Source organism: Candidatus Thiodiazotropha sp. CDECU1 (genome assembly GCF_963455295.1).
In the GTDB taxonomy this organism is placed as follows: domain Bacteria; phylum Pseudomonadota; class Gammaproteobacteria; order Chromatiales; family Chromatiaceae; genus Thiodiazotropha.
In genome coordinates this window covers 864,708-922,378 of sequence record NZ_OY734020.1, presented here as the reverse complement: position 1 = coordinate 922,378, position 57,671 = coordinate 864,708, and the positions used below count along the sequence as shown (strand labels likewise).

General features: G+C 54.9%; 52 protein-coding genes, 1 other RNA gene and 1 riboswitch (2 of these 54 cut by a window edge). Of the genes, 10 read left to right on the top strand and 43 right to left on the bottom strand.

The features are described 5' to 3' along the window. From der to folB, 11 genes are all read right to left on the bottom strand, one after another. On the bottom strand, positions 1 to 79 hold the 5' portion of the coding sequence (gene der, locus R2K28_RS04245) for a ribosome biogenesis GTPase Der (protein ID WP_316368139.1). The gene continues 1,313 nt to the left of window position 1, outside the view; 79 of the gene's 1,392 nt are visible here — the first part of the coding sequence; its start codon is at positions 77 to 79; the stop codon falls past the left edge of the window. A gap of 1 nt (position 80) precedes the next feature. Next, on the bottom strand, positions 81 to 1,238 hold the full coding sequence (bamB, locus tag R2K28_RS04240) for an outer membrane protein assembly factor BamB (RefSeq protein WP_316368138.1): 1,158 nt from the start codon (positions 1,236 to 1,238) through the stop codon (positions 81 to 83). Positions 1,239 to 1,245: 7 nt separating this feature from the next. Further along, on the bottom strand, positions 1,246 to 1,869 hold the full coding sequence (locus R2K28_RS04235) for a YfgM family protein (RefSeq protein ID WP_316368137.1): 624 nt from the start codon (positions 1,867 to 1,869) through the stop codon (positions 1,246 to 1,248). A 66-nt stretch (positions 1,870 to 1,935) separates the two neighbouring features. Next, positions 1,936 to 3,216, bottom strand: coding sequence for a histidine--tRNA ligase (gene hisS / locus R2K28_RS04230; RefSeq protein ID WP_316368136.1), 1,281 nt, complete (start codon positions 3,214 to 3,216; stop codon positions 1,936 to 1,938). A 181-nt stretch (positions 3,217 to 3,397) separates the two neighbouring features. Next, complete coding sequence (locus R2K28_RS04225; RefSeq protein WP_316368135.1) at positions 3,398 to 4,399, bottom strand: helix-turn-helix domain-containing protein; 1,002 nt, start codon at positions 4,397 to 4,399, stop codon at positions 3,398 to 3,400. Next, positions 4,396 to 5,181 (bottom strand): type IV pilus biogenesis/stability protein PilW, encoded by a 786-nt coding sequence (gene pilW, locus R2K28_RS04220; RefSeq protein ID WP_316368134.1) that lies wholly within the window; start codon positions 5,179 to 5,181, stop codon positions 4,396 to 4,398. Before pilW ends, R2K28_RS04225 begins: the two co-directional genes overlap by 4 nt. After that, the gene (rlmN, locus tag R2K28_RS04215; protein WP_316369686.1) at positions 5,178 to 6,224 is read right to left on the bottom strand and encodes a 23S rRNA (adenine(2503)-C(2))-methyltransferase RlmN; all 1,047 of its coding nucleotides are present in this window, start codon (positions 6,222 to 6,224) and stop codon (positions 5,178 to 5,180) included. The genes pilW and rlmN overlap by 4 nt, the downstream gene beginning before the upstream one ends. A gap of 174 nt (positions 6,225 to 6,398) precedes the next feature. Continuing rightward, entirely contained in the window at positions 6,399 to 8,603 is a 2,205-nt protein-coding gene (locus R2K28_RS04210) for a RelA/SpoT family protein (protein ID WP_316368133.1), read from the bottom strand. A 6-nt stretch (positions 8,604 to 8,609) separates the two neighbouring features. Then, entirely contained in the window at positions 8,610 to 9,848 is a 1,239-nt protein-coding gene (locus R2K28_RS04205; protein WP_316368132.1) for a DUF1015 domain-containing protein, read from the bottom strand. Positions 9,849 to 10,219: 371 nt separating this feature from the next. Next, the gene (gene folK / locus R2K28_RS04200; protein ID WP_316368131.1) at positions 10,220 to 10,717 is read right to left on the bottom strand and encodes a 2-amino-4-hydroxy-6-hydroxymethyldihydropteridine diphosphokinase; all 498 of its coding nucleotides are present in this window, start codon (positions 10,715 to 10,717) and stop codon (positions 10,220 to 10,222) included. Further along, entirely contained in the window at positions 10,710 to 11,066 is a 357-nt protein-coding gene (gene folB, locus R2K28_RS04195) for a dihydroneopterin aldolase (RefSeq protein ID WP_316368130.1), read from the bottom strand. Before folB ends, folK begins: the two co-directional genes overlap by 8 nt. Positions 11,067 to 11,249: 183 nt before the next feature. Between folB and plsY the strand changes: the two genes are divergently transcribed. Further along, entirely contained in the window at positions 11,250 to 11,855 is a 606-nt protein-coding gene (plsY, locus tag R2K28_RS04190) for a glycerol-3-phosphate 1-O-acyltransferase PlsY (RefSeq protein WP_116445263.1), read from the top strand. A 9-nt stretch (positions 11,856 to 11,864) separates the two neighbouring features. After that, entirely contained in the window at positions 11,865 to 12,824 is a 960-nt protein-coding gene (locus R2K28_RS04185; protein ID WP_316368129.1) for an MBL fold metallo-hydrolase, read from the top strand. A gap of 28 nt (positions 12,825 to 12,852) precedes the next feature. On the opposite strand, the gene R2K28_RS04180 is transcribed toward R2K28_RS04185, so the two are convergent. Together R2K28_RS04180 and R2K28_RS04175 are read right to left on the bottom strand one after the other, a co-directional pair. Further along, complete coding sequence (locus R2K28_RS04180) at positions 12,853 to 13,296, bottom strand: DUF2384 domain-containing protein (protein WP_316368128.1); 444 nt, start codon at positions 13,294 to 13,296, stop codon at positions 12,853 to 12,855. A 75-nt stretch (positions 13,297 to 13,371) separates the two neighbouring features. Beyond that, positions 13,372 to 13,809 (bottom strand): hypothetical protein, encoded by a 438-nt coding sequence (locus R2K28_RS04175; RefSeq protein WP_442871420.1) that lies wholly within the window; start codon positions 13,807 to 13,809, stop codon positions 13,372 to 13,374. A 167-nt stretch (positions 13,810 to 13,976) separates the two neighbouring features. Between R2K28_RS04175 and R2K28_RS04170 the strand changes: the two genes are divergently transcribed. Both R2K28_RS04170 and R2K28_RS04165 read left to right on the top strand, forming a co-directional pair. Continuing rightward, positions 13,977 to 14,882, top strand: coding sequence for a phosphoribosylaminoimidazolesuccinocarboxamide synthase (locus tag R2K28_RS04170; RefSeq protein ID WP_316368126.1), 906 nt, complete (start codon positions 13,977 to 13,979; stop codon positions 14,880 to 14,882). Between the two features lie 154 nt (positions 14,883 to 15,036). After that, positions 15,037 to 15,300: a glutaredoxin family protein gene (locus tag R2K28_RS04165; RefSeq protein WP_316369685.1), complete on the top strand. Its 264-nt coding sequence runs from the start codon at positions 15,037 to 15,039 to the stop codon at positions 15,298 to 15,300. Positions 15,301 to 15,381: 81 nt separating this feature from the next. Here R2K28_RS04165 and fba read toward each other — a convergent pair whose 3' ends face one another. The 6 genes from fba to R2K28_RS04135 form a co-directional block, all read right to left on the bottom strand. Then, positions 15,382 to 16,446, bottom strand: coding sequence for a class II fructose-bisphosphate aldolase (gene fba / locus R2K28_RS04160; protein ID WP_116445257.1), 1,065 nt, complete (start codon positions 16,444 to 16,446; stop codon positions 15,382 to 15,384). 62 nt (positions 16,447 to 16,508) lie between these two features. Next, positions 16,509 to 17,966, bottom strand: a complete 1,458-nt coding sequence (gene pyk, locus R2K28_RS04155) for a pyruvate kinase (protein ID WP_316368125.1) — start codon at positions 17,964 to 17,966, stop codon at positions 16,509 to 16,511. A gap of 77 nt (positions 17,967 to 18,043) precedes the next feature. Next, positions 18,044 to 19,225: a phosphoglycerate kinase gene (locus R2K28_RS04150; RefSeq protein WP_116448539.1), complete on the bottom strand. Its 1,182-nt coding sequence runs from the start codon at positions 19,223 to 19,225 to the stop codon at positions 18,044 to 18,046. Between the two features lie 159 nt (positions 19,226 to 19,384). After that, positions 19,385 to 20,386: a type I glyceraldehyde-3-phosphate dehydrogenase gene (gap, locus tag R2K28_RS04145; RefSeq protein ID WP_316368124.1), complete on the bottom strand. Its 1,002-nt coding sequence runs from the start codon at positions 20,384 to 20,386 to the stop codon at positions 19,385 to 19,387. A gap of 87 nt (positions 20,387 to 20,473) precedes the next feature. After that, positions 20,474 to 22,462 (bottom strand): transketolase, encoded by a 1,989-nt coding sequence (gene tkt / locus R2K28_RS04140; protein ID WP_316368123.1) that lies wholly within the window; start codon positions 22,460 to 22,462, stop codon positions 20,474 to 20,476. Positions 22,463 to 22,762: 300 nt separating this feature from the next. Further along, positions 22,763 to 23,314: a thioredoxin family protein gene (locus R2K28_RS04135; protein ID WP_316369684.1), complete on the bottom strand. Its 552-nt coding sequence runs from the start codon at positions 23,312 to 23,314 to the stop codon at positions 22,763 to 22,765. 179 nt (positions 23,315 to 23,493) lie between these two features. On the opposite strand from R2K28_RS04135, the gene metK reads away from it, so the two are divergent. The 3 genes from metK (at position 23,494) to metF (ending at position 27,384) form a co-directional block, all read left to right on the top strand. Then, a complete protein-coding gene (gene metK / locus R2K28_RS04130) occupies positions 23,494 to 24,678 on the top strand; it encodes a methionine adenosyltransferase (RefSeq protein WP_116445252.1) in 1,185 nt (394 codons plus the stop codon). Positions 24,679 to 24,823: 145 nt separating this feature from the next. After that, a riboswitch (S-adenosyl-L-homocysteine riboswitch) is annotated at positions 24,824 to 24,905 on the top strand. A gap of 20 nt (positions 24,906 to 24,925) precedes the next feature. After that, the gene (gene ahcY, locus R2K28_RS04125) at positions 24,926 to 26,365 is read left to right on the top strand and encodes an adenosylhomocysteinase (RefSeq protein WP_316368122.1); all 1,440 of its coding nucleotides are present in this window, start codon (positions 24,926 to 24,928) and stop codon (positions 26,363 to 26,365) included. 170 nt (positions 26,366 to 26,535) lie between these two features. Then, entirely contained in the window at positions 26,536 to 27,384 is an 849-nt protein-coding gene (gene metF / locus R2K28_RS04120) for a methylenetetrahydrofolate reductase [NAD(P)H] (protein ID WP_316368121.1), read from the top strand. A 3-nt stretch (positions 27,385 to 27,387) separates the two neighbouring features. Here metF and R2K28_RS04115 read toward each other — a convergent pair whose 3' ends face one another. Continuing rightward, complete coding sequence (locus tag R2K28_RS04115) at positions 27,388 to 29,487, bottom strand: response regulator (RefSeq protein ID WP_316368120.1); 2,100 nt, start codon at positions 29,485 to 29,487, stop codon at positions 27,388 to 27,390. A gap of 314 nt (positions 29,488 to 29,801) precedes the next feature. Here R2K28_RS04115 and R2K28_RS04110 point away from each other — a divergent pair, with 314 nt between their 5' ends. After that, positions 29,802 to 30,194, top strand: a complete 393-nt coding sequence (locus R2K28_RS04110; protein ID WP_316368119.1) for a PilZ domain-containing protein — start codon at positions 29,802 to 29,804, stop codon at positions 30,192 to 30,194. On the opposite strand, the gene R2K28_RS04105 is transcribed toward R2K28_RS04110, so the two are convergent. The 4 genes from R2K28_RS04105 to R2K28_RS04090 all read right to left on the bottom strand — a co-directional run bounded on the left by R2K28_RS04105 (position 30,184) and on the right by R2K28_RS04090 (position 36,532). Beyond that, on the bottom strand, positions 30,184 to 31,125 hold the full coding sequence (locus R2K28_RS04105; protein ID WP_316368118.1) for a Nudix family hydrolase: 942 nt from the start codon (positions 31,123 to 31,125) through the stop codon (positions 30,184 to 30,186). The two genes, R2K28_RS04110 and R2K28_RS04105, sit on opposite strands and share 11 nt — an antisense overlap. A gap of 325 nt (positions 31,126 to 31,450) precedes the next feature. Beyond that, the gene (gene argJ / locus R2K28_RS04100) at positions 31,451 to 32,653 is read right to left on the bottom strand and encodes a bifunctional glutamate N-acetyltransferase/amino-acid acetyltransferase ArgJ (RefSeq protein WP_316368117.1); all 1,203 of its coding nucleotides are present in this window, start codon (positions 32,651 to 32,653) and stop codon (positions 31,451 to 31,453) included. 1 nt (position 32,654) lies between these two features. After that, a complete protein-coding gene (secA, locus tag R2K28_RS04095; protein WP_316368116.1) occupies positions 32,655 to 35,471 on the bottom strand; it encodes a preprotein translocase subunit SecA in 2,817 nt (938 codons plus the stop codon). Positions 35,472 to 35,644: 173 nt separating this feature from the next. Next, positions 35,645 to 36,532, bottom strand: a complete 888-nt coding sequence (locus R2K28_RS04090; RefSeq protein WP_316368115.1) for a M23 family metallopeptidase — start codon at positions 36,530 to 36,532, stop codon at positions 35,645 to 35,647. Between the two features lie 228 nt (positions 36,533 to 36,760). On the opposite strand from R2K28_RS04090, the gene R2K28_RS04085 reads away from it, so the two are divergent. Further along, positions 36,761 to 37,138 carry a DciA family protein gene (locus tag R2K28_RS04085; RefSeq protein WP_316368114.1) on the top strand — a complete coding sequence of 126 codons (378 nt, stop codon included), beginning with the start codon at positions 36,761 to 36,763 and terminating at the stop codon, positions 37,136 to 37,138. Between the two features lie 156 nt (positions 37,139 to 37,294). Here the strand turns inward: R2K28_RS04085 and lpxC are convergent, their stop codons facing one another. The 19 genes from lpxC to rnpB all read right to left on the bottom strand — a co-directional run bounded on the left by lpxC (position 37,295) and on the right by rnpB (position 56,833). Further along, entirely contained in the window at positions 37,295 to 38,212 is a 918-nt protein-coding gene (gene lpxC / locus R2K28_RS04080) for a UDP-3-O-acyl-N-acetylglucosamine deacetylase (protein ID WP_116447632.1), read from the bottom strand. Positions 38,213 to 38,462: 250 nt separating this feature from the next. Then, on the bottom strand, positions 38,463 to 39,641 hold the full coding sequence (ftsZ, locus tag R2K28_RS04075) for a cell division protein FtsZ (RefSeq protein ID WP_116448873.1): 1,179 nt from the start codon (positions 39,639 to 39,641) through the stop codon (positions 38,463 to 38,465). A gap of 90 nt (positions 39,642 to 39,731) precedes the next feature. Next, on the bottom strand, positions 39,732 to 40,967 hold the full coding sequence (ftsA, locus tag R2K28_RS04070; protein WP_116444382.1) for a cell division protein FtsA: 1,236 nt from the start codon (positions 40,965 to 40,967) through the stop codon (positions 39,732 to 39,734). Then, positions 40,968 to 41,774: a cell division protein FtsQ/DivIB gene (locus tag R2K28_RS04065; RefSeq protein WP_316368113.1), complete on the bottom strand. Its 807-nt coding sequence runs from the start codon at positions 41,772 to 41,774 to the stop codon at positions 40,968 to 40,970. Next, positions 41,767 to 42,657 carry a D-alanine--D-alanine ligase gene (locus R2K28_RS04060; RefSeq protein ID WP_316369683.1) on the bottom strand — a complete coding sequence of 297 codons (891 nt, stop codon included), beginning with the start codon at positions 42,655 to 42,657 and terminating at the stop codon, positions 41,767 to 41,769. The genes R2K28_RS04065 and R2K28_RS04060 overlap by 8 nt, the downstream gene beginning before the upstream one ends. Positions 42,658 to 42,701: 44 nt before the next feature. Then, positions 42,702 to 43,598: a UDP-N-acetylmuramate dehydrogenase gene (gene murB / locus R2K28_RS04055; protein WP_316369682.1), complete on the bottom strand. Its 897-nt coding sequence runs from the start codon at positions 43,596 to 43,598 to the stop codon at positions 42,702 to 42,704. Then, complete coding sequence (locus R2K28_RS04050; protein ID WP_316368112.1) at positions 43,598 to 43,783, bottom strand: hypothetical protein; 186 nt, start codon at positions 43,781 to 43,783, stop codon at positions 43,598 to 43,600. The genes murB and R2K28_RS04050 overlap by 1 nt, the downstream gene beginning before the upstream one ends. Beyond that, positions 43,783 to 45,219 (bottom strand): UDP-N-acetylmuramate--L-alanine ligase, encoded by a 1,437-nt coding sequence (gene murC / locus R2K28_RS04045; protein WP_316368111.1) that lies wholly within the window; start codon positions 45,217 to 45,219, stop codon positions 43,783 to 43,785. Before murC ends, R2K28_RS04050 begins: the two co-directional genes overlap by 1 nt. Then, entirely contained in the window at positions 45,212 to 46,294 is a 1,083-nt protein-coding gene (murG, locus tag R2K28_RS04040) for an undecaprenyldiphospho-muramoylpentapeptide beta-N-acetylglucosaminyltransferase (RefSeq protein WP_316368110.1), read from the bottom strand. Before murG ends, murC begins: the two co-directional genes overlap by 8 nt. After that, positions 46,279 to 47,478 (bottom strand): putative lipid II flippase FtsW, encoded by a 1,200-nt coding sequence (gene ftsW, locus R2K28_RS04035; RefSeq protein WP_316368109.1) that lies wholly within the window; start codon positions 47,476 to 47,478, stop codon positions 46,279 to 46,281. Before ftsW ends, murG begins: the two co-directional genes overlap by 16 nt. Further along, positions 47,475 to 48,830: a UDP-N-acetylmuramoyl-L-alanine--D-glutamate ligase gene (gene murD, locus R2K28_RS04030; protein WP_316368108.1), complete on the bottom strand. Its 1,356-nt coding sequence runs from the start codon at positions 48,828 to 48,830 to the stop codon at positions 47,475 to 47,477. The genes ftsW and murD overlap by 4 nt, the downstream gene beginning before the upstream one ends. After that, on the bottom strand, positions 48,830 to 49,912 hold the full coding sequence (gene mraY, locus R2K28_RS04025; protein ID WP_116447224.1) for a phospho-N-acetylmuramoyl-pentapeptide-transferase: 1,083 nt from the start codon (positions 49,910 to 49,912) through the stop codon (positions 48,830 to 48,832). The genes murD and mraY overlap by 1 nt, the downstream gene beginning before the upstream one ends. Positions 49,913 to 49,914: 2 nt before the next feature. Continuing rightward, positions 49,915 to 51,282 carry a UDP-N-acetylmuramoyl-tripeptide--D-alanyl-D-alanine ligase gene (locus R2K28_RS04020; RefSeq protein ID WP_316368107.1) on the bottom strand — a complete coding sequence of 456 codons (1,368 nt, stop codon included), beginning with the start codon at positions 51,280 to 51,282 and terminating at the stop codon, positions 49,915 to 49,917. Further along, positions 51,279 to 52,817 (bottom strand): UDP-N-acetylmuramoyl-L-alanyl-D-glutamate--2,6-diaminopimelate ligase, encoded by a 1,539-nt coding sequence (locus tag R2K28_RS04015; RefSeq protein ID WP_316368106.1) that lies wholly within the window; start codon positions 52,815 to 52,817, stop codon positions 51,279 to 51,281. The genes R2K28_RS04020 and R2K28_RS04015 overlap by 4 nt, the downstream gene beginning before the upstream one ends. Then, the gene (locus R2K28_RS04010) at positions 52,814 to 54,550 is read right to left on the bottom strand and encodes a peptidoglycan D,D-transpeptidase FtsI family protein (protein WP_116447226.1); all 1,737 of its coding nucleotides are present in this window, start codon (positions 54,548 to 54,550) and stop codon (positions 52,814 to 52,816) included. The genes R2K28_RS04015 and R2K28_RS04010 overlap by 4 nt, the downstream gene beginning before the upstream one ends. Before the next feature lie 2 nt (positions 54,551 to 54,552). Next, positions 54,553 to 54,825, bottom strand: coding sequence for a cell division protein FtsL (ftsL, locus tag R2K28_RS04005; protein WP_316368105.1), 273 nt, complete (start codon positions 54,823 to 54,825; stop codon positions 54,553 to 54,555). Then, the gene (rsmH, locus tag R2K28_RS04000) at positions 54,822 to 55,751 is read right to left on the bottom strand and encodes a 16S rRNA (cytosine(1402)-N(4))-methyltransferase RsmH (protein WP_316368104.1); all 930 of its coding nucleotides are present in this window, start codon (positions 55,749 to 55,751) and stop codon (positions 54,822 to 54,824) included. Before rsmH ends, ftsL begins: the two co-directional genes overlap by 4 nt. Then, complete coding sequence (gene mraZ / locus R2K28_RS03995; protein ID WP_116444447.1) at positions 55,751 to 56,206, bottom strand: division/cell wall cluster transcriptional repressor MraZ; 456 nt, start codon at positions 56,204 to 56,206, stop codon at positions 55,751 to 55,753. The genes rsmH and mraZ overlap by 1 nt, the downstream gene beginning before the upstream one ends. Before the next feature lie 260 nt (positions 56,207 to 56,466). Beyond that, positions 56,467 to 56,833, bottom strand: an RNA gene (gene rnpB / locus R2K28_RS03990) — RNase P RNA component class A. 677 nt (positions 56,834 to 57,510) lie between these two features. Here rnpB and R2K28_RS03985 point away from each other — a divergent pair. Continuing rightward, positions 57,511 to 57,671, top strand: the beginning of a protein-coding gene (locus tag R2K28_RS03985; protein WP_316368103.1) for a hypothetical protein. Its footprint extends 361 nt past the window's final position; 161 of the gene's 522 nt are visible here — the first part of the coding sequence; it begins with the start codon at positions 57,511 to 57,513; its stop codon lies off the right edge, out of view.

Sequence of the window (57,671 nt, the reverse complement as noted above, 5' to 3'; positions counted from 1 at the left end):
CCCGACTGCGGGTCAAGCGGTTGAAGAGGGTCGACTTACCCACGTTGGGTCGTCCAACCAGGGCAATGACCGGTAGCATGTCAGCGACTCTCGGTCTCGATCGGGTGGGCCCTGAGGGCACTCAGGGTACCACCCTCATCCATCACATAGACGATATCGTTGATTACCAGGGGTTTCAGACGGATGGCATCACTGCCAACTCTGATACGAGCCATCTGACGGCCATCCTCCTGGGACAACCAGTGGACGTAGCCGTCGAAATCACCCACCACGACAGTATCGTTTACCATCGCGGGGGCAGATAGTTTACGTGCATGCAGCTTCTTCTGCTGCCATAAGGTAGCCCCGTTGGTAGCGTCCAGTGACCACACATGATCCGCAGAATCAGTCACGAATACCTGACGCCAGCTTGCATCGAGCCCGGCATGGGATGATATGTCGCGCCGCCACAGCACCACCCCGCTGGATTCGGAAACGGCAGCCACGTCACCCTGATAGGCAGTGACATACAGGGTACCCTCCACCAATACCGGATCCGCATCGATATCCACAACCCGCTCCAGCTCTGTTCGTCCTTTTGGCGTCGAAATCGTTGCCTCCCACTCCGCCAGACCGGTATCCAGAGAGAGTCCGACAAGCTTGCCACCGGCAAAACCTGCCAGCACCTGATAGTCCGTGATCAACGGTGAACTGTCGCCACGCAGGGTCAATACCGGGACACTGCGGTCATATAGCCAACGTTTTTCACCGGCGTCGGTTGAGTAGGCTGTCACGCTGCCATCGGTGGTACGACAAACCACATTGCCATCATTGATGGCTGGCGATGATAGGACCTCACTACTCACCCGCTGGCGCCACCTTTCCCCACCATCCTCACCGTTCAACAGGATCAGCTCAGCTTCCAAGGTGCCAACGGCAATCAACCCATCCGCGACGCCAGGGCCGCCACTGAGTGGGCTATCAGTATCCACCGACCAGTGCTTATCCCCTGTCTCAGGATCGAGGGCAAAGACCTCACCTGAGGGCTCCGCGATATAGAGTACACCGTTGCTCACCACTGGCTTGAGCTTCAACAGGGTCTCATCGGCATCCTCGAACCCGGCATCCCAGATGGTTTCGATACGCAGCTCCGGCTGCAACTCCACCAGTTCGGAGGGAGGGTCTGCATTATCCTTGCCGGTAAAGGCGCTGCAGCCTGCAAGCAGAAGCAGCAAGGGCCAGAAAATGAACTGCCTCATCACAACCTCAAGGGGTATTGGCTGCAAGATCATCTAGCTTCATCTGCAACAGATTCCGGTCGCTGACCTCCAGGGCCATGGCCTGGGCGTACGCTGCGGCTGCGGTGGCCCTGTCACCCCTGGCAAAGGCGATATCTCCCCGTATCACGGCAAACTCACCCGCGAATCCACCCTGCTCCGATGCAACCAGCTTTTCAGCGCTATCAAGTTCTCCCTGATTAATCAGAAGCCTGGCCAGGTTGAGTTGCACCAGCTGCTTCAGTGCCGGATTGTCCGCATTCTGGCTGGCCCACTCCAGACGGGTGATGGCGGTGGCCACATCCCCCTCGTCCAGCTTCACCCTCGCCTCGGCCATCGCGGCAAAGATCCCATAGCTGTTGTCGTAGTCGCTGCGCATCAACTCCGCCTGCTTGACTGCGGATGGTTTGTCGCCACGATCCACTGCAGCCACCATCTGATTGAAGGCGATTGCCGCTTCGGCACCGATTCTATCCTTGTAGCTACCCCACGCCTGCCAGCCAAAGACGCCACCCAACCCAATCACCAATCCGGCAATTACGGAGGTACCGTTCTCTTTCCACCAGCGTTTAATCGCTTCGACCTGTTCTTCTTCGGTCTGATACTCACTCATTGTGCTTACCTTCAATGAATCATTGTTTATTGAATTCCGCCTACACCTGCCGGTGCCGGCGATTCATCATGGTTTGCGGGTTACCAACTCCGCAAGACTCGTTTCCAACTGAGACAAGGCTATCTGCTGTTGTTCTCCTTCGCCTCGCAACGGCTTAAGGCCAATCTCCTGGCGCGCAACTTCATCTTCACCAAGAATAAGCGCATAGCGGGCCTGACTCCGGTCCGCTCGCTTGAGTTGATTTTTAAATGTGCCCCCGCCGCAGTGGTTGATGAGGCGCAGCCCGGGCAAGGCACTGCGCAACCGTTCAGCCAGCAATACCCCCTCGCGGGATGCCCTATCCCCCAGCATCACCAGGTAGACATCGGGAACAGGCAGTTGTTCTTGCAAATCGATGGCTTCCAACATGGCGATCAAGCGTTCCAACCCCATGGCAAAACCGACCGCAGGGGTTGCTCTTCCGCCCAACTGATCAACCAATCCATCATATCGTCCACCGGCGCACACAGTGCCTTGGGCGCCAAGGCTCTCGGTCACCCACTCAAACACCGTGCGACTGTAGTAGTCCAGCCCCCGAACCAGGCGCGGATTGAGCCGATATTTCACACCGGCACCATCCAGTCCCTGTCGCAGGCGATCGAAATGGGCCAACGACTGATCCTCAAGATACTCCATGAGACTGGGCGCATCCTCTATTACCGATGCCATCTGTGGATTCTTGCTGTCGAGGATGCGCAGCGGATTACTCTCCAGGCGACGCCTGCTATCCTCGTCTAGCTCATCGAAACGATCGCGAAAATAGGCGATCAACTGATCGCGATAGTGACCCCGCTCCTCCGCTGTGCCCAGGGTGTTGAGCTGCAGCTCCAGATCCTGTAGTCCCAACTCCTGCCAAATCCGGGCCGTGATCAGGATCAGTTCGAGATCGATATCGGGTCCCGCCAGGCCAAAGGTCTCTACGCCTATCTGATGGAACTGGCGGTAACGCCCCTTTTGGGGACGCTCGTGGCGAAACATCGGACCCTGATACCAGAGCCGTTGCGTCTGATTGAAAATCAGGCCGTTTTCCAGGCCTGCCCGCACACAGCCCGCGGTACCTTCCGGCCGCAGGGTCAAACTGTCACCGTTACGGTCGGCGAAGGTATACATCTCCTTCTCCACAATATCGGTAACCTCTCCTATGGAGCGCTTGAAAAGCTCTGTCATCTCGACGATGGGCATACGAATCTCGGCATAGCCGTAACGGCTGAGCACCGAGCGCACCCGATCCTCGAGAAACTGCCAGAGCGGTGTCTGTTGCGGCAGGATATCCTTCATCCCGCGTATGGCTTGGATCTGCTTTGCCATTGAATTCAGGTAACAGGGTGTGAAATCAGACTGGTTTGAATAAAACGTTGAAGGTTAACATGGAACCGCCGATTTGACCTAGTCCATTGTCCGCCCAGGACGAGCATCCAGGCCAAGAGGCCAGCAGGCAGTGGTATGCTCGAACTCCGCCTGACAGGCCGGTTATAGGGGGCAGAACCCGCTACAGCCGGTTCGGATCCAAGGTAAATCGCGCCACCTTACCCCGGGTAAAAGGCTTGAGGTCGAATGCTTCGCCATCGATATTCAGCTCCACGCCTGCGGCATTCCCCAGCAGCACACTAAAGGGACCAAGCCGGCTGTCCAGGGTGCGGCGCTTTCCTGCCGCCAGTTCGCCAAAGATGCGTAATTTACCATCCCGATCACGCACCTCGGTCCAACAGGATTCATTGAACAGGAACACCACCCGTTTCGACACAACAGCAACCACCTCTGGCGTGGGCTCGACCTCCTGGGTAGGCAGATTCACCGGATCCGGCTGTGCTTGTTCAGCGGGTTGCGATGGCTTGTCTTCAAGGGGTGCTAGCAGCTGATCAGAGGTGGTGATCACATCGTCTATCTCATTCAACAGCCGTTCCGACGCTTCCACCACCTCCTCCGATGGCGGATCGGGTTGTGGCATATCCACCTCCGCAGGCTGTGGCTGCGGTTGTGGTTGCGGAATAACTTGTTCGACGACGGGATCCTGCACAACAGTCTCTAGCTGGTCCTCCGCAGCAACTGATTCGGGTTCCTCCAATTCCACCCGGGTCTGCCACCAGAAAAAGAGCAGACCGGCCAGGATCAGTAAAATACCCCAGGTCACGTAACGTATGACGCCATGTCCGCTATGCAGCTCGCGACTCAGTTCCTGTTTTTGCGATCCCTGAATCGGCAGCTCATCCGAAACCGGAAGCAGGCTCTGATAGGCTTCGATGACCGCATTCTCATTGACACCAAGCAGCCTGGAATATTTACGCAGGTATCCCTGCACGAAGACAGGTCCTGGCAAATTGTCGAAATCATCGACCTCAAGGGCTGCGATCATGGCCTGACTTAAATGCAATTGAGCCGCCATCTTTGCCTGATCCAGTCCTTGTCGCTCCCTTGCTTTGCGTAACTGTGAACCTGGCCCAATGACCGCCTCAGGCGTTACCACACTTTCATCTTTGTTTATGGCGTTCATTGATTTTTTTCAACTTCATAGAGCGACTGGACCTCAGGCGCATCCGGATACTCCCTGAGCAGTCTTCTTCTGTACTCCTTGCTTTTAGCCAGGTCTCTTAGCCGCTTCTCAACCTGCACTCCTAGCAAAAGAGAGGCGGCAGTTGGTTTGACCTCGCTATGGTAGCGCTCCAGATAGGCACGTGCGGAGAGGTTCTTCTCCTGGCGGAGCGAGACTTCAGCCATCTTGATGAGTGCCGTGGGATAGTTGGCACTGGCGGTGAGTGCCCGGCGGTAATAGTTTTCCGCTTTGACGTCATCACCCTCACGCTCAACGCACAAACCAGCATTCGTCAACGCCACCCAGGGCGTGGGATAGAGCGGATTTGCCAGGGCCTTTTCGAAGTCTTGCAGCGCATCGGAATAGCGCCCAAGACCACAGTAAAAACTTCCGCGCGCATTGCGTATATAAGGGTCCCGTGCGTCGAGTTCCACAGCCCGGTCATAGTGTTTGCCAGCCCGATCGATCTCACCCAGTTGCTGATAGAGAATACCGATCACATTGTGGGCATCTGCGGACTTATCATCCACTTCCAGTGCCTTTTTGAGTTTCTGCATGGCAATCGCCGACTGGCCATCCCGCATATAGGCCATAGCCATCTCGACATAGATCTTTGCTGGACTGTTGCGCTTCTCCTGGCCCAAATTGCCCGTGGCGTCACTGGATTGCTGCTGGGTTGCGCACCCACTCAGAATCGACACTGCAAGCAGCAGATAACTTAGATAACCACCCATCGACTTCATGAAACACCCAATTTGATGTTACTCAGTTTTTCCATACGCAACTCCCTGCTGGTTCGATCCCTGACTTTGCCTACCAGCTGACCACATGCCGCATCAATATCATCACCACGGGTTTTTCGTGTGGTAGCAATGATTCCCGAGCGCTTCAGGCGCATCCGAAAAGCCTCCACCCGTTCCGCGGGTGATGCCTGATAGTGAGTCCCCGGGAAAGGATTGAAAGGAATCAGGTTTACCTTCGAAGGGGTCCCCTCCAGGAGGCGGATCAAGGCCTTGGCATGATGCAGCGAATCGTTGACACCGTCCAGCATGACATACTCCCAGGTCACTTTGCGCCGCTTGTCACCTTTGACATATTCGCGGCACGCGGGTATCAGTTCCTGCAGCGGATATTTGCGATTAATTGGCACCAATTTATCCCGTAACTCATTATCGGGAGCATGTAGGGAGACAGCAAGACTGACATCGCAGGATTCACGCAATTTCTTCAGTGCCGGCACAATCCCCGAAGTGCTAATAGTAACCCGATATTTGGATACCATATAGGCCAGATCATCCTGCATGATTTTCATGGCCGTGATAACCGCATCAAGGTTGGCCAGGGGTTCACCCATTCCCATCAACACGATATTACTCGGCGGTTCACCCAAATTGCGGCTGGCAACCCATACCTGCCCGATAATCTCGGCAACACTCAGATTACGATTGAAACCCTGCCGGGCGGTTGAGCAAAAGCTGCAATCCAGGGCGCACCCCACCTGGGATGAGACACAAAGCGTATTCCTTCCATCATCAGGTATCAGTACCGTCTCGATCCGTTGCCCATCCAGCAACTCGAGAACCCATTTACGGGTGCCGTCAGTGGCAGGTTTTTCATAGACCAGTTGCGGTATCTCTATATGCGCCTGTTGCCGAAGCTGTTCACGCAGACGCTTGGAGATATCGGTCATGGTATCGAAGTCGGTAACACCGTGTTTGTGTATCCATTTAAAGACATTTCTGCCATGAAATGCCTTGCAACCCAATCCCAGGAAATAGGACTCCATACCCTGCAGATCAAGGTCCAGGAGATTGGTGGTTTGTCTCTCGTTAGCCAAAACAGGTTTTCGCAATATTGAACTTGTGATAATAGAGGAGGAGAAAAAGCATAAAATAACAAAGCGTTAGTTTAGCGATGACACGGCAGACTGGCAATCTAAACCTGCCACCCGGGGTAGTGCTTAAACCTGTCGTTTGACCAGGTTCACATCCGGAAGCTGCTCAATTTTCGACAATAATCTACTTAATTGTTCCATATCCCGTACCTCGACCGTAAAGCGCATCCTGGCTGAATCGGTTTTACGATCGGTATTCGTGTTCACCCCGATGACATCGATGTCCTCATTGGTCAGAATCGAGGATATATCCCGCAAAAGACCCTTTCTATCGCTGGCGATAACCAGAAAATCGACTGCATAGCTGGTCTCCTGCTGCTCCATGCTCCAATGCACGGTAACCAGACGATCACTCTCACTCTTCTGCAGTGCACGGATATTGGGGCAGTCCGAGCGGTGGATCGTGACCCCCCGTCCCCGGGTGACATAGCCGATAATCGGATCATAGGGAACCGGTTTACAGCAGCGTCCGATAGTGGTCATCAGGTCATCAACACCGGCCACCACCACCTCCCCTTTAACCACCCCCTGGTCACGCTGGGTTTCACCAATCTCTCTTACTCGCGACTCGGCCTTCGCCCGGCTGCCGAGACCGGCGACCTGGATGGGTGACAGATCACCGCGACCGATCGCCGCGTAGACATCTTCCGTATGTAGCAGATTGTGCTTGGCGGCGGCAGCTTCCAAGTCAGGTTTTTCGCTGATTGATAAGCGTGTCATTTCACGCTCCAGCGCCGCACGACCCAACTCCACATGGTGGTCATAGTCGAGTTGTTTGAACCACTGCTTGACCCGGTTGCGCGCCTTGGAAGAGTGCAAGTAGCCCAGGTGCGGGTTGATCCAGTCGCGACTCGGGGTCCCGTTCTTGGCCGTCAGAACCTCCACGGTTTCACCACTGCGCAAGGGGCGATTGAGCTGCACGATATGACCATCCACCTTGGCCCCGCGACACTGATGTCCCACATCGGTATGGATGGCATAGGCAAAATCGAGTGGCGTCGAACCCTTGGGCAGTTCCACCACCTTACCCATCGGGGTCAGCACATAGATCCGTGTCGCCTCCAGTTCACTCTCCGCTCCATTCGCCAGGGCACCACTTTCCGCTCCTTCATCCTTCCTTTCCAGCCATTGCCGCATCCACACGATTCTTCGTTCGAAATCCCTATCCTGTTTGGCGTTTTCCTTGTAGCGCCAATGGGCCGCCACCCCCAGCTCTGAATGATGATGCATCTCACGGGTGCGAATCTGTACCTCCAGGGTCTTATCCTCCGGGCCGATCACGGCGGTGTGAATGGAACGATAGAGATTGGCCTTTGGGGTCGCGATATAGTCATCGAATTCGCCGGGAATATGTTTCCACAATCCATGCACCACACCTAATGCCGCATAGCATTGCGCAATATCATCCACCAATACCCGCACCGCCCGAAGATCGAAGATCTGTTCAATATCCACTGCCTTACGCTGCATCTTGCGCCATATGCTATGGATATGCTTGGGTCGGCCGTTGATTTCCGCATTCACCCCGGCGGCCTGGAACTTCTCCCGCAACAGCTCGATAACCTCTTTGATGAACTGTTCCCGGTCAGCACGTCGGCCATCCAATAGACTGGCTATGCGTTTATACTCCTCGGGATGGAGAAAACGCAGCGACAGGTCTTCGAGTTCCCACTTGACCTGCCAGATTCCCAGTCGATTTGCCAATGGGGCATAGATCTCCTCGGTCTCCTGGGCCAATCGACGACTCAGTTCCGGGGATAGCCTGCGTGCGGAACGCATCAGATGAAGCTGTTCCGCCACCACCACCAGTATGACTCGAATATCCTCCGCAATACCCAGCAGCAGGCGACGCAGATTCTCCGCATGCTGCCCTTCATCCTGCCCAGCAACATCACTGGAGAGATCGGTCAGCAGATCGATGCGGGCCAGGTCATCCACCATATGGGCAGTACTCTCACCCAACTCCCGCCGCAGCGTTTCAATACTGAGGCTAGAGTCCTGCATAACCCCCAGCAGCAGCGCCGCGGCAACCGTTTCCCGATCCATGCGTAATTCGGTCAGGATCTCAGCCACGGACAGGGCATGTCTTAATTGGGTTTCGCCACTCAAAATACGCTTGTCCGGGTTCGCCATGAGGGCGATATCCCCCGCCTTGCGTAACATCAAGCGATCTTGATCGTCGAACTCGGCAGGCAGCATCCCTAACCAGTGGGCAACAATAGCCGCATCGGCGCTATCCCCCTCCGGCAGTCTGCTACTGGTAGTGACCATTGAAAATCAGTCAAGCAGGTGACTGACCAATCCATCCGCCAATTTCGGTTCGAACCAGGTGGACTTGGGCGGCATCACTTCGCCGGCGTCCGCTACCGCCATCAACTGTTCCATACTGGTGGGAAAAAGCGAGAAGGCAACCGCCATCTCCCCACAATCGACCCGTTGCTCCAGACCTGACAGGCCACGGATTCCACCGACAAAGTCGATTCGATTGTCACGCCGCGGATCGGAAATACCGAGGATGGGTTCAATCAGGTTGTCTGCCAGCAGACTGACATCCAGTCGCGCCACAGGATCACTGGGGATCTGGGACGCATCGAGTTGCAGACGATACCACTGCCCATCCAGATACATTCCGAATTCACCACTCTGCCCTGGCTTTACCGGCTGCTCACTGGGCTGGACCCGGAAAACCGCTTCGATGCGGGAGAGGAAAGTCCCCTTGTCCAATCCATTCAGATCCTTGACGACCCGGTTGTAATCGAGTATCTGCATCTGATTGTGAGGAAAGATGACACTCAGAAAGTAGTTATAGGGCTCATCCCCGGTGTGATTCCCATTGGCCGCCTTTCGCGAGGCAGCCACCCTTGAACCCGCCGCTGAACGATGGTGACCATCAGCCACATAGAGCGCCGCCATCTGATCGAACTCACGGGTCAGAAACGCAACCTTTTCATCATCATCCACGGGCCAGATTTCATGCCGCACACCATCAGCGGCTGTGACATCTATCTCAGGCTGGCTCTGGGATACATCAGCGAGCAGGTTATCCACGCCCGGTGCACTCGGATAGACCAGAAAAACCGGACCGGTCTGGGCATTCAAGGCATCCACCTGGCGTACCCGGTCATCCTCCTTCGCCGGACGGGTGAACTCATGTTTCTTGATCCGGTCGTTATCGTAGGCCTCAACCGAAGCAGCCGCCGCCAATCCTGTCTGAACATGGGTCCCCATGGTCAGGCGATAGACATAGAAGCAGGGTTTCTCATCCTGTACCAAAATCCCCTCCTGCACCATCTTCGTCAGGTTCTCTGCGGCCTTGGCATAGACCTCGGGGGCGTATGGGTCGATACCCTCCTGAAGGTCGATTTCGGGCCTCGAGATATGCAGAAAGCTCCACGGACGACCACGCGCCATCTCTCTGGCTTCGGCCTCGTTCATGACATCATAGGGTGGCGCGGCAACATCGGCAGCCCGCCCTTCGGCAGGACGCAGTCCAGGAAATGCTCTGATCAGCGGCATGGGGATATTTCCTCAGGGGTGTAAGGTCAATTCAAAACGACCCGATTGCAAGTGAGGGACGGATTGTTTCAAAAGAAGCGTTGAATAATCAAGCGGTATCATCATGCCATGTAAGAAAAGGACTACGTTGATTTGGGATCAAACCTACATTTTTATTGTGGTTAATCGCATAGAATTAAAACCGTCGCATCAAGGACGCAACGGATCGCAGAAACGTACAGGGATGTCCATGGATTGAAACCAATTGCCAACCAATTATTGCGACAACAGATCCTGGCGCCCACGGATTGGGTGCCGGGGTTTTTTTTGCTTTCAATTCAGCATCTTGGGCCTCTGCCAGACCCCATTTGAAGCATCTGTTGTCACTCAGCTCAATACTCGACCCGCCACAGGGATTGATCCTGCTGGTCAAACCCGTCCCATAATTGTCCGTAACTCAGTCCGGTCTGAGGATGGATCTCGTCAGCCGCAACCTCCGACAAGGGCAGCAGGACGAAGGCATATTTCAGAATTTCGTCCCTGGGCAGCTGTATCGGGCCCTCATCTATGATCCGGTCGCCATATGTCAGTAGATCGATATCCAGGGTACGGGAATTAAACCTCTCCTGGGCACGCTCTCTACCATGCCGCGCCTCCAGTTGGCGTAATATCGATACCAGCTCTCTCGGTGAACGGTCTGTGGAAATCCCCACGACCATATTATGAAAATTGTCACCCTTGAATCCGACTGCCTCACTCTCATAGATCGGGGAGACCCGCAAATCACCGAAAATAGCCTCAAGATCGTGCAGTGCTTGGGGAATATGATTCTCTGGTGCCATATTGCTGCCCAGGCTCAGCCAGACATTCACCATCCCGGTTTCAGTCACGCTGACCCCGTTCAATGATCACCCCCACATCCCGCGCAGCGCTGACTGCACCCACCTTGTTGAGGGTCAAACGGACCCAAGGGACATTGAATTCGTGCAAAATTATCTCTGCGCACCGTTCAGCCAGGGTCTCAACCAACTGGAACTCGCTCTCTTGAGCATATGAAACAAGACGTTTACTCACTGATTTGTAGTCCAGGGTATCCTTTATGGCATCGGTCGCCGCCGCCGTGGCGATATCGGCCCCCATTTCAATATCAAAAATCACCGTCTGCCTGATCTTCCGCTCCCAGTCATAGATACCGATCACGGTATCGACTCGCAGATCCCGGATAAAGACTATATCCATAAATACTAGCCATCTGTTTATCAAAAAGCTCATGGTAGAGGAGAATAGGCAGTGAGCAAACCCCCTTTCACTGTGAAGCCTTGTAATATGGCTGGTTCTGTTCCAACATGACCCGGTCAAACAAGCCTAACGCATGCATCTGATTTAACCTCCATATGCCCTGAAATCACCAAATACGCAGATATGATCACAGATTCTCTTCTCGTTCTTGGGGCCTATCTATTAGGTTCCATTTCAAGTGCCATCCTTGTCTGTCGCGTCATGGGTCTGCCGGATCCGAGAAGTCAGGGATCGAATAATCCCGGGGCTACCAATGTATTGCGAATCGGCGGTAAAAAGGCTGCGGCCATTACCCTGATCGGTGACTCTTTGAAAGGCCTGTTACCCATGGTTGCGGCACACCTGCTTGGGGTAACCACCATGGTTCTCGCCTTGACCGGCATGGCGGCCTTTCTGGGTCACCTCTATCCAATCTTTTTCGGATTCAAAGGCGGCAAAGGGGTTGCAACTGCCCTGGGAGTGCAATTTGGACTGCATTGGGGAATCGGCCTGGCAGTTGCATTGATCTGGCTATTTATCGCAAAGGTGGTCAATATCTCCTCTCTTTCAGCACTGATTTCTATGGCGTTGGCCCCCTTGATCGTCTGGCTGATCTGGCCCGAACCAGCCCTCGTGGTTATGCAAATTGCAATGTCGTCCATACTCTTCTGGCGCCACCGCTCCAACATCCAGAACCTGCTGCAAGGGGCAGAAGGTTCCATCCGCAATCAAGACGAAAGTGAAAAATAGGTGAACCGGATGCCGGATCTCGACATCATCGATTACGCAAACCAGATAACCTGTATAGACACCCATTATCAGCGCCCCGAACTGGCGGCCTGTTATCTCTTGGAGTCCGAGGGTGAAGCAGTGTTTATCGATACCGGGACCAGCCATACCGTTCCCTATCTCATGCAACTCCTGGCGGCGAAAGGGATTCAGCCCTCCCAGGTAAAATATGTCATACCCACTCACGTACATCTCGATCATGCCGGCGGCGCCGGTGAACTGATGCGTCGGTTACCCAATGCATCGCTGGTGATCCACCCCTACGGCGCCAAACACATGATCGATCCTTCGAAACTGATCGCCGGCGCCACTGCTGTCTATGGTGAAGCGCAATTCGCGCAGCAGTTCGGAACATTGACCCCAATTGCCGAGGAGCGGGTCATCGAAGCACCCGACGAGACCCGGGTGAGATTTGGCAACAGGGAGCTGTTGATATTGGATACACCCGGCCACGCTCGACACCATTTCTGTATCTACGATGCCCTGAGCCAGGCCATCTTCAGTGGTGATACCTTCGGTTTATCCTATCGAGAATTCGATACTGAGGATGGTCACTTCATCATGCCCACAACAACCCCCGTGCAATTCGATCCCGTGGCATGGCAGGCCACTCTGGCGCGATTAATTTCCCTTGCCCCCGAACGGATCTATCTCACCCACTATGGGGAAATCGGAACACCCCAGACGATGGCGGAAAAACTGAGTCGCTATATTGACGAGTTCGCAACCATTGCCAAGTCATCCAACGCATCTCCCGGGGAACAACGGGTAGCAGATATTCGCAACAGCTTGAAGGATTGGATGCTTGCTGAACTTCAGGCTCATGGCTGCCGCCAGTCAGCCGATATCATTGAACAGCGGATGGCCATGGACCTGCACCTGGACGCACAGGGCTTGGATGTGTGGCTGACTCGCCTGGAACAGGCGTAGCACAGACACAAGAAAAAGCTTTGAGTTTTTAGTGTTGAGTATTGAGTTGCCTGGAAGAGGGTGTCGAGCCGCTCTGGTCCCAGGCGAAAGTACAGTCAAGCCTGGAAAGCACATAGATCATACCCTGCTCTCCATCACCGATCATCATCGACAAGGGGCTGTTGGTATTGAATTTATGGCTGCGCTGGCGCAGCCAACGCTTACCCATGCCCGGGTTGGTGGGATAGGTGGTACGCAATGCGTCATCGATACGTACAAGGTACTCCACCCGGCGCATGAGGTCGGGGCTATCGGGTAGCGGCTTATTGTAGCGATACTGGGCAAAATGGCGCGCCTTTCCCTGCATATCCAGCAATGCCATGATCTCTTCGGTATGCAGACCCCAGCCTTCGAACATATTCATCACGCCTCGAGTGATTTCCAGTCGGTCACTCAAGCTCCTGCCAACACTGGTATCTTCAGCAGCTGTCATACTCCACCCAATTCCCTACAAAATAACTTGGTTAAGGAGCATAGCACGATTCCCATACCTAAACCCCGAGATAATTCAGGGTTTACTCCACAGGGCTTGCCACCAACGCTTGCGGTTCTTCGGCACAAGCGTGGCTGGCAGATCCACGGGGGGCAATTTGCTCAGTATCCAACCAGGTAGAGGCGGGTTGTCGCTATAGCCACAGGAGACACCCAGGTTATTCGGATCATAGATTTTGATGAAAGCTGGCTGTTGAAGATTATCCGCATAGACGATGCCGCAATACTCCTCGTTATGTTCATTGCGCAAAAGCTCATCTATGCCTTCGATGAACTTTAGCATCATCTCTGCATCGGCAGCCGATGTGGGTGGAGGCTCGCCTATGGCATAGATATACCAGCCACCATCGGCATCATCCATCAGCACCTGCCATAAGTCGTCCAACTGGTGCCACCTCAAGGTTGAGGTGAAACTCCCCTTGAAGGCTTGCAGATAGGTAACTGGTGCGTTCACGGAAGCCACCCCGGTGTCACGATTATTCCTGTGGTTGTGCCAATCTTACTTGGTTTACCTTGAGATCTCATTGATCAACACCTTGCTTGTTCCGTTTTTATTGACATTTTTTTTAGGGCTTATTACAGCATTAGGTATAATGGAATTTTGCATGCCCGGCCCGTGAAATGAATAAAACTAGCAATACACTCTTCGAATCCAGCTTAAACCTGAAGTTGCTCAATCGGGGCAAGGTTCGTGACATCTATGAGGTGGATGAGGATCACCTGCTGATTGTCACCACCGACCGGCTGTCAGCGTTTGATGTGGTGTTGCCACAACCCATACCCGGTAAGGGGGAGGTATTGACCAGGGTGGCAAACTTCTGGTTCAACCGCAGCCGCCATATCGTACCCAACCATCTCACGGATATCCCCCTGGAGAAGATTGTAACAGACCCTGTGCAGCGGGAAATCCTGGGGGATCGCTGGATGCTGGTGGAGAGATTAAAACCACTCCCGGTGGAGGCAATCGTCAGGGGTTACCTGATCGGGTCTGGATGGAAGGACTATCAGCAATCCGGCAGTGTATGTGGTATTCCTCTACCTGAGGGGTTGCAACAGGCCGCCAAGCTGCCGCAGCCAATCTTCACCCCCTCAACCAAAGCGGAGGTCGGCGGTCATGATGTTAATATCTCATTTGAACAGGCAGAGGCGCTGCTAGGGAAAGATGTTGCCAGTCAGGTCCGGGATCTAAGCCTGGAAATCTATAATCAGGCTGCTGACTACGCCCAGGAAAGAGGTATTATTATCGCAGACACGAAATTTGAGTTTGGCGTCGATGGAGAAGGGACCATCCATCTTATCGATGAAGTCTTGACACCCGATTCGTCTCGCTTCTGGCCGGCAAGTTCGTATCGCCCTGGATGCAGTCCTCCCAGCTTTGACAAACAGTTCGTAAGAGACTATCTGGAGACACTCGATTGGGATAAAACCCCACCCGGCCCTGAGTTACCTCAAGAGATAATCGTCAAAACGGCAGAAAAATATCAAGAGGCGGAGAAGCGCCTGACAGGTAATTGGGAAAAACAATAGTACAGCAGCTTTTCATGAATTTGATTCGTCACAGGCATCAATTTTTCTGATATCTTGCCGCTTCATTTATAACAAGGGTAACTTTAGGTTACATGATCATGCATTTAGACAGAATCGACTGACTCGGAAATTGTGGTGTAACTCATTGTCTGGTATGTCAGTAATCAATATAAAATCTGCACGGGTGGTAATCTATACCACACTGAGATGCCCCCATTGCCAGCATCTCAAGCGATGGTTAAAAAGGAAAAAGGTTCCTTTTTTGGATTTCAATGTGGGTAAACCGGGAAAAATGCAGAAACAATTCTTCGAGATCGGGGGTCAGAGTGTACCTCTGATAGTTATCGGCGATGAGAAGTTCGTAGGCTTCAACCCTAATCAACTCAAACGGGTGCTGCATAAGGAGGGGTTGTTGTAGAGCTTAGGGTTTTGGTTCTCGGCACAATTGTAAAAGGGGGCGTTAGCCCCCTTTTTTAGTTTTTCCAAGCACTCGATCTGATCAATTCACCTTCGGATCGAGTTCTCCGCTCGCATAGCGTGTTTGCATACCTTCCAGGGAGATAGGCGTGATCTTGTCCGCCATACCGGCCGAACCGAAGGCTTCGTAGCGGGCCTTACATATCCCCGACATCGCTTTGGTGGCCTCTTTGAGAAATTTACGCGGATCGAAATTGGCCTTGTTGTCATTCAGGTGCTTACGGATCGACCCGGTGGACGCCATGCGCAGATCGGTATCGATGTTGACCTTGACCACACCATGCTTGATACCCTCGACAATCTCCTCGACCGGCACACCATAGGTCTCACCCATGTCACCACCATATTCGTTGATGATCGCCAGCCAGTCCTGAGGCACCGATGAGGAGCCGTGCATGACCAGGTGGGTATCCGGAATACGCGCATGGATCTCCTTCACCCGGTCGATGGCGAGGATGTCGCCTGTGGGTGGACGGGTAAACTTGTATGCGCCGTGGGAGGTTCCGATGGCAATGGCCAGGGCGTCGACACCGGTCTTCTTGACGAAATCGGCCGCTTCATCGGGATCGGTCAATAACTGACTGTGGTCCAGGGTACCCTCGGCACCTATACCATCCTCTTCACCGGCCTGACCGGTCTCCAGGGAACCCAGGCAACCCAGCTCACCCTCTACCGAGACACCACCGGCGTGGGCCATATCGACCACGGTTTTAGTCACATCCACATTGTAGTCATAGGAGGATGGGGTTTTACCGTCGGTCATCAATGAACCATCCATCATCACTGAAGAGAAGCCCGATTGAATGGAACGCAGGCAAACCGATGGGGATGTACCGTGATCCTGGTGCATACATACAGGGATGTGGGGATACATCTCAGTAGCAGCGATGATCAGGTGGCGCAGGAAGGGTTCTCCCGCATAGGAGCGAGCTCCGGCGGAACCCTGCAGGATAACAGGGCTTTTGACTGCATCAGCAGCCTGCATGATGGCATGCACCTGTTCCATATTATTCACATTGAACGCCGGCAGACCGTAGCCGTTTTCCGCGGCATGGTCGAGAAGTTGGCGCAGGGAAATCAGAGCCATGATAGCCTCCTTGGTTTTGTGTCTATAGTCATTTCAATTGTCGATGACCCCGTTGGTCAGTGTCACCTTTTAACCGTGTCGTCAGCAAGTACATGTTCACCGACACGCATCACTTTCATAATATTGGTTTGCCCTTCCACTCCGGAGCGATCACCCTTTGTGATGATCACCAAGTCACTCTCCCGAACCTCACCTCGACGCAACAGTTCATCGATCACCTCTTCATTGACCAGATCGACATTGGTACTGGCGACATCGAAACTCACAGGGTAGACCCCACGATAGAGAGTGACCTTACGTCTTGTACGCACATGGCGAGTCAGGGCGTAGATGGGAATATCGGAGCTGATACGCGACATCCATTTGACCGTTGAGCCCGATTCGGTCAACGCGGCAATCCCCTTTACACCCAAATGGTTGGCAGTATACATGGTAGCCATGGCGATCGCTTCGTCGACACGCCCGAACACGCTGTCGATTCTATGGTGAGAACGCCTTGCGGTTTGATGTTTTTCCGCCTCGTAGCAGACCCTATCCATGGCCTCGACAACCTTGTGGGGAAATTTACCCACAGAGGTCTCGGCGGATAGCATCACCGCATCGGTACCATCCATCACCGCATTCGCCACATCGAATACCTCAGCCCGGGTCGGGATGGGACTCTCGATCATCGACTGCATCATCTGGGTCGCAGTGATCACCACACAGTTCAACTCCCGTGCGGTCTTGATCAGCTCCTTCTGCACCGCGGGCAGCTCCGCATCACCGATCTCAACACCCAGGTCGCCGCGGGCAACCATGATGGCATCTGAGGCTTGAATAATCTCATCAAGGCTGTCCAGCGCCTCGGCACGCTCGATCTTGGCAATGATACCACCGGTACCACCGGCCTCCACCAGGAGACGGCGCGCCTCAGTCACATCCTCACCATTGCGCACAAAGGAGACAGCCAGGTAGTCGACATCGATTTCAGCCGCAAACCTGATATCGTCCCGGTCCTTATCGGTCAATGCCGGGGCAGAAAGTCCGCCGCCCTGCTTGTTGATGCCCTTGTTGTTGGAGAGCTTACCGCCCACGACCACCTTGCAGCGAATCTCCTGGCCCTCGACTTCGGAGACCCAAAGCACGATCGCACCATCATCCAGCAGCAGGGTATCGCCACGTGCAACATCCCCCACCAGCTCCGGATAGGTCAATCCGACCCGCTGCTGATCACCGGCATCCTGGGCGCAACCGGCATCGAGGATGAATATATCGTCTTCACTAAGGGTGACTGCGCCCGACCTGAATCGGCCGATACGTATCTTCGGTCCCTGTAGATCGGCCAAGACTCCAATCTGCCGTCCACATGCGCGGGCTCGATTCCGAATCCTGTCAGCCCGCTGGCGCTGCGAGTCATGATGATCATGGGAAAGATTGAGGCGGACCACATCAACCCCGGCATGGATGACTTTATCGAGCACCTTGGGATCGTCGGTCGCCGGCCCCAGGGTTGCTACAATTTTTGTTCGTCTTGGCATAAAAATCCAGCTACATGCTCAACGCATAAAAAAACCGGCTGAACTTGAGATCAGCCATTATCAATTGCTTCTCTTGCTTACTCAGCCGCGCGTGCTTCAAGCATGGCCACTGCAGGCAGGGTCTTACCTTCCAGATATTCAAGGAAGGCGCCGCCTGCTGTGGAGATGTAAGAGACCTTGTCATAAATGTCATACTTTTGAATGGCGGCAATGGTGTCACCACCACCGGCGAGGGAGAAACCGGCGGAGTTGGCAATGGCCATGGATACGGTTTTGGTGCCCTCGCCAAACTGATCGAATTCGAAAACCCCAACCGGTCCATTCCAGACAATGGTGCCTGCCTGTTTGATGATCTCAGCCAATTCATTGGCGCTGTCAGGCCCGATATCGAAAATCATCTCATCATCGGCGACTTCATCAGCCGACTTCAATACAGCAGGTTCCTCTTCGGCGAAATTCTTGCCCACCACCACATCGGTAGCGATCGGTATATTCGCGCCACGACCCTTCATCTTTTCTATCAATGCCTGAGCGGTGGGTACCAGGTCGTCCTCACACAGTGATTTTCCCACATTGTTTCCCATCGCCTTGAGGAAGGTGTTGGCAATACCGCCACCCACCACCAGTTGATCCACCTTTTCCGACAAGGCCTCGAGTACGGTCAGCTTGGTGGACACCTTGGATCCACCCACGATCGCCACCATCGGCCGGGCAGGATTCGCCAATGCCTTGGCAAGATTATCCAACTCGTCGGCCAACAACAGGCCGGCACAGGCGACTGGAGCAAATTTACCGGCACCATGGGTTGATGCCTGGGCCCGGTGAGCTGTACCGAAGGCATCCATCACAAATACATCACATAGGGCGGCGTACTTTTTCGCCAGCTCTTCATTGTCTTTCTTCTCCCCGGCATTGAAGCGGACATTCTCGAACAACACCACCTCGCCTTCTGCCACATCCGGAGTACTCTCAAGATAGTCCTTGACCAGGCGGACCTGTTTACCCAACTTGGCAGACATATCGTCAGCGATGGGTTGCATGGAGTTCTCGGCGTCCACCTCACCCTCGGTGGGGCGACCCCGATGTGACATTACCTGTACCTTGGCACCTGCCTTTGCGCAGTGCTCGATGGTCGGCATGGAGGCGGTGATACGGGCATCCGATGTGACTTTACCGTCTTTGACGGGGACATTGAGATCGGCACGAATCAAGACACGCTTACCAGCGAGGTCGAGGTCGGTCAACTTGATGAAAGACATTACGAACTCCTAGGTCAATTATAATTTTGCAGTGTGAATTTTGAATTATGAATTCTTGACAATTTGGTTCGATAACCAGCTGTCATGTAAAAATCCATAATTCAAAATTCGGGGTATAAAAACATGGGGCGAGTCATACCCGCCCCATGCCGATGAGCTTTATTTGGCAACGTGCTCAACCATACGCAGCATATTGCAGGTATAGCCATATTCGTTGTCGTACCAGGAGACCACTTTGACAAAGGTGGAATCCAGCATGATGCCTGCACCTGAATCGAAGATGGAGGGGTTACCGCAACCGCGGAAATCGGTGGAGACCACCTTATCCTCGGTGTAGGCCAGCACACCGGCCAGGTCACCGGACTCGGAGGCTGCTTTCATGGCGGCGCAAATGTCTTCATAACTGGCGTCACCATTCAGTTCGACAGTCAAATCCACGACTGAGACATCCGAGGTGGGCACGCGGAAGGCCATGCCGGTCAGCTTGCCGTTCAGTTCGGGAAGCACCTTGCCCACGGCCTTGGCGGCGCCGGTGGAGGATGGAATGATGTTCTCCAGGATACCTCGGCCACCGCGCCAATCCTTCATGGAGGGCCCGTCAACGGTCTTCTGGGTGGCGGTTGCGGCATGCACGGTGGTCATCAGGCCACGCTTGATACCCCACTTGTCATTCAACACCTTGGCAACAGGGGCCAGGCAGTTGGTGGTGCAGGAAGCGGCTGAGACGATTGCCTGACCGGAGTAGGTGTTGTGGTTGACCCCATACACGAACATCGGTGTAGCGTCTTTCGAGGGAGCACTCTGTACGACCTTTTTCGCACCAGCGTCGATATGCTTCTGACAGGTCTCTTCGGTGAGGAAAAAACCGGTACATTCGATTACCAGATCGGCACCGATAGCATCCCATTTCAGGTTCGCCGGATCGCGCTCCGCGGTAAGACGGATTGTCTTGCCATTGACGACCATGTTGTTGCCGTCCACGGCAACGTCACCAGGGAAATTGCCATGTACTGAATCATATTTCAGCATGTAGGCCAGGTAATCAGGCTCCAGAAGATCATTGATACCTACGACTTCGATACCAGGAAAATCTTTGGCGATAGCGCGGAACGCCATACGGCCGATACGACCAAAACCATTGATACCTACTTTGATAGTCATTTCAGTTCTCCGTTTATTAATATGTAGAGTTGTAATCTATTTTGAATTGCTCTCCAGCGGGGCGCCCAAGACGCCCGCTGAATGTTATCAGGCAGAAACCTCGTTGATAGCCGCAGCCACATTTTCTGCGGTGAAGCCGAACTCTTTGAAAAGCTCTCCCGCCGGCGCTGATTCACCAAATCTGTTGATGCCAATCACCTTGCCATTCAGACCGACATACTTGTACCAGCCATCGGTGACAGCGGCTTCCACGGCGACTCGTGCGGTCACGTTAGAAGGCAATACTGACTCTTTGTAGGCGGCATCCTGCGCGTCGAACAGCTTGGTATTCGGCATCGAGACCACCCGCACATTCTTACCGGAATCGGCAGCACCCTGAACCGCGATGCCCACCTCGGAACCGGTTGCGATGACGATAGCATCGGGGGTGCCGTCGCAATCGCTGATCACGTAGCCGCCTTTCGCGATATTGGCAATCTGCTCATCGCTACGCACCTGGTGTGGGAGGCCCTGGCGGGAGAAGATGAGTGAGGTGGGACCATCACTCTTCTCAACAGCCGCCTTCCAGGCGACTGCAGTCTCAACTCCATCACAGGGACGCCATAGATCCATATTCGGGATCATACGCAGGGTGGGAATCTGCTCAATCGGCTGGTGAGTCGGACCATCTTCACCCAGACCGACGGAGTCGTGGGTATAGACAAAAATCGACCGCAGCTTCATCAACGCCGCCATGCGTAGCGCATTGCGGGCATACTCGGAGAACATCAGGAAGGTGCCGCCATAGGGAATGAATCCACCATGTAGTGCGACACCATTCATAATCGCGGACATGCCAAACTCACGCACACCGTACGACAGATAGTTACCATCGGTATTACCATCCGTGATCGCACTGGAACCGGACCAGGCGGTCAGATTGGAGGGAGTCAGGTCGGCAGAACCACCCAGAAACTCGGGCAACAGGGGACCATAGCCGTTGAGTGCATTTTGCGATGCCTTACGGGTCGCAGGTGACTCGGCCTTGGTATTCACCTCGGCGATGAATTTGGCTGTCTCCTCGGCCCAATTCTCCGGAAGCTCCCCAGCCATACGCCGTTTGAACTCAGCGGCCAGTTCATGATGCACCGCCTCATAGGAGGCAAACTGCTCATTCCATGCAGCCTCGGCACTGGCGCCGGCACTCTTCGCATCCCAGCCGGCATAGATCTCATCGGGTACCACGAATGGCTCGTGGGCCCATCCCAGCTGTTCACGGGTAGCGACAATCTCATCGGTGCCCAATGGAGCACCATGGCAGTCATGGCTCCCCGCAAGATTCGGCGAGCCGAATCCGATGGTGGTTTTGCAACAGATCAGGGATGGCTTGTCGCTCATCCCCTTGGCCGCCTCGATCGCCTGATCGATAGCATCCGCATCATGGCCATCCACATCGCGAATCACGTGCCAACCGTAGGCTTCAAAACGGCTGGGGGTATCATCAGTGAACCAACCCTCGGTCTCACCATCGATACTGATACCGTTGTCGTCCCAGAAGGCGACCAGCTTACCCAGACCCAGGGTGCCCGCGAGGGAACAGGCCTCATGGGAGATACCCTCCATCATGCAGCCATCACCGAGGAACACGTAGGTGTTGTGATCGACGATAGCATGTCCTGGTTTGTTGAATTGAGCCGCGAGGGTCTTTTCCGCCAGGGCCATGCCGATCGCATTGGTAATACCCTGCCCCAGGGGACCGGTTGTGGTCTCCACGCCCGGGGCATAACCGTACTCCGGGTGACCCGGGGTCTTGGAATGCAGCTGACGGAAGCTCTTCAGATCATCGATGCCAAGCTCATAGCCGGTCAAGTGCAGCAGTGAGTAGATAAGCATTGAACCATGACCGTTGGAGAGAACAAAGCGGTCACGATCCGCCCAGTCCGGGTTTGCCGGATTGTGCTTCATGTGGTTATTCCACAGTACCTCTGCGATATCGGCCATACCCATGGGCGCACCCGGATGGCCTGAATTGGCTTTCTGCACGGCGTCCATACTCAGAGCGCGTATGGCATTGGCGAGTTCTCTTCGTGAGGACATTGACCCCTCCTGATTAGAATTAGTTAGTAGTCTGTATCTGTCGGACAAAAGTAATAGTGTGGCAAGCCACTGAATTCGTTATCAATAAACCCCTTTATGACATCCGTCCGCCTGGCTGTTTCGCAGCGAACCGGGATGTAGACTCCTATTGCTCAACCGAACCCCGGAAGGGCAAAAGGTCAGCTATTCTGACCTAAGCCCCTTACCTGGGCAAAGCAGCTGACTTTACGGGGCAATAAGCTGACTTGATGAATAAACTCTAATATCCTAATAAACCAAGTATTTTCAATCAGTTGGCCCTTATCTCCACTTTATTGAGCAGCCCATGCTGGGTATTTGCTCCTGGGGTCCTCGACCGGTCTCGGCCACTGATTTCATGGCTTCGAAAAGATCCCTTCTAACATCGGCGGGTGCGGCCTCTTTACGACTCGCATCCAGGCGACCCCGATACTGCAGCTCCAGCGCTGTGTTGTAACCGAAGAAATCGGGGGTGCAGACGGCACCATAGGCCTTGGCGACGGCCTGGGTCTCATCAAACAGATAGGGGAATGGAAAACCCATCTGGTCGGCAACCCGTTTCATATTCTCGAATGAGTCCTCCGCATACTCGGCTGGATCATTCGACATGATTGCCACTGAATTGATGCCCAGTTGAGCTAACTCACTGGTATCCCTGACAATACGCTGCTGCACAGCCTTAACATAGGGGCAGTGATTGCAGATGAACATCACCAGCAAGCCACGTTCCCCTGCACACTGCTGCAGGGACCAATCCCGGCCATCTACGCCGGGAAGCAGAAAATCTGGGGCCGGTGCGCCAAAGTCACAAATTGGAGTCTCTAAGGAAACCATCATTAATCCCTTCAATAATCTGAATTGATTGTGGGGTGGGGCATTATGCAAAAAGCAGGCTGATGTGTAAAATCCTCTTTTCCTGAAAGCCGGCATAACCCATACGAGGCTTGAAAGCCGACGTCATGGGATAGCGGAAAAACCAATTACGTACACCTGTTGAAGTTTAAGGAAAATTAATGGCTAGAGATTTTATTTTTACATCTGAATCAGTCTCTGAGGGTCACCCGGACAAAGTTGCCGATCAAATCTCGGATGCCATGCTGGATGCTATTTTGCAAACCGATCCCAACCCGGATAGGGCAAGGGTGGCCTGCGAAACATTGATCAAGACCGGTGCCGTCATCGTCGCCGGCGAGATTACCACCGAGGCCTGGATCGACCTGGATGAACTGGTGAGAAAGGTCGTTTGTGATATCGGCTACACCAGCTCCGATGTGGGCTTTGACGGCTCCACCTGTGCGGTCATGTCACTGATCGGTAAACAATCCGGCGATATTGCCCAGGGTGTTGATCGAACCAGTCCTGAAGAGCAGGGTGCGGGAGATCAGGGCATGATGTTCGGCTATGCCACCAACGAGACAGACGTACTGATGCCGGCGCCGATCACCTATGCCCACCGGTTGGTGCAGCGGCAATCGGAGATTCGCAAGGCCGGCATCCTGCCCTGGCTGCGTCCGGACGCCAAGAGCCAGGTCACGCTGCGCTATGAAGATGGCAGGGTCAGTGGTATCGGCGCAGTGGTACTATCGACCCAGCATGACCCGGACATTGATAACGATCATCTGCGTGAAGCGGTCATGGAGAATATCATTCAGCCGGTTCTGCCAAAGGAGTGGCTGGATCGGTGTCCCCAGGAGAAGATCCATATCAACCCCACCGGCAGCTTTGTCATCGGCGGTCCCGTCGGCGATTGCGGCCTTACCGGACGCAAGATCATCGTCGATACCTATGGCGGCTCAGCACGGCATGGCGGCGGGGCATTTTCCGGCAAGGATCCATCCAAGGTTGATCGTTCCGCTGCCTACGCCGGCCGCTATGTGGCAAAAAACGTGGTTGCCGCCGGGCTTGCGGAGCGTTGTGAAATCCAGGTCTCCTATGCCATCGGTGTCGCTGAACCCACCTCCATCATGATAGAGACCTTCGGCACCGGGAAAATAGCCGATGAGAAGATTGCAGATCTGGTGCGCAGCCACTTCGACCTGCGTCCCTACGGAATCCTGAAAATGCTCGACCTGCTGAACAATGATCGTATCCAGTATCAGAAGACGGCAGCCTACGGTCATTTCGGCCGCGAAGACGAGGGATTCACCTGGGAGGTCACCGATAAGGCGGAGGTGCTGCGCGAAGACGCTGGTCTTTGATAATTTTGAATTGTTAATTTTGAATTGAATGAGCTCGCTGCGCTCGCGCTGTTGTTAAATGGTGTGGCGTTTCAAGTCAGCCGCACAAAGCGCGCTCGACAATTCAAAATTCAAAATTCATAATTCATAATTAACCTTTAACCTCCCCACCGAGGAGCGCTGCAACGGATCTATTATCCGCCAGGCTCGGAAGGGGAGATCACACTATGCAACCGCGCTCACTCACGATATTCAGGAGATGACTACCATGAGTGAGTTGACCAACAAAATCACCGATCCATCCAGCCAGTTTACCGACTACAAGATTGCCGACATATCCCTGGCCGAGTATGGTCGCCGTGAGATCGCCATCGCTGAAACCGAAATGCCCGGATTGATGGCGATCAGGGAGAAGTACGCCCCCCAACAACCCCTCAAGGGAGCCCGCATCACCGGCTCTCTGCATATGACCATCCAGACCGCGGTGCTCATCGAGACACTGGTTGCCCTTGGTGCCCAGGTTCGCTGGTGCTCCTGCAATATCTTCTCGACCCAGGACCATGCCGCAGCAGCGATCGCTGCCGAGGGCATACCTGTGTATGCCTGGAAGGGGGAGACACTGGAAGAGTATTGGTGGTGCACCGAGCAGGTACTCAACTGGCCGGATGGCGGCGCCCCCAATATGATCCTCGACGACGGCGGAGACGCCACCCTGCTGGTCCATAAAGGGGTTGAATTTGCCGATGCGGGTGCGGTGCCAGAACCTCAGGACGATGATCCCGAGGAGTGGCGTGTCATCCTTGGGGTGCTGAAACGCAGCCTGGAAGAGGACCCCAAGCGCTATCACCGCATGGCGGAATCGATCAAGGGCGTCACCGAGGAGACCACAACCGGTGTGCATCGCCTCTATCAGATGATGGAACAGGGCACCCTGCTGTTTCCGGCCATGAACGTCAACGATTCGGTCACGAAATCGAAATTCGACAACCTCTACGGTTGCCGCGAATCCCTGGTGGACGGAATCAAACGCGCCACCGATGTCATGATTGCGGGAAAGATCGCCGTGATCGCCGGTTACGGTGATGTCGGCAAGGGTTGTGCGCAGTCACTGCGGGGACTTGGCGCTACCGTGTGGGTGACCGAGATCGACCCTATCTGCGCCCTGCAGGCCGCGATGGAAGGCTATCGTGTTGTCACCATGGAAGAGGCGGCGCCATTGGGTGACATATTTGTCACCACCACCGGCAACTTCAAGATCATCACCCACGATCATATGGCAGCGATGAAGAACCAATCCATCGTCTGCAACATCGGTCATTTCGACAACGAGATAGACATTGCGGGAATACGCCACTACACCTGGGAGGAGATCAAGCCACAGGTACACCATGTCATCTTCCCGGATGGCAAACGGATCATCCTGCTGGCAGAGGGCAGACTGGTCAATCTGGGTTGCGCCACAGGACATCCCAGCTTCGTCATGTCCAACTCATTTTCCAACCAGGTTTTGGCTCAAATCGAGTTTTTCACCCGGTCGGAAAACTATAAAAACGAGGTCTACGTGTTACCCAAGAAGCTCGATGAAGAGGTAGCCAGGCTCCATCTGGACAAAATTGGCGCCCAATTGACGACCCTCTCCCAAGAGCAGGCTGACTACATCGGCGTGCCGGTTGAAGGACCGTACAAACCCGACCACTATCGCTATTGAATGTGGAAAAGAACCGGAAGCTGCCGCTTCCGGTTTCTGTCAACCTTAGGGATCAGGCCTTGCGCCACCCTATCCCGGCGGCTCGCATTTGCAGGTTAGAGCCACAGCCTGACAAGCTCTTTTTCCGGGATCGAAATCTCGTAACACGATAACGTCAAAAATAGTTAACCATGCATACAGAACATCAAAAACGGAATATTAGTTTTGAACTCTTCCCACCAAAGACAGAGAAGGGTTTTGAAAATCTGAAACACAGCGTGGCTGAACTGAAAGCCGAGCAGCCGGCTTACTTTTCAGTCACCTATGGCGCAGGCGGGTCCACTCAGAAGCGGACTTTCGATACCGTGAATTGGCTGATGGAGGAGCAGATCACCACGGCTCCGCACCTCTCATGTATCGGAGCCAGCCGGGAAGAGATCCTGGAGATTCTGGAATACTACAAGTCGATTGGCATTGGTCGTCTAGTTGCGCTGCGTGGCGATCTACCCTCTGGTACCGGATTGGGTGATCTCGGCGACCTGAGCCATGCCAATCAACTGGTAGCTCTGATCCAGGAGACCTATCCACAACAGTTTCATATCGAGGTTGCGGCCTATCCCGAGTTTCATCCCCAGGCAAGCAGCCCGCAACAGGATCTAAGCAATTTCAAGCTCAAGGTAGAGGCGGGAGCGGACAGTGCAATCACCCAATTTTTCTACAATGCCGATGCCTATTTTCGGTTTCTTGATAACTGCCAACAACTACAGATCGATATCCCCATCGTGCCTGGCATAATGCCTATCACCAACTTCACGCAACTGGCCCGTTTCTCGGATGCCTGCGGCACAGAGATTCCCCGTTGGTTGAGAAAACGACTCGAAGGATTCGGTGACGACCTGGAAGCCATTCGCGGCTATGGCAAAGATGTTGTCATCCAACTCTGTGAACGCCTATTGGCAGGGGGCGCACCTGGGCTGCACTTCTATACCATGAATCAGTCAAAGCCCACCCTGGATATCTGGCAGGCCCTAGGACGATAGACACTAAGTTGGGACTGTAAGCGGTCCCCCAAGACAGTGATTATTAAAGTTGGTTTTACACTGCTCGATGATTGCATCCAACATCTCCGGTTCAACCGGTTTGGTCAGAAAACCATCCATGCCCGCTTCCAAGCAATGATCAAACATCTCCTGCACAGTATTTGCGGTCAAGGCATAGATCGGCATATAGCGATGCTTTGGTTCTATGCTTCGATAACGCCGGGTAAACTCGAGGCCATCCACATTGGGCATGCGCAGATCGACAAAGGCCAGCTGATATTCATCATCAGCAACCGCTTGCAGCGCCTCACTACCATCCTTGGTGATTCTTACTCTATGTCCACGTTGGGTTAAGAGGGTTGAGATCACTTTTGCAGCAACCGCATTATCCTCGGCAAGCAGAATATTAATCCCCTGTCTCTCTACCGCATCCCCATCAGCCTGCAACCTGGTCTGTCGGTGATTCGACTTGATGCCCAAGGCGCGCATCGCCAGATATGCAAACTCCCTGGCGAGAAAGGGCTTGAATAGGGTATTTTCAGGATCTTTGCTAATCCCAAAATCATGCATGCAGCCACGATACCCTATCAGGATAACAGGTACTGTAGGGACTACGGCCTGCGCCTTGTAAAGAATCTCTTTTGTGGATGTATCCTGCAATGAGTCGCAAATCATCATCAACTCAACAGAGTTATCCAGGCTGGAGAGAAACTCACTCGGAAAGTTCGCTTTATGCACCTGCATACCGAACTCGCGAGCGACTTTACAATGCAGCTTCATTACCACCGGGTCCTGCTCATAGATAAGTATAGAGCGATCCTTCAGTTGCAAAAGTTCGTCCGCTTCCGCCTCTCCATCCCGCATCTGCAACGGCAGTCTGACACTGAAGGTGGATCCCTCACCCAGGCGGCTGACCACTTCCACCGTTCCACCCATAAGCCGAGTCAAATCGCGAACCACGGTGGTACCAAGACCCGCCCCCTCAAAACGACGCGCATTACCGATATCCGCTTGCCAGAAACTATCAAATACATAGTCCTGTCGCTCTAGTGCAATACCGATACCCGTATCCTCAACCTTAATCAGGATATGAGGTTGAGTTAACTCCCCATACTCCTCGACATAAACCAGCTCCAGATGGATATATCCCTTATCGGTAAACTTGATCGCATTACCTAGCAGGTTAAACAGTATTTGCGAAATACGCAGCTTGTCGCCAAGGAGTTCCTGTCGCACATTTGGATCGACCCAGCACAGCAGCTCAAGTTGCTTCTCATGGGCCGCATCAGCCAGACTCGATGAGACACTACTCACCAGACTCCGAATATCCAACCACTCGGGTATCAATTCAAGTTTATTGGCATCTATCTTGGAAAGATCGAGCACATCACTGATCAATGACTTTAACAGCTGAGCCGATGATTGAATCGAGTGGAGATACTCTTTCTGTTCAGTATCCAGCGGCGTCCCGTGCATTAAGCGGGTCATTCCAAGAACACCAATCAATGGGGTGCGCAACTCATGGGTCATGGTTGCCAAGAAATCCCCGCGTGCCTCTTTTGCCAACTCCGCCTCCTGTTTGGCAGCGTAGAGTTGGCGCATTAAGAAATATTGATAGAGAGGGATGACCACCAACAGGAAAAGAAAAAAGAAGGCATCGAAACCATGACTCTGCCAGGATTGCAGATAGATCAAAACCAGATTGTAAGCACTGAAATTCAGCACCCCAGCCGTGATTAATAATTTTTTGCCATATCTGGTCCCATAGGAGAGATAGATCCACAGGTAGATCAGATAGAATGGGCTGATTGCATCCGCTGTCAGGAGGATGGCCAAGCTGGTGGCACTGACATCGACAAGCAGCATTAACCCCTTTCTGTACCGAAGATCTGATCGGTAAACGATACTGATCAGCGCTGCCAGAAAAATGACAAAATAGCATCCGTAAAGGGTCAAATAGAGGGTTGTGTCGACGGCATAGTAAGCTGTGGTCGTAGCCAGCCACATAAACACGAGACTGAATAGCCAGATGGCCAATCTCACCAGTGCTTGTTGGTACTCTGAGTTCAAAAACAGACCGCTATTGAACGGTTTAATAAACATGTTTGTCGTCCCTTTCAATGCTCAAGCAATTCCATGCTAACAACCACTCACTCAACCCCTAGGGGTTTACTATTGGAGTAATATAATAGCAAGAATTAGGTTCTATTTTCATACCAGACAAGTTACTGATAATCCTGGAATAATAGAATCCACGCCGAATGTATGCCCGGTCACACTGGGCATCATTAACCCGCTTAGGCAATCCCAGCCTAAGTTCTTTCCCCTAGCAGCCGATGGGTAGGTTAGCGACAAACAATCTGTATAGTTCGCAATAGCAGAAACATCAGCAGTTAAATTATGTAAGGGTTAACGAGATGTATATAAAGAGGCCAAGTCAACACAATCAGGAAAACGCCCCACATCCCTCAGACCGGCGCACCATCAAACGACGTCATCTGATCTATTATCTGCGGGTATGGCGGCTGGATGGGAACACACCCTTGGGGCATGTGGTCGACATCAATACCGAAGGCATGATGCTGATCAGCGAAAAACCGGTGGAGACCGGACAAGAGATGCACCTGGAACTACGCCTGCCGGATAGTGAGGGTGAACTTAACTCCATGAGTTTCAAAGCAATCTGCCGTTGGAGCGATAAGGATGTCAATTCCGCCTTTTACGATTCAGGTTTTGAATTCATCGATAAGTCACCCGAGGCGGCGGAGATGTTGCAGACGCTGATCGAGGAGTACGGGTTTAAGGATTGAGCCGCCAGAAAGTCGAAATCCCCGCAATCCCCTGAGCACCGGCAAGCCTTGCCTGTTTCAGGGATGCGGCGCGCATACCACCCAGGGCATACACAGGGATACTGATTCGGTCTACCCACTCTGTAAAACACGTCCAACCCAAGGCGGGGGTTTGCGGATGAGAAGCTGTCGGCTCTACCGGTGAGAGCAGCGCATAGTCCAGCTGCAGCGCCGCCACCCGTTCCAGCTCCTCCGGATTATGGCAGGAAGCACCCACTAGACCGGCCCCTGAAGGACGCCGATCGAGTGACATCAGCTGGCGTGCCGTAAAATGGATACCATCGGCTTGTTGCCACCAATCCAACACCCGCTCGGGTCGGTTAATGACCAGTTTGACCCCCTGCTCATGGCAGCGCGTCAGGCACACGGACAACAACTCCCGATAGCGGATATCGGACAGATCATGGGCGCGTAACTGAACCATGCCCACACCCGCATCCAAGGCGTTCTCCAAGCTACGCAGAAAGCCATCCGACTGCCTGGGGTCCTCGCCAGTGATCAGATAGCGGCCGGGTAATTGGAGTGCGGTAATCACCGGCCGATCGGCCGCAGGAAATCGATGCGGCTCCATTTCACTCGGTAATAGCCATTTCAAGGGCTGCCCCTCGAGCCCCCTGGCTTCACCCTGAAATCTGGTGACACGAAAAAACTCCAGCAGCAGATCACGATCGCCGTAATCATGCCTGATCCGAATCAGGGGATCAGACTCGAGTGGCACAATACCGAGTTCCTCTTTGAGCTCCCTCGCCAGGGCCTGATGTATGGATTCGCCCGCTTCGCATTTACCCCCCGGGAACTCCCACAACCCCCCCTGGTGCATATGCGCGGCACGCTTGGTAACGAGCACGCGGGATTCGTCATCGAAGATGGCTGCTGCGGCTACATGGATCATTGTCGCTAGGGCCTGTTAACACTAATCCAATGCACTCTGCTGGGACTGTTTTTGCGCCCAGCAAGGCAGAATGAGCGTGGTGTAGCCCGGCTACATGAGCGAATGATAACGCCGCTGGGCGCAAAAACAGCCCCAGCCCTTCGGGTTGCGCCCCGAAGGAAGTGCCCTTGGGGTGCGCCTGAAAAAGCGCCACTCAGCGTTGCTCGTCGTTCATTTGGAGTGACCAAACTTCTCTCCTCGCGCCCGCAGGAAGTGCCCTTGGGGTACGCCTTGATTGGCGCTTTTTCAGGCACAACAGAGTGCTTTGGATTAGTGTTAACAGGCCCTAGGTACGGTACTCTGCATTGATCTTGACATAGTCATATGAGAGATCACAGGTTAGTACCCGTGTTTGTGCGCCACCACGCCCCAGACTGACGCGAATGGTGAACTCTTCCTGATTCATTACCGAGGCACCCGCTTGCTCCGTATAGTCCGGCGCCCGGCCACCGTTTCGCACGATGCAGGTCTCGTCAAGCCAGATCTCAATCCGATCGATATCCAGATCGACCACTCCCGCGCGACCCACCGCAGCGAGGATCCTGCCCCAGTTGGGATCGGAGGCAAAGAGTGCGGTTTTCACCAGGGGGGAGTGGGCAATGGTATAGGCGACACCCCTCGCCTCCTCTTCATCCGCTGCACCCTGCACCAGAATCTCCACCAACTTGGTTGCCCCCTCACCATCACGGACGATATCTCGCGCCAGCTCCATACAGAGCTGTTTCACCGCATGGGCAAACAACTTATACAGCTCGGAATCAGGATCTGTGACCGGTTCAAGGGTGGATGCCCCACTGGCCATCAACACACAGGCATCGTTGGTTGAGGTATCACCATCCACGGTAATAGAGTTGAATGATGGTCCGACCGCATCCTCCAGACAGCGCTGCAGCAAATCCTGGGATAGCCCGAGGTCTGTTGCCAGGTATGCAAGCATGGTCGCCATGTCGGGTCGGATCATGCCTGCACCCTTGGCGATTCCGCTGAGACCTACTTTTACACCCTCAAACTCAAAATGGTGCGAGCGAAGTTTCGGCCGGGTATCGGTGGTCATGATGGCCCGGGAGGCCGCTTCCCAACCATCAACGGTCAAGTGATTCATGGCTGCCGGCACGGCGTTGAGCATGCGCGCCACAGGTAGGTTTTCACCGATCACACCGGTGGAGAAGGGCAACACTTGTTGTGCACTACAACCTGCTGCCTGCGCCAGCCCCTGGCAGCTGGCTTGAGCATCCTGCAAACCCTGATCACCGGTGCCGGCATTGGCGTTGCCCGAATTGATCAACAGGAATCTTGGGGGTCCCAGGGTGAGATGTTGCTTGGCGAGTTGCACCGGAGCGGCACAAAAGGCATTGCGGGTGAAAACCGCGGTGCAGCTCGAACCCTGAGTCAATTCGACAATCACCATATCCTCCCTGTCGGGATATTTGATACCCGCTGCCGCGGTACCGAGCCGTATCCCGGGGATGGCGAATTGAGGGGGACTCATATCAACTTATACGACCATGGCACTGTTTGTATTTCTTACCCGATCCACAGGGGCAGGGCTCGTTTCTGCCGATCTTGCGACCTTCGCGCACGAAGGGTTGATGGGGCTCCTGCTCTTGCTCCGCCATCTCTGCGGGTGCCGCCATCTCTTCCGGCAGACCTTCGAAGGTCTCGTGCTTGAACTCGAATTCATCCACCCTTGATTGCTGTTCCTGGATAGCCATCTCTTCAGGCATCTGCACCTGGACCTTGGATAGCAACCCAATCACCTCCTCCTTGATACTGTCCAGCATACTGGAAAACATGGCGAAGGCCTCGCGTTTGTACTCCTGTTTCGGATTCTTCTGCGCATATCCACGCAGGTGGATACCCTGGCGCAGATAGTCCATCGCCGCCAGATGCTCCTTCCAGTGCCCGTCCAGGGTCTGGAGCATGATCGCCTTTTCGAACTGACGCATATTCTCCGTACCTACCAGCGCCTCCTTGTCCTGATAGATATCCTGCAAGCCCTGTGCAATCTTCTGTTTCAATGTCTCCTCATGCAGATCATGATCCTCTTCCAGCCACTGCCGGATTGGCCATTCGCCACCGAACAGCTCGCCCAGCGCCTCGCCAAGGCCGGGCACATTCCACTGCTCCTCGATACTCTCCCTGGGTACGTAACTGTGAAAGACGCCGTCCAACACGTCACTGCGCAGAGCCGTGATGGATTCGGAGATATCCGAAGTATCCATCAACTCATTTCGCTGCTCATACACGACCTTGCGCTGATCATTCGCCACATCGTCATATTCCAGCAGCTGTTTTCGGATATCGAAGTTACGCCCCTCCACCTTGCGTTGGGCATTCTCGATCGCTCGCGACACCCACGGATGCTCAATCGCCTCGCCCTTCTCCATACCGAGTTTCTGCATCAATCCACCCACCTTGTCGGAGGCGAATATGCGCATCAGATTGTCCTGCAGGGATAGATAGAAACGGCTCGACCCCGGATCACCCTGGCGACCGGAGCGGCCGCGCAGCTGGTTATCGATACGTCGGGATTCATGCCGCTCGGTGCCGATGACATGCAGACCACCGGCATCAAGCACATGCTGATGACGTTGCTTCCAGGCCGCTTTATGTTCGTCAACCTCCGCCGGATCGGGGTTCTCTCCCAGTTCCTCCAACTCCGACTCGAGATTGCCACCCAGCACGATATCAGTGCCTCGCCCCGCCATATTGGTTGCGATAGTGACAGATCCGGGGCGACCGGCCTGGGCCACGATCCCCGCCTCCTGCTCATGCTGCTTGGCATTCAACACCCGGTGATCCACATCTGCCTTGCCCAGCAGCTCGGAAACCAGCTCGGAGGTCTCAATGGATGCTGTACCCACAAGGACCGGTTGGCCTCGTTTCACGCAATCCTGTACATCCTCCAATATCGCATCATATTTCTCTTCCGGGGTCAGGTAGACCAGGTCCCCCATGTCGTCCCGGATCATCGGCATGTTGGTCGGGATGACCACCACCTCCAGGCCATATATCTGCTGAAACTCAAAGGCTTCCGTATCCGCGGTACCGGTCATGCCTGACAGCTTGTTGTAGAGACGGAAGTAGTTTTGAAAGGTGATCGAGGCAAGCGTCTGATTCTCATTCTGAATCTCGACACCCTCTTTCGCTTCAACCGCCTGGTGCTGACCGTCCGACCAGCGCCTGCCCGGCATGGTGCGACCGGTAAACTCATCGACGATGATGACCTGACCGTCCTTGACGATATAGTCCACATTGCGTTGAAACAGGGCATGCGCACGCAGTGCGGCATTGGCATGATGCATCAGAATGATGTTCCCAGAGTCATACAGACTGGCGCCCTCTTCCAACAACCCGGCTTCGGTCAACATCTCCTCGAGATGCTGATGTCCCTCCTCACTGAAAAAGACCTGGCGCGCCTTCTCATCCACAGAAAAGTCACCCGGGCCGAAATCGGGCTTTCCCTCTTCATTGGTGATCGGATCCTGTCGAGTCAGATTGGGAATGATCTTGTTGACCGCCTTATACAGCTCCGAGGAGTCCTCTGTCGGTCCCGATATGATCAGCGGTGTACGCGCCTCGTCGATGAGAATCGAATCCACTTCGTCAACGATGGCGAAATTGGGCGGGCGCTGCACCCGTTGATCTGCGCTGAAGGCCATATTGTCGCGCAGGTAGTCAAAACCGTACTCATTATTGGTGCCATATGTGATATCCGCAGCATAGGCCTGTCGCCGGCCGACCGCTTTCAGATGGAGATATCCGTCACTCTTGCCGTCGTGCTCTGGATCATAGAGATAGGAGCTGCTATCGGGCCCCATACCACCAGAGGAGTTGATCACACCAACGCTCAGCCCGAGAAAATCGTAGATACGTCCCATCCAGGCGGCATCACGCCGCGCCAGGTAGTCATTCACCGTCACCACATGAACACCCTTGGCTGGCAGGGCGTTCAGGTAGGCGGCCAATGTGGCCACAAGGGTTTTACCCTCACCGGTCCTCATCTCTGAGATCTTGCCCTGATGCAGTACCATGCCACCGATCAGCTGAACGTCAAAATGACGCATCTGCATCACCCGCCGACCCGCCTCCCGTACCACGGCAAAGGCTTCGTACATGAGGTTGTCGAGGTTTTCGCCCGCTTCCAGACGAGTGCGGAATTCGCTGGTCTTTGCCTTTAAAGCTTCATCAGAGAGCTTCTCAATATCAGCCTCCAGGGCATTAATCTGGGAGACCGTCTTTGACATGCGTTTGACCAGGCGCTCATTTCGGCTACCGAAGATCTTCTTAAAGATGTTACTTACCATTAATCGGGGTTTCCGTCACAGATGGGAAATTTGTGGATGATACAGCAAGCGGTGAAATTGCTGAAGGATGAGGTTAGCTGGATTGCGACCGCCTAGGCTATTTAACTTCGAACCCGGCAATCGATTCAATCAAATGTTGGAGGCTACCCGGTAAATTGCCCCCTGATAGGGACTCATCCTGATTTGCGCTTGTTAAGGATAAAACGAGTGGGATCGATCGTCCTGCCGTTGCGTAGCACCTCGAAATGGACATGGGGACCGGTTGACCTTCCCGTAGAGCCCATCTTGGCGATGACCTGGCCCTGCTTGATACGATCACCGACTTCTACAACGATCTCTTTATTATGGCCGTAACGGGTGATATAGCCTTTACCATGGTTGATCTCTACTAATTTACCATAGCCGTAGCGCTCCCCGGACCAGGTCACGACCCCGGCGGCGACCGCAACCACTTCCGAGCCATCCTTGCCGGCGAAATCCATCCCTTTGTGCATGCTCCGTTTGCCGGAGAAGGGATCGTTGCGCATGCCATAGTAGGAAGAGATCCAACCCTTGTTGACCGGTCGCCCGGTCGGGTGGATAGACTCTTCCAGGTTGGAGTTCATGATCAGATCCTCGACCAGGGTGAGTTGTTGATGACGATGGTCGATCATCTGCTCCAACTGCTCCATCTCCATAAGCAGGCCCGGCAATGCCGATTGTTCACTGCGGGAGAACTTCACTTCTTCCGGTCCACCCAATGCGGGCGGTGCCTCAAAACTGAATTCGCCTTTATCCAGCCCACCGATATTGACCAGGCGTTCACCGAGGGCATCCAGGCGCAATAGCTGTGATTGTAACTGGCCAATACGTATTGCCAGGGCATCGATTCCACCCTGGGTATCGGATTTGGCATCCTCCAGCGCTTGACGCTCCCTGGCGAATGTTTGCTTCAGACTGGTCACCAGCTGATGTTCGGGAAACTCCGTATCGTTGACACCCATCTGATAACCAAACCAAAGCATGCCTGCCCCGAAAAGTGTGACGAGACCCACCAAAAGTGAGACGCGCAGGCATCTCATGGTAGTGCTGCAGGTTTGTCCGATTCCGCGTAAGTATATGATATCCATCGCTAAAAATGGCTAATTTACAAGCTATATATAACTAATGTCGGTCGCAAGGTAACGAACTTTATCACTTTCTTTACAAAATGTGATGTTTTTTATCAATATTTTCTCTAAGCTCACACAATGCAACCAGTCTCAAAAATAGTCGACTCGGGCACAGCCCTTGGCAGATTGGGATCACGATTGTCGACCCAAAAGGCCCTTCATCAGCAACTCATAAAACTACTCCCAAAGCCCCTTGATACACAACTCAAGGCTGCCGTATTGGAAAATCGCTGCCTGAGCCTGTTCGTCCCGTCACCGGTATGGGCGAGCCGATTCCGCTACCTATTACCACAATTGCAAAAACATTTGCAGACCCACGACATTCATGTGGATCAGGTCCGCACCCGAATCCTGCCAACTGATCCAGGCAAACCCAAGCCCGGACGAAACAGGCATCGAATCACCCTCAGCCCGGCAGTCAGCAAACAATTAAGACAGTCCGCTGAAGCCATCGAGGACCCTTCGCTGCGGGAAGCGATACTCAGGATCAGTCGTCACGGGGATGAGAATTCATAACATCTCAGGTGCTATTCAGTTCACAACCAAGGGAGGGCCGCAAGCATCCCCCGACTCGATTCAATAGGATTTTTCAAACCCTCTACACTGGGTAATGCAATAAAAAAAGGGCTGTGCAAACAGCCCTTTAAACAACCGGATCGTTAGCTTCGGTAATCAGGAGATAGTGAGGTGTGCCGGTTGCATGTAAGAGATCGGGGCGTCCTCGGGCTCATCGAAAGTAATCTCCTCCCAGGCATCCTTTTGGCTGATCAGCTCCCTCAGGAGACGATTATTCAGGGCATGACCCGATTTGTGACCATTGAAGGTACCGATCAGGCTGTGGCCAAGCAGATAGAGATCACCAATGGCATCGAGGATTTTGTGTTTGACGAACTCGTCCTCATAACGCAATCCATCATCATTCATAACCCGGTAGTCATCCACAACCACGGCGTTGTCGAGGCTGCCACCCAGGGCCAGTTCTTTCTGACGCAACATCTCGATATCACGCAGAAAACCGAAGGTACGGGCGCGACTGACCTCTCTGACAAAGGAGGTAGAGGAGAAGTCGACGGTGGCAAACTGGGAGTGCTCTTTGAATGCTGGGTGGTCGAAATCGATGGTGAAGGAGACCTTGAATCCGTCGAAGGGTTCGAAACTGGCGCGTTTGTCCCCCTCTTCAACCTCAACCTTGCGCTTGATGCGAATGAAGCGCTTAGCCATATTCTGCTCTTCGACGCCCGCAGATTGCAGCAGAAAAACAAAGGGTCCCGCGCTGCCGTCCATTATCGGCACCTCAGCGGCACTGACGTCGACGTAGGCGTTGTCTATACCCAATCCGGCGAAGGCGGAGAGCAGATGTTCCACGGTTGAAACCCGCACACCATCCTGCACCAGTGTGCTTGAGAGCCTCGTATCACCCACATTTTCCGCACAGGCGCGTATTTCGACCGGCGGGTCGAGGTCGACGCGTCTGAAAACGATCCCGGTGTCGGGAGCCGCCGGACGCAGGGTGAGGTAGACTTTCTCCCCGGTATGCAGCCCCACTCCCGTGGCGCGTATGACGTTCTTCAACGTACGTTGCCAAATCATCGACTTTCAGCTCCCAAAGCTGTAGCTTGCCTTACTTGAAGGCCCAAAAACCGCGCATACTAGCACAAGCATCTGGTTGTAGAAACAGCAGCCAGCACTCATCCCGCACAAACCGCCCAAGATTAACCTATCCAACAGAGGCCCGATTCTACACCAACTGGCTCTCTCAGGAAACAAAAAATACAACATGTTGCCTTTCTGCAACTATTTCTCTTTAATCCTAGGCCTTAGATGGCATTTTGTGAAGGCCTTAATCGGCTTGGCGACGCAGGAAAGCCGGGATATCCAGATAATCGAGATTGCCATCGGCGGTGGCTGCGGCGGACGGACGATTTGTCTGGCCATTTCGCAACACTGTGGGCCGATCCAATTCACGATAATCATCCGGCGCTGCCTGCGGGTCATCCGCATCCACCAGTTTGACGTGGGCAATCTCCTCCACCTGGGTGGGCTTTGGCAGTTCTGCCTTCAAGCGTTCTCCAAGACCGGTGGCGACCACGGTCACCCGCATATCATTCGCCATCTCCGCATCGATGACCGTTCCCACCACCACGGTGGCGTCATCATCGGCGAACTCACGCACCGTGTTACCCACCTCGTCAAATTCACCGATCGCCAGATTCAATCCTGCTGTGATATTGACCAGGATACCCTTGGCACCGGCCAGATTGACATCCTCCAGCAGCGGACTGCGGATTGCACGCTCTGCCGCCTCGCGGGCCCGATTGTCACCCGAGGCCTCACCCGATCCCATCATCGCCGCACCCATTTCGGACATCACGGTGCGAACATCAGCAAAGTCCACATTGATCAGTCCGGGGCGGGTAATCAGCTCCGCAATACCCTGTACCGCATGTAGCAGCACATCGTTTGCCGCCTTGAATGCGTTCAGCAAACTCATCTCCTTGCCCAACACAGCCAACAGCTTCTCATTGGGAATCGTGATCAGGGAATCGGTATGTACACCCAGCTCCTCCATACCCTTTTCTGCAATCTTCATCCGCTTGCCACCCTCAAACCCGAACGGTTTGGTGACCACCGCTACCGTCAGAATACCCAGCTCCTTGGCTACCTGGGCGACCACGGGTGCGGCCCCGGTTCCTGTGCCTCCCCCCATACCGGCGGTGATAAAAATCATATCCGCACCAGACAATACCTCTTCGATGCGGTCACGATCATCCATCGCGGCCTGCCTGCCGATATCGGGATTCGCCCCGGCTCCCAGACCCTTGGTGATATCGGAGCCGAGCTGCAGCTGGGTGCGTACTTCACTATTACGCAGTGCCTGTGCATCGGTGTTGGCACAGATAAAATCGACACCATCGATTTCGCCCGATAACATGTGGTTGACGGCATTGCCACCGCCGCCGCCCACGCCAATTACCTTGATCACAGCACTCTGGCTGTGCGTATCCATCAATTCAAACATTGTCTACCTCCTCGACTGTCGCGCCTGACAGAAAAAATTAAAACTATCTCATCACCTACGGCGCCTTGTTCAGGCACCGCTTTGTTACAACTAAAAATTGCCTTGAAACCAATGCTTCATGCGATCCCAAATCGCTTTCATTCCACCCTCATTAGCCAACTCGTGCCCACCCTGGGAACGGTTTCGTTGACCAAATAGCAACAACCCCACACCGGTGGAATAGATGGGATTGCGCACCACGTCAGAGAGTCCGCTGACATATTGCGGTACCCCCAGCCTGACCGGCATGTGAAACACCTCTTCCGCCAGCTCGATGACACCCTCCATCTTCGAACTGCCGCCAGTCAGCACCACGCCACCGGCGATTACATCCTCGAATCCGCTACGCCGCAGTTCCGCCTGAATCAGGGTCATCAACTCTTCATAGCGGGGCTCGACCACTTCAGCCAGGGTCTGCCTGGAGAGTCTGCGCGGCGGCCGTTCACCGATGCTGGGCACTTCGATGGTCTCGTCGCTGGTGGCCAACTGAGTGAGGGCACAGGCATATTTCATCTTGATCTCTTCGGCGTATTGGGTCGGGGTGCGCATCGCCACAGCGATATCGTTGGTCACCTGGTCCCCCGCGATGGGTATCACCGCCGTATGCCGGATCGCACCACCGGTGAAGACGGCGATATCGGTGGTGCCACCACCGATATCAACCAGACAGACTCCAAGCTCCTTCTCGTCCTCACTCAGCACCGAATGGCTGGAGGCGAGCTGTTCCAGAATCAGGTCGTCCGCCTCGAGGCCGCAACGGCGGATGCACTTGACGATATTCTGCGCCGCGCTCACCGCACCGGTGACCATATGCACCCTGGCCTCGAGCCGCACTCCCGACATGCCGCTGGGTTCGCGGATTCCTTCCTGCTCATCGATGATGAACTCCTGGGGCAGGATATGGAGAATCTTCTGATCCGCGGGTATCGCCACTGCGCGGGCCGCATCGATCACACGCTCCACATCACCCTGGGTAACCTCTTTATCCCTGATGGCCACGATGCCATGGGAGTTGAGACTGCGGATATGGCTGCCGGCGATGCCCGCATAGACCGAGTGAATCTCACACCCAGCCATCAGCTCCGCCTCTTCAACCGCACGTTGAATCGACTGCACCGTGGACTCGATATTCACCACCACGCCCTTTTTCAAACCGCGCGATGGATGAGAGCCGATACCGATGATCTCGATACCGCCATCCGCTTTGATCTCACCGACGATCGCCACTACCTTGGAAGTACCAATATCGAGACCGATGATGAGATTTTTCTCACTTCGTTTAGTCATTCACTTTCCCACTATCCTAGCCCCACTGGATGGGCTATCCATTTGTGCTTGCTGTTCGGTATTCGCTGACTGCCAGTAGACCGAAAAACCATTGGTATATCGAAGATCCACCCGTTCCAGCTCTGCCTCAACCTGTCCTTTCAGGAAGGGGTAGAGTTGTACGAAACGACTCAATCTTGGCATCACATCCCGCCTTCCCAGATCAAGCTGCAAACCGCCACTGGTCTCGATCTGCCATGACTGGCGGGCATCGACCTGGAGACGTTTCAGCTCAAGTCCCGCTGTCTGCAGCAGGGTACGTATTTTGAGATAACCCTGGGTTACCCTCTCTGCACTCTCATCTTCACCGATCAGTGTTACCAGACCCTGTAGTCGAGTTAACTGCTTCGGTCTGAATACTTCACCCTGCCGGTTCACCATGGCATCCTCACCCCAATACGCCAGCGGTACCTGTTCAACCACCCTAAGGGCCAGCTTGTCGGGCCATACCCGGCGCACGCTGGCACTCTTTACCCAGGCCAGTTGCTCGATCTGGTTGCGTATCCGCATCAGATCGACAGTGAAGAAATTACCGCTTACCGCTTGAGCCACGGTCTGTTCCAATCCCTGTCTGTTGAGATGTTTGATTTCACCATCCACACTCACAACCCGTACCGGCATGCTCATGGGATCCAGCAATCGGGTGACACTCCACCCGCCTAGCCCGGCAATAAACACCATGACCAGCAGCGACATGAGCCTGGCTTTGTCTAAAAGCCGAGCCAGCTTCGGCGTTTGTGCAGATGGATGATTACGCATCCTACTCATGCTCATCCCTCCCCAGACTGGTGGAGAGAACTCGTACCACCAACTCTTCGAAATCGATACCCGCCACCTTGGCCGACATCGGCACCAGGCTGTGATCGGTCATACCGGGAACGGTATTCACCTCGATCAGCCAGGGTCGATGCTGCTCATCCAACATCAGATCGACCCGCCCCCAGCCACTTGCGCCAACCGCTTCGAATGCCTCCACACAGAGTGCCTGTAAACTCTTCTCTTCAGCCCGTTCAAGACCACAGGGACAGTGATAGCGGGTGCTGGTTGCCGAGTATTTAGCCTGGTAGTCATAAAAAAGATGGGGCGTCTCCAGGCGGATCATCGGCATCGCCTTTCCCTGCAGGATGGTGGTGGTGTACTCCTCTCCGACGATCCAACGCTCGGCCAGGACCTGCGTATCGTATTGCCGGGCCACTTCCCAGGCGCTGCCTAATTGATCCTCACTCTCCACCTTACTCATACCGATACTGGAGCCCTCACAGATCGGTTTTATCATCAACGGAAAACCCACTGCCGCAGCTTTTTCCAAGTCGCTCTCGTTCACGATCAATGCGGATTCGGGGGTCGGGATACCTATCCCCCGCCATACCGCTTTGGTACGGTATTTATCCATGGCAAGGGCCGATCCAAGCACGCCGCTACCGGTATAGGGCAGACCGATGCGCTGCAGCGCACCCTGGATGACGCCATCCTCCCCACCACGCCCGTGAAGGATGATGAACGCCCGCTCATAACCGCCTTCGGCGAGTTGGCCCAGCACATCATCACCCACATCTACCCCTATAGCCTCAACACCCTTGCTCACAAGCGCATCCAGCACGGCACGCCCGCTCCTCAGCGATATCTCACGTTCGGCAGACTGGCCACCCATGAGTACGGCGACCCTGCCGAATGAGTGTTGTGATAGGTTTTCGTTCAACTCGAATCTCCAATACGATGGACTTCGGTCTTGAGTTCGACACCACTGTGCTCTGCCACTTCACGCTGCACCTCAGCAATCAGCATCTCGATATCCCGTGCCGTGGCCTGGCCGGTATTGATTATGAAGTTGGCATGTTTCTCCGATACCTGAGCACCACCCAAACGCCTGCCTTTCAATCCGGCTGACTCAATCAGGCGTGCAGCGAAATCGCCAGGCGGATTGCGAAACACCGAACCGCAGCTGGGTTGACTGGTGGGTTGTGTCGCAGCGCGGCGTTCCAACAACTGCTTGATTCGTTGTTGAGCGGCATCAACATCACCCGCTTCCAGCTTCAGTTCGGCCGCAAGAAACCACTCCCCGGTGGTTCCTTTTACCTGGCGATATCCGACCTTAAAATCCTTCGGCAGGCGGCTGCGCACCTGACCAAACCGATCGATGGTTTCCACCCTGACCACCTGTTCCCAGGTCTCGCCGCCAAAGGCCCCCGCATTCATCGCCAAGGCACCACCCAGGGTGCCAGGTATACCTGCCAGAAACTCCAGCCCGCAAAGACCCGCCCTGGCTGCCAAACGCGCCACCTTGGCACAGGCGATGCCCGCTTCGGCATATAGCAACCCGTCACTACGCCACTCACTGGCAACCAGGCAGCCTTTAGTTGCAATCACAGTGCCTTTGTAACCCCCGTCCCGGACCAACAGATTGCTTCCCAAGCCAAGCCAGAACAGAGGTTCCTCAGGGCTCAACTGACTAAGGAACTGCACCAGATCGTCACGGTCCGCAGGACGATAAAAACAGCTTGCAGGCCCACCAACCCGCCAGGTTGTATGCCGTGAGAGCGGCTCATCGAAACGCATCTCACCGCGTAAGGATTGTTGATTGAACGCAGGCATCATCTGTATTCACTCTCACCACGGGGATTGCCGTTTTTTGACCTGACAACCTGTGATAAATCCCGCTGCCCCTCGGATAGATCGGGTAGCAGAGCGGGCCGGACCGACGGGATCCCCGGAAGATTGGATTGCAGGGATTCACCACATCCCTGATGCAGCCGTTTCATATCGATTCCGTAAACCATCACTCCACCTCCTGACAGAGTCGTCGAGGTAGTTCTGCCGCAATGGAACCGATACTGCCGGCACCCAGGGTCAGAACAATATCCCCATCCAGAAGCAGTCCCTGCAATAGTTGCGGTAACTCCTGCAACGGTTCCACAAACACAGGATCGACCTGACCCCGGATGCGTATGGCACGATTCAGATCGCGTCCACTGGCGCCCTGAATCTGTTCTTCTCCAGCGGCATAGACTTCACTAACGATCAATAGATCTGCTTTCGAGAGAACCTGTACAAAGTCCTCGAACTGCTCTTGGGTTCGTGAATAACGATGGGGTTGAAACACCATCACCAGACGCCGTTCCGGCCACCCATCCCGGACCGCCGTCAGAGTGGCATCGATCTCCCGCGGATGGTGGGCATAATCATCAATAAACATCACCTGTTTACCATCCACCCGGCAGTCGCCTGTCGTCTGAAAACGCCGACCGATACCGGCAAAATTGTGTAGCGCGGTTTTGATGCTTTCACTCTCGATATTGAGTTCAAGGGCGACACAGATAGCCGCCAGGGCATTCAATACATTGTGCCTGCCCGGCAGATTGAGGGTGACTTGCAGTGGTTCCGCCAGGGTTTCCGCGCGCAGGGTAAAATGGGTCTTGAGTCCATCACTTACCACGGCAACCGCCTGTACATCGGCATCATCGCTGAAACCATAGGTGGTAATCGGCCGCGAGATCTCCCCCAACAGATTGCGTATCTCTTCGTCATCGATACACATCACCGCCCGGCCGTAAAACGGCAGATGATGCAGAAACTCCAGGAAGGTTCCGCGCAAGCGGTTGAAGTCACCGCCATAGGTGGTCATATGATCCGCGTCGATATTGGTCACCACCGCCAACATCGGCTGCAGGCAGAGGAAGGATGCATCGCTTTCATCCGCCTCGGCAACCAGGTACTCCCCATCACCCAGGCGCGCATTGGCGCCGGCACTATTCAGCCTGCCACCGATAACAAAGGTCGGATCCAGACCGGCTTCAGCCAGGATACTGGTAACCAGACTGGTGGTGGTGGTCTTGCCATGGGTACCCGCCACTGCGATGCCGTAGTGGAAGCGCATGATCTCCGCCAGCATCTCCGCTCTCGGCACCACCGGTATCCTGGCATCTCGAGCCGCACAGACCTCGGGATTATCCTCTTTGATGGCGCTGGAGATTACCACCGCATCCACTGCCTCCACATGCTCTCCCTTGTGGCCGAACATTACCTCGGCCCCCAGCTTGGTGAGTCGCGAGGTCACCGCGCTCTCCCGTTGATCTGATCCGGTCACCTGATAACCCAGATTGATCATCACCTCGGCGATACCACTCATGCCCGCACCACCGATACCGACAAAATGGATCCGGCGCATACGGCCCATGCTGTTCGGGGCATAGCGATTGCGCAGTTGCTCACTCATGGGCGATCACCTCCAGGCAATAGCGCCCTACCTGAGCGGCGGCATCCGGCTTTGCCAGGCCACGTGCCGCAGTGGCCATGGCCAGCAGCCTTTTCCTGTCTGTGCAGAGACTACCCAACAGCCGCGCCAGGTTTCGCCCATCAAGACTATGCTGTGGAATCAGGTGTGCGGCATCCGCATTCACCAGAAATTCCGCATTCCGTGTTTGATGGTCATCCACGGCAAAGGGATAGGGAACGAGTATGGCCCCCAGCCCCGCTGCGGCCAGTTCGGAAACCGTCAGCGCACCGGCCCGACAGATGACAAGATCGGCCCAGGCGTAGGCCTCGGCCATCTCTTTTTCAAAGGCCATCACCTCCGCCTCCACCGCCAGTTCCCGATATCTTTCCAGGGTTTCATCCAGCAGCTTTTCACCCGCCTGATGGCGTACCTGCGGGCGTACTGCCTCAGGCATCATGGAGAGCGCCTCCGGTACGCATTGATTGAGTGCCCGGGCACCCAGGGAACCGCCGAGAACCAACAACCTGATCGCAGCCCCACGCTGGGCAAAGCGCACCTCCGGCAGGGGCAGGGATAGAATTTCCCGGCGTACCGGATTGCCCACCGTCTCCGCCTGTGCCTCAGCACCGAAGCTGCCGGGAAAGGCCTCGAAAACCTTGGTTGCAAATCCGGCCAAGATGCGATTGGTGAATCCCGGAATCGCATTCTGTTCCTGTATCACCAGGGGTATTCGCATCAATCTGGCAGCCAAACCACCTGGACCGGTGGCGAATCCGCCCATACCCAACACCAGCTGCGGCCGGGTGCGACGCAACACGCGATGGGCCTGCCAGAGCGCCTTGCTGATGGTAAAGGGTGCGGCCAAACGCCGCTTCAGGCCACTCCCGCGCACGCCTTTGACCTGAAGCGTCTCCAGGGGATAGCCATACTCGGGTATGAGTCTGTTCTCCATACCGGAGCGACTGCCCAACCAGGTGATGCGACAGCCTTTCTGTTTCATCCAGTCGGCCACCGCCAGTGCCGGGAATAGATGCCCACCTGTACCACCGGCCATGACCATCACATGAGGCTCCATGATCGCCTCCTGTGCTTGCTCTTGACTCGCTTCTGGCGTGACTCGAAATCGATTCTCAACAACAGCGCAATCATCATACAGACGACGATGATGCTGTTGCCCCCATAACTCATAAACGGCAGTGTCAGGCCCTTGGTCGGCAGCATACCGACATTGACACCTATATTGATGAAGGCTTGCATCCCAATCCAGAGTCCGAGGCCATAGGCGGTATAGCTGGAAAAACGCTGACCGGTCTGTTCCGCCTTGACACCTATCTGAAATGCACGCCAGGTAATGAAGGCGAACAGCAGAATCACACCCAGGGTTCCGAGCAGGCCGAACTCCTCACCCACGACGGCCATGATGAAATCGGTATGCGCCTCCGGCAGGTAGAACTGTTTCTGGATTCCATTACCCAACCCGACCCCGCTGACTTCACCGCGGCCAAAGGCGATCAGTGCCTGGGTGAGCTGAAAATCGGTATTGAAGGGATCGTCCCACGGATTCAAATAGGTGGTCATACGCTGCCACCGATAGGGCGAGAAGTAGATCAGCGCCCAACCTGCCACTCCGGCAACGACAATCAACATGGAAAACTGATACAGCACAACCCCGCCGAGAAACAACATAGCGGTGGCGGTGGCGAACAGGACTACCGTGGTGCCGAAATCGGGTTGCAGCAGGATCAGTGAACTGGTGATGATCAACAACAGCATCGGTTTTGCGAAACCCCAGAAGGAGCGCGCGACTTCATCTTGACGACGCACCAGGTAACCGGCGATATAGAGCACCATGAAGAGTTTCATGAATTCGGAACTCTGCAGGTTGAAGCCCCCCAGGGGTATCCAGCGGGTGGCACCATTGACACTTTTGCCAATCCCTGGGATCAACAGCAGCAGTAACAACAACAGCCCCGTAAAGACCAATAACGGTCCTGCCTTCTGCCACTGCTGCATCGGAATTTTAAAAACCAGATAGGCTGCCAGCAAGCCCAGGAGCATGGCGAATAGATGGCGATAGACATAGAAGAAAGGCGAACCACCAAGACGCTCTCCCACTGTCATCGATGCAGACGAGACCATCACCAGACCGAAACAGAGTAGTACAACTGCCGCACCTAATAGCCACCAGTCCACGAGGGGCTGAATGGTGGGTTTGCCGGCACGCGCATCATGCGCCTGTCTACTTACCAGGGTACTCATGCCGAGAGCGCCTCCACCGCCTGGATGAAGGCCTCGCCACGGGCCGCAAAATTCTGGAACATATCGAAACTGGCACAGGCTGGAGATAGCAGCACCCGATCCCCAGGCTGTGCCAACTCCGCGGCCAGACTTACTGCCTCTTCAAGTGTTGCCGCATGCTGTATGGGCACTTGGCCCGCCAGTACTGATTCCAGTTGAGATGCGTCCTTGCCTATGAGAATGATGGCCCGTGCTGTTTTTTCCACCACCGGGGCCAGGGGTGAAAAATCGGCTTCTTTGCAATCGCCACCTGCAATCAAAACACTGCGGCTGCTGTCGCCTTCAGGGTGAAGTCCCTCCAAGGCTGCGATCGTAGCCCCCACATTGGTACCCTTGGAGTCGTTATACCAGCGCACACCACCCTTATCGCTGATCCATTGGGTGCGATGGGGCAGGCCGGTATAGCTTCTCAGGGCTGCCAGCATATCGTTTTGCGGCAGGCCCACGGCACTGCCCAAGGCCAAGGCAGCGAGGGCATTCGCCATATTGTGACGACCAGGTATGCGCAGCTCGGTGACCGGCATCAGGGGGGTATGCCCCTCACTCAGCCATTTGATTCCATCTAGTTCATGCAGACCGAAATCGTCTCCTTGAGGCGCCCCCAGGGTAAATCCAATGGTGGTTGTATTCGGCACCGCCATAGCGGCGACCCGTGCATCATCACGGTTGATCACCATAATCTCGCAATTGGCGTAAAGTGATGCCTTGGTGGCGGCATACTCTTCCAGATCCCGGTAGCGGTCCATATGATCGGCGGAGACATTCAACACAACCGCAGCCTGGGGCTTGAGTGAATGGGTGCTCTCCAATTGGAAACTGGAGAGTTCAAGCACATACAACTCAACTTCATCCGCCAACAGGTCAAGCGCGGGCTGCCCAAGGTTGCCACCCACAGCCACCCTGATACCGGCCATACGCGCCATATCTCCCAGCAAGGTTGTGACTGTGCTCTTGCCATTCGATCCGGTAATTGCGACTACCGGCGCCTTTACCGCTCTGGCAAACAGCTCCACATCACCGACTATCTCTACATGCCGCTCTTTGACTGCACGAATCAGTGGCTCGTCGAGTGACACACCCGGACTCACCACCAGTCGACTGGCGGCATGGAATACCTCCGCCTGAAAGCCGCCGAGGAACATCGCCATGTCGGGATAATCCTTGCGCAGCGCCTCCAGCCCCGGCGGATTCTCGCGACTGTCGGTCACAGCCAGGGATTCCCCGTGGGCCGCCAGGTAGCGCGCACAAGAGAGTCCGGTCGCGCCTAATCCGACGATCAGTGTTTTAGCTGAATTTGTCACTTGTTTCGCCATCAGCGTATCTTCAGACTCGCCAGACCGACCAACACCAGGATGACGGTGATGATCCAAAAACGCACAATCACCCTCGGCTCGGGCCAGCCCTTGAGTTCAAAGTGGTGATGCAGTGGCGCCATACGAAATATGCGTTTACCGGTCAGCTTGTAGGACAAGACCTGCAATACCACCGAGACCGTCTCCACGACGAAGACCCCACCCATGATGAACAGTACGATCTCCTGTCTCACGGCCACCGAGATAACACCCAGGGCCGCACCCAATGCCAAGGCTCCCACATCCCCCATAAAGACCTGTGCCGGATAGGTGTTGAACCAGAGAAATCCCAGTCCAGCCCCAACCAACGAAGCGCAGAAGACGATCAACTCGCCTACCCCGGGCAGATAGGGGATCTTCAAATAGGCAGCAAAATCGGAGTGACCGGTAACATAGGCGATAACCCCCAATGCGCCACCCACCATCACCGTCGGGAGAATCGCCAGACCGTCGAGCCCATCGGTCAGGTTGACCGCATTTGAAGAGCCGACGATGACCAGATAACTGAATAGAATGAATACCGGTCCCCAATCCAGAGAGACATCCTTCAGATAGGGGATCAGCAGTGCGGTCTCCATGGATGAACTGGCGGTGTAGTAGAACACCAACGAGGCACCCAATCCCGCCACCGATTGCCAGAAATATTTCCACCGCGCTGACAGACCCTTGGGATCATTCAGGACCAGCTTTTTGTAGTCATCCACCAGACCGATGAGGCCAAAGGTCATGGTTACAATCAACACGATCCACACGTAGCGGTTTTCCAGATCCGCCCATAGCAGGGTGGCAATGGCGATCGCCACCAGAATCAGCGCCCCCCCCATGGTGGGGGTTCCGGCTTTGGAAAAGTGTGTCTCCGGACCATCGTCGCGTACCGTCTGTCCGATTTGATGAAAGCTCAAACGGCGTATCATCACCGGACCCAGGGCCAGGGAGATCAAAAGCGCAGTCAAGACCCCCAGGATGGTACGCAGCGTCAAGTACTGGAATACTCTGAAACCATTGTCGAACTGGGTAAGCCAATCGGTAAGATAGAGCAACACTTTCAGCCCCTCCCCTCATTAATCAGGCGATCAACCACCCGTTCCATGGCCGCAGTTCGTGAACCCTTCACCAGCAATGTGTCGCCTCGGCGAAGCGCACCGGCAAGGGTCCCGATCAGTTGATCCAAATCAGAAAACGCCAAGGCTCCGTCACCGAAGCCCTCAGCTGCATACCGGCTCAGCTCCCCCAGGGTATACAGTCGGGAGAGACCCGCCAGTTTCGCTTTTGCACCGAGTTGATTGTGCAGGGCAACGGATTGATCACCCAGTTCAGCCAGATCTCCCAGCACCAGGATCTGTTCTCCCGGCGCACTGCGTAATACATCGACTGCAGCTTCCACCGAGTCGGGATTGGCGTTATAGGTATCGTCGATGAGGCGATATCCCGCAGTGGTGAAGTGCATCTGTAAACGACCCGCCACCGGTTTTACACTGGCAAGACCCTGTTCGATCTCCCTAGCCGATGCGCCCATCGCCAAAGCGCCCGCAATCGCGGCCAGGGCATTCATCAGATTGTGTCTACCGGCGAGTGCCAGCTTCACATCGAATTGATCCTCCCGGTAGCTGACCTGCATATGGTTGTAGAAACCGTTCTCCGTCCAGCGCATCTCTGCCCGAGAGAGATCGCACTGCACGGCCGCCTGTCTTGAGCTGCCAAAGCTGATCAGCTTGCGCTCGCCCAGAAACTCACGCCACAATGGAAAATAGTCGTCGTCCGCATTCAATACCGCGATACCACCAGGCCTGAGTCCGCTCAGGATCTCTCCTTTCGCCCTGGCCACCCCCTGCAGATCTCCGAACCCTTCGAGGTGGGCAGCACCCGCATTGGTTATCAGGGCCACATCCGGATGGGCAATATGGCTCAGGTAGCCGATCTCGCCGGGATGATTGGCCCCCATCTCCACCACCGCAAAGGCCTCATCCTGCAAGCGCAGAAGTGTCAGTGGCAGGCCTATCTCATTGTTCAAGTTTCCCTGGGTGGCAAGCACCCTCCCCCGTTGCTGGAGAATGGCGGCAACCAACTCCTTGACAGTCGTCTTGCCATTGCTGCCGGTGATGGCAATCAGTGGCAGCGGAAAAGAGTCTCGCCATACCCCGGCCAACCGACCCAGTCCGAGCCGGGTATCTTTTACCTGGAGCTGTGGGATCTCCGGCTTCTGGGGTTCACTCACCATCACCCCCACCGCACCCTTGTCAATCGCCTGCCCGATGAAGTTATGACCATCGAAGTGAGGTCCCTTCAAGGCCACATAGAGATCTCTCGCCTGCAGTGTGCGACTGTCTGTACTGACAGAACTGAAACTGACATCTTCGCCGACCCAGGTACCATTCAGGCTTGACGCCACTTGCGAGAGGCACAGGGTGTTCATCGCCCCACCCCCGGCCACTCATGGAGGGCGGCGGTCACCTGCTCCCGATCATCGAAATGAAGAACTTCATCTCCCACCAGCTGGTAATCCTCATGCCCCTTACCCGCCACCAGCACCAGATCACCCGCTGCTGCATCTGCAATCGCAGTATGAATGGCACGACTTCGATCAGGCTCGACCAGCGCCCTATCCGGCGTCTTCATGCCGGACAGGATCTGCTCAATGATTTCACTGTTCGACTCGCTGCGTGGATTGTCATCAGTAATAACCACGCGATCGGCAAGCCGTTCAGCCAACTCCCCCATCAGCGGACGTTTACCCCGATCCCGGTCACCGCCGCAACCGAATACGACAGTCAGCGAGCCAGGGCAATGCATGCGCAGGGCCGACAGGGCCTTCTCCAGGGCGTCCGGCGTATGGGCGTAATCCACCACCACGCCGGGTCTCTCTCCGCCACCCAGCAGTTCCATCCGGCCAGGCACTGTATTGAGTGATGAAAGCACTTCCACACCACGCTGCAGAGACCAGCCCCGCTGCAGCAGTACCAGCAGCACAGCCAATAGATTGGCCGCATTGAAGCGACCCAGCAGTTGTGTCTCCAGATTGGCGTCACCAAGGTGGGTCGAGACTTTGATCCGCATTCCCTGAGTGGTGGGATCAATATCCAGGGCCTGCGCCCATCCATCGAGACCGGCAGGCAGATCAGCCGCCGGTTCGAGACTGTAACCCAGCAGCTTCACCCCATCCGCCAATGATCCGAGCAGGGTTCTGCCAAAGGCATCATCAAGATTGAGCACCGCACTGCCGAGGCCCGGTATCTGAAACAGTCGTTGCTTGGCGGCAGCATAGTTTTCCAGGGTCCCGTGATAATCGAAATGATCACGACTGAGATTGGTGAAGATGGCGCAATCGAAGGCCACCGCCCCAGCCCGACCCTGATCCAGGGCGTGGGATGAGACCTCCATACTCACCGCCGCCACACCCTGCTGCAGCAGATCATGCAAATACTGCTGCAGGGTCACTGCATCGGGAGTGGTATAACCGGTGGGCTTTAAATGACCGGGGAGCCCCACCCCCAGGGTACCCATGATGCCGCAGGGTATCTCGCACATCAGCGCATGGGCCAGCAGTTGGCTGATGCTGGTCTTGCCATTGGTGCCGGTGATCCCATAGACGGACATCAGGCGACTGGGATGCTGGTAGAAACGACCCGCAATCCGACTCACATGCCGGGTCAATTGCGCCAGCGCCAGCAAGGGAACAGGCAGCTCCAACCCTGCCGCCAGACGTTCACCCTCAAGATTATCTGCTTCCCAGATGATCGCGACTGCCCCCTGGGAAACCGCTTGCTCGGCGAACGCCAAGCCATGATGATGCTCACCGGCACAGGCGATAAAGAGCGAGCCCGGTGTCACATCACGACTATCCAAGGTAATCCCAGTCACTTCACGATCATCATTGGCCGGCACGGAGACCAGCCCACGCAACAGGGATGTCAGTGTCGCCCCGCTGGTGATTCGCTCGGCAGCCATCATTGCCGATCCCCCAATCGAGCCATCAGGGTATTCTCGTGCCACTGCTTATCAGGAGGAATATTCAACAACCGCAGGGCGCCACTCATCACCTTGGAGAAGACAGGGCCGGCCACCAGTCCACCGTAATACTCCTTACCCTGGGGTTCATCGATGAACACCGCCATCACCAGGCGGGGATCACTCACCGGCGCAATACCGACGAACAGCGAGAGATATTTATCCTCCGCATACCCTCCGGCCACCGATTTTTTTGCCGTCCCCGTCTTGCCCGCCACACGATAACCTGGGACTGCGGCAAGCGGCGCCGTGCCCTCACTGGACACCACCGCCTCCAGCATCTTGACCACCGTCCTGGCGGTACTCTTACGCATAACCCGCTCACCCGGTTCTGCCTGCTCCTGTTTGAGCAGCGAGACCGGCATGCGCACCCCGTCATTGGCCAGTACCCCATAAGCCCTGGCGAGTTGCAGCGGCGTCACTGAGAGACCGTAACCGAACGAGAGGGTTGCCTGTTCAAAACTGGACCAATCTGAAAAGTGGGGCAGCCGTCCACTGGACTCACCGGGGAACTGACTATAGGGACTCTCACCGAACCCAAGCTTCGAGTAGAGTTTCCACAATGTCTCCGGCTGCATCGACAGGGCTATCTTGCTGGCCCCCACATTGCTCGATTTTCGCAGCACAGCCGCCACATCGATCATGCCGTAGTTGCGGTTATCCCTGACCAGATAACGTCCCACCTTCATCTGGCCGGGTGAGACATCGATAGGCGTATTGGGCTTGAACCGCCCCAACTCCACAGCCGCCGCCACGGTGAACGGTTTGATGGTGGACCCGGGCTCGAAGACATCGGTTACCGCTCGGTTACGCAGACTGCTGGAGCGGCGACCGCGCAGCGCATTCGGGTTGTACGACGGACTGTTGACCATCGCCAGAATCTCACCGCTGCGACTATCCAGGATCACCGCCGATCCGGATCTCGCCTTATGTTTACTCACCGCGGCCTTGAGCTCACGATAGGCCAGAAACTGCAGGCGGCGATCGATGCTCAACACCAGATCCTTGCCCGGAGAGGGACTTTGGATATTCTCCACCTGTTTCACCACCCGTCCCTTGCCATCCTTGATCACCCGTTTCGCGCCGGGATTGCCGCTGAGCCACTCATCGTATGCCAGCTCTATCCCCTCCTGTCCCTTGTCATCAATATTGGTGAAGCCGACAATATGCGACATCACCTCACCGCTGGGATAGAAACGGCGGTATTCGGAGAGCAGGTCGATACCCTCCAGCTCAAGGCCATCCACCCGCTGCGCAAGGTCGGGATTGATACGCCGCTTGAGATAGACAAAACCTCGTTCACTGGAGAGCAACCTGCGCAGTCGATCGGGATTCAGGCCCAAGGTCGAGGCAATGGCGCCTATGGTTTCGCTGTCACCCTTTATGACCTTTGGATTGGCGGCTACGCTTTTCACCGGGGTGCTGATCGCCAGGGGCTCCCCATTGCGGTCGGTGACCATACCCCGACTGGCGCTGACCCGTATCGTGCGCAGATAGCGCTGTTCGCCCTGCTCTTGTAGAAAGGCGGTTTCAAACACCTGGCGATCGATGGATTGCCACACCAGGGAAGAGAAGGCCAGCCCTATCACCGCCAGCACTGCGATCCGCCGTGCACGGTAACTGGGCAGCCTGATGATTTCAGCCTGCTGGGTCTTTCTTTTCTTTCCGCCTGCCATGATTAGCGCCTGATCACTACAACTTCATCAAACTGGGGCAGATGCATTTTCAGCCTGTCCCGTGCCCTTTTTTCCACTTCAGAATGGGTAGCCAGAGTGCTCTCCTCCAACTGCAGACGCCCCCATTGGATGCCGATGCGCTCCTTTTCCGCCTGGAGTTCCTGTAACACCACAAAGTGCTTACGACTGAGATATTTGCTATACACAACCGCAATCGCGGATGCCAGCACCGCCGCCATCAACAATACAAACAGCATGTGACCGGTACGACTCAAGAGAGTCTCTCCGCGACACGTAAAACCGCACTGCGCGACCGCGGATTGGCAGCGGTCTCATCTTCACTCGGTCGTACTGCCTTACCCACAAGGTGCAGGCGCGGGCGTAAACTATCCTGGGTAACCGGCACCCCTGGTGGAAATCGATCGCCCTTTGCCTGTTCGCGCATAAAACGCTTTACCATCCGATCCTCCAGGGAGTGAAAACTGATCACCGCCAATCGGCCGCCAATCGCCAACACATCGATAATCGCCTGCAGCGCTCTCTGCAGCGCATCCAATTCACTATTGATATAGATACGTATCCCCTGGAAGCTGCGCGTCGCAGGATGCTTACTCTTTTCCCAGGCAGGATTGGCCTTGCTCACGATATCCGCCAATTGCAGTGTCGTCGTGATGGGGGTATGCACTCTTGCCTCCACGATGGCATGGGCAATACGCCGCGCATGCCGCTCTTCGCCATAAGTCTTCAATACATCAGCTATCTCTCTACTCTCGGCCTGAGCCAGCCACTCAGCCGCCGAGATGCCACTGTCAGGATCCATACGCATATCCAAAGGCCCGTCCTTAGTGAAACTGAAACCACGCTCAGCCTGATCCAACTGCGGGGAGGAGACCCCCAGGTCCAGCAAGATGCCGTTGACCCGTCCCATCAGCCCAGCCTGTTCAGACACTTCGGCTAGCATGGCAAAGCTCTCCTGAACGATGCTAAAACGGGCATCCTGACCAAACACCCGCTTGGCATGAGCCACTGCTTGCGGATCCCTGTCGATAGCTAACAACTGACCCTGCTCACCCAACGCACGCAAAATCTCTCGACTGTGCCCACCTCGACCAAAGGTAGCATCGATATAGCTACCCGCCGGGTCGATCTTCAGCGCCTCAATGGAGGGCTGAAGCAGCACTGAATCGTGGGCCTGCTTCATTAGATCGAGAGTGACTTGAACTCTTCCGGCAGATCGAGCTTGTTGATATCCACCTGCGCCAACTGGGCCTCCTGCCGGCTGTTCCAAGTCGCCTCATCCCACAACTCAAACTTATTTATCTGCCCTACCAGGGCGACCTTCTTATTCAGGTCGGCAAAGCGTCGCAACTCCTGTGGAAGACGGATCCTGCCCTGGCTGTCCATCTCTATTTCATGGGCATTGCCGATATAGAGCCGCTGCAGGAAACGTGTGGTCTCGTTAAACGAGGGCAGCGACCTGAGGGTCTCTTCAATCTCGATCCAGACGGGTTTGGGATAGATCAGCAGGCAGTGATCCTTATCGACGGTGACCACCAACTCGGAATTGCAGGCGGCCACGAGCTGCTCGCGATACTTTGTCGGCATCGCAAGCCGCCCCTTGGCATCCAGGTTGAGTGATGAAATCCCGCGAAACAAGTCTGCGCCCCTTTAATGGATCTATTTTCCCTAATTTTCCACATTCTTCCACTTCAACCCATATTAGGACTGCATATACCATCTTGTCAAGGTAAAGAACGTGAAAACTCTTTGCCGCTCAGTGGCTTAGAGGAGCAAATCAAAGCGCCCTCAAGGCAGTCCTAACCACTGAAAATACAGCGGCATGACCCTCAAACCTAAAGTAGTTTATGAAGAGATAAGGGGAGATTCCCCAAAACGTGGAAGAAAGTGGAAGAAGAAGCGGGAGCCGGCCTGTAAGCCGGGTTCTGTCGTGAACAGCCATTCATCTGGGATGCGTGTCACCACGCACCTCAAGCAACCTACCCGGGGACAGTGCGGGCCGCACTCGTCAGGCCCTGGGGCCTGTCAGTCCCTCTATTTGGTCTTGCTCCGGGTGGGGTTTACCCTGCCACCGCTGTTGCCAGCGGCGCGGTGCGCTCTTACCGCACCATTTCACCCTTACCGACGGTCGAAACCGCTGGCGGTATATTTTCTGTGGCACTTTCCGTAGGCTTGCGCCTCCCAGGCATTACCTGGCACCCTGCCCGTCGGAGCCCGGACTTTCCTCTGAATCCAGTTGGAAACAGCGGCTGTCCGGCCGACTCCCTGGCTCTCACTTTAGGGACTAAATGCCCTCCTGACAAGACACTGGTGCTAAAATCAATCCAAGCAGAACTAAAAGTACCTGTTAGTTTGAATTGAGAATACGCAATGCAGAGATTAAATTTATTAATTAATCTGCCGACATCTTAGGCGAAGACTTAAGTAACCCAGGTACCATGACATTGGCTTGAAGCTGTAACGGTCTACCCAGAGTAGTAAAGAGGTAAAACCATGAAAACGCCAAACAATCCCCTGCTATCCATCGACACACTTATACTGGCTGCGGCAGGCATTTGGGCGGTCTCCGTGCTGATCAGTCTTATAGCCTGATTTTACACCCAGCCATACCGCCCTAGAACTCACGATCGATAAGGCCTGACTTATCGATAGATGGTTTGTTCACCGCAGATCCCCCTCCCCACCCATCTTGATACTTGTCCGTCGCGCCCACTCTAGCCGACAGCGCCAATCCCCTGGCAGCGGAGGTTCAACAGTGGCGCCGATAACTTTTCTCCTCTAATGGCAGAAATTTCCGCTACACTAGGCAGTGAAAAAGCGTCTTCCTCCAAGTAAGGGTCCCATCCAGAAACAGACGCGGGACAGCAAGCGGAAGACCGAGGATAAGATGTCATCACTTGGCGTTTTCAAAGGACGATAATAGGCAGCACCCGACCAGTCACATGGCAGATAAAAGAAGTAGGGATAGTTCCCACAGCATCCCCAAGAAACCGCCTAAGCGGCCGTCGCGGGATTATGCAAATCTACCGCAACGGCCGATCACCCTGAAGCAGGCCGAAAAGAAAAAGTCGCTGAACATGAAAAAGAAGTCCGATAGCAAAAC

What these genes read in the sequence shown, in the direction of transcription:
- bamB (WP_316368138.1), bottom strand. Translation starts at nt 1,238, where the DNA reads ATGAGGCAGTTCATTTTCTGGCCCTTGCTGCTTCTGCTTGCAGGCTGC.
- R2K28_RS04235 (WP_316368137.1), bottom strand. Translation starts at nt 1,869, where the DNA reads ATGAGTGAGTATCAGACCGAAGAAGAACAGGTCGAAGCGATTAAACGC.
- hisS (WP_316368136.1), bottom strand. Translation starts at nt 3,216, where the DNA reads ATGGCAAAGCAGATCCAAGCCATACGCGGGATGAAGGATATCCTGCCG.
- R2K28_RS04225 (WP_316368135.1), bottom strand. Translation starts at nt 4,399, where the DNA reads ATGAACGCCATAAACAAAGATGAAAGTGTGGTAACGCCTGAGGCGGTC.
- pilW (WP_316368134.1), bottom strand. Translation starts at nt 5,181, where the DNA reads ATGAAGTCGATGGGTGGTTATCTAAGTTATCTGCTGCTTGCAGTGTCG.
- rlmN (WP_316369686.1), bottom strand. Translation starts at nt 6,224, where the DNA reads ATGGAGTCCTATTTCCTGGGATTGGGTTGCAAGGCATTTCATGGCAGA.
- R2K28_RS04210 (WP_316368133.1), bottom strand. Translation starts at nt 8,603, where the DNA reads ATGGTCACTACCAGTAGCAGACTGCCGGAGGGGGATAGCGCCGATGCG.
- R2K28_RS04205 (WP_316368132.1), bottom strand. Translation starts at nt 9,848, where the DNA reads ATGCCGCTGATCAGAGCATTTCCTGGACTGCGTCCTGCCGAAGGGCGG.
- folB (WP_316368130.1), bottom strand. Translation starts at nt 11,066, where the DNA reads ATGGATATAGTCTTTATCCGGGATCTGCGAGTCGATACCGTGATCGGT.
- plsY (WP_116445263.1), top strand. Translation starts at nt 11,250, where the DNA reads ATGATCACAGATTCTCTTCTCGTTCTTGGGGCCTATCTATTAGGTTCC.
- R2K28_RS04185 (WP_316368129.1), top strand. Translation starts at nt 11,865, where the DNA reads ATGCCGGATCTCGACATCATCGATTACGCAAACCAGATAACCTGTATA.
- R2K28_RS04180 (WP_316368128.1), bottom strand. Translation starts at nt 13,296, where the DNA reads ATGACAGCTGCTGAAGATACCAGTGTTGGCAGGAGCTTGAGTGACCGA.
- R2K28_RS04170 (WP_316368126.1), top strand. Translation starts at nt 13,977, where the DNA reads ATGAATAAAACTAGCAATACACTCTTCGAATCCAGCTTAAACCTGAAG.
- R2K28_RS04165 (WP_316369685.1), top strand. Translation starts at nt 15,037, where the DNA reads ATGTCAGTAATCAATATAAAATCTGCACGGGTGGTAATCTATACCACA.
- fba (WP_116445257.1), bottom strand. Translation starts at nt 16,446, where the DNA reads ATGGCTCTGATTTCCCTGCGCCAACTTCTCGACCATGCCGCGGAAAAC.
- pyk (WP_316368125.1), bottom strand. Translation starts at nt 17,966, where the DNA reads ATGCCAAGACGAACAAAAATTGTAGCAACCCTGGGGCCGGCGACCGAC.
- R2K28_RS04150 (WP_116448539.1), bottom strand. Translation starts at nt 19,225, where the DNA reads ATGTCTTTCATCAAGTTGACCGACCTCGACCTCGCTGGTAAGCGTGTC.
- gap (WP_316368124.1), bottom strand. Translation starts at nt 20,386, where the DNA reads ATGACTATCAAAGTAGGTATCAATGGTTTTGGTCGTATCGGCCGTATG.
- tkt (WP_316368123.1), bottom strand. Translation starts at nt 22,462, where the DNA reads ATGTCCTCACGAAGAGAACTCGCCAATGCCATACGCGCTCTGAGTATG.
- R2K28_RS04135 (WP_316369684.1), bottom strand. Translation starts at nt 23,314, where the DNA reads ATGGTTTCCTTAGAGACTCCAATTTGTGACTTTGGCGCACCGGCCCCA.
- metK (WP_116445252.1), top strand. Translation starts at nt 23,494, where the DNA reads ATGGCTAGAGATTTTATTTTTACATCTGAATCAGTCTCTGAGGGTCAC.
- ahcY (WP_316368122.1), top strand. Translation starts at nt 24,926, where the DNA reads ATGAGTGAGTTGACCAACAAAATCACCGATCCATCCAGCCAGTTTACC.
- metF (WP_316368121.1), top strand. Translation starts at nt 26,536, where the DNA reads ATGCATACAGAACATCAAAAACGGAATATTAGTTTTGAACTCTTCCCA.
- R2K28_RS04115 (WP_316368120.1), bottom strand. Translation starts at nt 29,487, where the DNA reads ATGTTTATTAAACCGTTCAATAGCGGTCTGTTTTTGAACTCAGAGTAC.
- R2K28_RS04110 (WP_316368119.1), top strand. Translation starts at nt 29,802, where the DNA reads ATGTATATAAAGAGGCCAAGTCAACACAATCAGGAAAACGCCCCACAT.
- R2K28_RS04105 (WP_316368118.1), bottom strand. Translation starts at nt 31,125, where the DNA reads ATGATCCATGTAGCCGCAGCAGCCATCTTCGATGACGAATCCCGCGTG.
- argJ (WP_316368117.1), bottom strand. Translation starts at nt 32,653, where the DNA reads ATGAGTCCCCCTCAATTCGCCATCCCCGGGATACGGCTCGGTACCGCG.
- secA (WP_316368116.1), bottom strand. Translation starts at nt 35,471, where the DNA reads ATGGTAAGTAACATCTTTAAGAAGATCTTCGGTAGCCGAAATGAGCGC.
- R2K28_RS04090 (WP_316368115.1), bottom strand. Translation starts at nt 36,532, where the DNA reads ATGAGATGCCTGCGCGTCTCACTTTTGGTGGGTCTCGTCACACTTTTC.
- lpxC (WP_116447632.1), bottom strand. Translation starts at nt 38,212, where the DNA reads ATGATTTGGCAACGTACGTTGAAGAACGTCATACGCGCCACGGGAGTG.
- ftsZ (WP_116448873.1), bottom strand. Translation starts at nt 39,641, where the DNA reads ATGTTTGAATTGATGGATACGCACAGCCAGAGTGCTGTGATCAAGGTA.
- ftsA (WP_116444382.1), bottom strand. Translation starts at nt 40,967, where the DNA reads ATGACTAAACGAAGTGAGAAAAATCTCATCATCGGTCTCGATATTGGT.
- R2K28_RS04065 (WP_316368113.1), bottom strand. Translation starts at nt 41,774, where the DNA reads ATGAGTAGGATGCGTAATCATCCATCTGCACAAACGCCGAAGCTGGCT.
- R2K28_RS04060 (WP_316369683.1), bottom strand. Translation starts at nt 42,657, where the DNA reads ATGGGTGGCCAGTCTGCCGAACGTGAGATATCGCTGAGGAGCGGGCGT.
- murB (WP_316369682.1), bottom strand. Translation starts at nt 43,598, where the DNA reads ATGCCTGCGTTCAATCAACAATCCTTACGCGGTGAGATGCGTTTCGAT.
- R2K28_RS04050 (WP_316368112.1), bottom strand. Translation starts at nt 43,783, where the DNA reads ATGGTTTACGGAATCGATATGAAACGGCTGCATCAGGGATGTGGTGAA.
- murC (WP_316368111.1), bottom strand. Translation starts at nt 45,219, where the DNA reads ATGAGTGAGCAACTGCGCAATCGCTATGCCCCGAACAGCATGGGCCGT.
- murG (WP_316368110.1), bottom strand. Translation starts at nt 46,294, where the DNA reads ATGGAGCCTCATGTGATGGTCATGGCCGGTGGTACAGGTGGGCATCTA.
- ftsW (WP_316368109.1), bottom strand. Translation starts at nt 47,478, where the DNA reads ATGAGTACCCTGGTAAGTAGACAGGCGCATGATGCGCGTGCCGGCAAA.
- murD (WP_316368108.1), bottom strand. Translation starts at nt 48,830, where the DNA reads ATGGCGAAACAAGTGACAAATTCAGCTAAAACACTGATCGTCGGATTA.
- R2K28_RS04020 (WP_316368107.1), bottom strand. Translation starts at nt 51,282, where the DNA reads ATGAACACCCTGTGCCTCTCGCAAGTGGCGTCAAGCCTGAATGGTACC.
- R2K28_RS04015 (WP_316368106.1), bottom strand. Translation starts at nt 52,817, where the DNA reads ATGATGGCTGCCGAGCGAATCACCAGCGGGGCGACACTGACATCCCTG.
- R2K28_RS04010 (WP_116447226.1), bottom strand. Translation starts at nt 54,550, where the DNA reads ATGGCAGGCGGAAAGAAAAGAAAGACCCAGCAGGCTGAAATCATCAGG.
- rsmH (WP_316368104.1), bottom strand. Translation starts at nt 55,751, where the DNA reads ATGAAGCAGGCCCACGATTCAGTGCTGCTTCAGCCCTCCATTGAGGCG.